The 56887-nt window shown below is 71.4% G+C and carries 51 protein-coding genes (2 of these 51 only partly in view); 21 read left to right on the top strand and 30 right to left on the bottom strand.

What is annotated here, in order from left to right; translation table 11 throughout:
* The 6 genes from OG866_RS04775 to OG866_RS04800 all read right to left on the bottom strand — a co-directional run.
* Positions 1–886: the 5' portion of a universal stress protein gene (locus tag OG866_RS04775; protein WP_329332147.1), read on the bottom strand. It extends 23 nt beyond the left edge of the window; 886 of the gene's 909 nt are visible here — the first part of the coding sequence; the start codon lies at positions 884–886; its stop codon lies off the left edge, out of view.
* Positions 887–1048: 162 nt separating this feature from the next.
* Entirely contained in the window at positions 1049–1291 is a 243-nt protein-coding gene (locus OG866_RS04780) for a DUF397 domain-containing protein (protein ID WP_329332148.1), read from the bottom strand.
* A 106-nt stretch (positions 1292–1397) separates the two neighbouring features.
* On the bottom strand, positions 1398–2564 hold the full coding sequence (locus OG866_RS04785; protein ID WP_329332149.1) for a thiolase domain-containing protein: 1167 nt from the start codon (positions 2562–2564) through the stop codon (positions 1398–1400).
* Positions 2561–3604, bottom strand: coding sequence for a thiolase domain-containing protein (locus tag OG866_RS04790; protein ID WP_329343921.1), 1044 nt, complete (start codon positions 3602–3604; stop codon positions 2561–2563). Before OG866_RS04790 ends, OG866_RS04785 begins: the two co-directional genes overlap by 4 nt.
* Before the next feature lie 5 nt (positions 3605–3609).
* A complete protein-coding gene (locus OG866_RS04795; RefSeq protein ID WP_329332150.1) occupies positions 3610–4551 on the bottom strand; it encodes a Zn-ribbon domain-containing OB-fold protein in 942 nt (313 codons plus the stop codon).
* Positions 4552–4563: 12 nt separating this feature from the next.
* The gene (locus OG866_RS04800; protein WP_329332151.1) at positions 4564–5364 is read right to left on the bottom strand and encodes a crotonase/enoyl-CoA hydratase family protein; all 801 of its coding nucleotides are present in this window, start codon (positions 5362–5364) and stop codon (positions 4564–4566) included.
* Between the two features lie 166 nt (positions 5365–5530).
* Between OG866_RS04800 and OG866_RS04805 the strand changes: the two genes are divergently transcribed.
* Both OG866_RS04805 and OG866_RS04810 read left to right on the top strand, forming a co-directional pair.
* Positions 5531–7153 carry an acyl-CoA synthetase gene (locus tag OG866_RS04805; protein WP_329332152.1) on the top strand — a complete coding sequence of 541 codons (1623 nt, stop codon included), beginning with the start codon at positions 5531–5533 and terminating at the stop codon, positions 7151–7153.
* A 116-nt stretch (positions 7154–7269) separates the two neighbouring features.
* Entirely contained in the window at positions 7270–9051 is a 1782-nt protein-coding gene (locus tag OG866_RS04810) for a sulfatase (RefSeq protein WP_329332153.1), read from the top strand.
* A 4-nt stretch (positions 9052–9055) separates the two neighbouring features.
* Here the strand turns inward: OG866_RS04810 and OG866_RS04815 are convergent, their stop codons facing one another.
* On the bottom strand, positions 9056–9742 hold the full coding sequence (locus OG866_RS04815; RefSeq protein WP_329332154.1) for an alpha/beta fold hydrolase: 687 nt from the start codon (positions 9740–9742) through the stop codon (positions 9056–9058).
* 38 nt (positions 9743–9780) lie between these two features.
* Positions 9781–10647 carry an alpha/beta fold hydrolase gene (locus OG866_RS04820; protein ID WP_329332155.1) on the bottom strand — a complete coding sequence of 289 codons (867 nt, stop codon included), beginning with the start codon at positions 10645–10647 and terminating at the stop codon, positions 9781–9783.
* A gap of 147 nt (positions 10648–10794) precedes the next feature.
* Here OG866_RS04820 and paaK point away from each other — a divergent pair, with 147 nt between their 5' ends.
* Positions 10795–12093, top strand: coding sequence for a phenylacetate--CoA ligase PaaK (gene paaK / locus OG866_RS04825; protein ID WP_329332156.1), 1299 nt, complete (start codon positions 10795–10797; stop codon positions 12091–12093).
* Here paaK and OG866_RS04830 read toward each other — a convergent pair.
* Positions 12090–13583 (bottom strand): acyl-CoA synthetase, encoded by a 1494-nt coding sequence (locus tag OG866_RS04830; RefSeq protein WP_329332157.1) that lies wholly within the window; start codon positions 13581–13583, stop codon positions 12090–12092. The genes paaK and OG866_RS04830 overlap by 4 nt on opposite strands.
* Before the next feature lie 63 nt (positions 13584–13646).
* On the opposite strand from OG866_RS04830, the gene OG866_RS04835 reads away from it, so the two are divergent.
* A complete protein-coding gene (locus OG866_RS04835; protein WP_329332158.1) occupies positions 13647–16040 on the top strand; it encodes a penicillin acylase family protein in 2394 nt (797 codons plus the stop codon).
* Between the two features lies 1 nt (position 16041).
* On the opposite strand, the gene OG866_RS04840 is transcribed toward OG866_RS04835, so the two are convergent.
* Both OG866_RS04840 and OG866_RS04845 read right to left on the bottom strand, forming a co-directional pair.
* Positions 16042–17604 (bottom strand): acyl-CoA synthetase, encoded by a 1563-nt coding sequence (locus tag OG866_RS04840; RefSeq protein WP_329332159.1) that lies wholly within the window; start codon positions 17602–17604, stop codon positions 16042–16044.
* 378 nt (positions 17605–17982) lie between these two features.
* Positions 17983–19101 (bottom strand): NAD(P)H-dependent flavin oxidoreductase, encoded by a 1119-nt coding sequence (locus OG866_RS04845; RefSeq protein ID WP_329332160.1) that lies wholly within the window; start codon positions 19099–19101, stop codon positions 17983–17985.
* A gap of 159 nt (positions 19102–19260) precedes the next feature.
* Here OG866_RS04845 and OG866_RS04850 point away from each other — a divergent pair, with 159 nt between their 5' ends.
* Positions 19261–19644, top strand: coding sequence for a toll/interleukin-1 receptor domain-containing protein (locus OG866_RS04850; RefSeq protein WP_329332161.1), 384 nt, complete (start codon positions 19261–19263; stop codon positions 19642–19644).
* A 19-nt stretch (positions 19645–19663) separates the two neighbouring features.
* On the top strand, positions 19664–23512 hold the full coding sequence (locus tag OG866_RS04855; RefSeq protein WP_329332162.1) for a HEAT repeat domain-containing protein: 3849 nt from the start codon (positions 19664–19666) through the stop codon (positions 23510–23512).
* On the opposite strand, the gene OG866_RS04860 is transcribed toward OG866_RS04855, so the two are convergent.
* Positions 23481–25046, bottom strand: coding sequence for a phytoene desaturase family protein (locus OG866_RS04860; RefSeq protein WP_329332163.1), 1566 nt, complete (start codon positions 25044–25046; stop codon positions 23481–23483). The genes OG866_RS04855 and OG866_RS04860 overlap by 32 nt on opposite strands.
* Before the next feature lie 75 nt (positions 25047–25121).
* Between OG866_RS04860 and OG866_RS04865 the strand changes: the two genes are divergently transcribed.
* Positions 25122–25412: a hypothetical protein gene (locus OG866_RS04865; RefSeq protein ID WP_329332164.1), complete on the top strand. Its 291-nt coding sequence runs from the start codon at positions 25122–25124 to the stop codon at positions 25410–25412.
* Positions 25413–25427: 15 nt separating this feature from the next.
* Here OG866_RS04865 and OG866_RS04870 read toward each other — a convergent pair whose 3' ends face one another.
* From OG866_RS04870 to OG866_RS04890, 5 genes are all read right to left on the bottom strand, one after another.
* Positions 25428–27779 carry a serine/threonine-protein kinase gene (locus OG866_RS04870; protein ID WP_329332165.1) on the bottom strand — a complete coding sequence of 784 codons (2352 nt, stop codon included), beginning with the start codon at positions 27777–27779 and terminating at the stop codon, positions 25428–25430.
* A gap of 56 nt (positions 27780–27835) precedes the next feature.
* Entirely contained in the window at positions 27836–28693 is an 858-nt protein-coding gene (locus OG866_RS04875) for an oxygenase MpaB family protein (RefSeq protein ID WP_329332166.1), read from the bottom strand.
* A gap of 206 nt (positions 28694–28899) precedes the next feature.
* On the bottom strand, positions 28900–30078 hold the full coding sequence (locus OG866_RS04880) for an acyl-CoA dehydrogenase family protein (RefSeq protein ID WP_329332167.1): 1179 nt from the start codon (positions 30076–30078) through the stop codon (positions 28900–28902).
* A 137-nt stretch (positions 30079–30215) separates the two neighbouring features.
* Positions 30216–30980, bottom strand: a complete 765-nt coding sequence (locus OG866_RS04885; RefSeq protein ID WP_329332168.1) for a CbtA family protein — start codon at positions 30978–30980, stop codon at positions 30216–30218.
* 25 nt (positions 30981–31005) lie between these two features.
* Complete coding sequence (locus OG866_RS04890) at positions 31006–31227, bottom strand: CbtB domain-containing protein (RefSeq protein ID WP_329332169.1); 222 nt, start codon at positions 31225–31227, stop codon at positions 31006–31008.
* Positions 31228–31511: 284 nt separating this feature from the next.
* Between OG866_RS04890 and OG866_RS04895 the strand changes: the two genes are divergently transcribed.
* Entirely contained in the window at positions 31512–32075 is a 564-nt protein-coding gene (locus OG866_RS04895; RefSeq protein WP_329332170.1) for a histidine phosphatase family protein, read from the top strand.
* A 15-nt stretch (positions 32076–32090) separates the two neighbouring features.
* Here OG866_RS04895 and OG866_RS04900 read toward each other — a convergent pair whose 3' ends face one another.
* A complete protein-coding gene (locus tag OG866_RS04900) occupies positions 32091–32465 on the bottom strand; it encodes a ferredoxin (protein ID WP_329332172.1) in 375 nt (124 codons plus the stop codon).
* Positions 32466–32570: 105 nt separating this feature from the next.
* Here OG866_RS04900 and OG866_RS04905 point away from each other — a divergent pair, with 105 nt between their 5' ends.
* The gene (locus tag OG866_RS04905; protein WP_329332173.1) at positions 32571–32936 is read left to right on the top strand and encodes a DUF6479 family protein; all 366 of its coding nucleotides are present in this window, start codon (positions 32571–32573) and stop codon (positions 32934–32936) included.
* Between the two features lie 85 nt (positions 32937–33021).
* On the opposite strand, the gene OG866_RS04910 is transcribed toward OG866_RS04905, so the two are convergent.
* Both OG866_RS04910 and OG866_RS04915 read right to left on the bottom strand, forming a co-directional pair.
* Positions 33022–34551, bottom strand: coding sequence for a carboxylesterase/lipase family protein (locus tag OG866_RS04910; RefSeq protein WP_329332174.1), 1530 nt, complete (start codon positions 34549–34551; stop codon positions 33022–33024).
* A gap of 115 nt (positions 34552–34666) precedes the next feature.
* On the bottom strand, positions 34667–36853 hold the full coding sequence (locus OG866_RS04915; protein WP_329332175.1) for an RICIN domain-containing protein: 2187 nt from the start codon (positions 36851–36853) through the stop codon (positions 34667–34669).
* 196 nt (positions 36854–37049) lie between these two features.
* Here OG866_RS04915 and OG866_RS04920 point away from each other — a divergent pair, with 196 nt between their 5' ends.
* The 5 genes from OG866_RS04920 (at position 37050) to OG866_RS04940 (ending at position 40777) form a co-directional block, all read left to right on the top strand.
* A complete protein-coding gene (locus OG866_RS04920) occupies positions 37050–37682 on the top strand; it encodes a bifunctional 4-hydroxy-2-oxoglutarate aldolase/2-dehydro-3-deoxy-phosphogluconate aldolase (protein ID WP_329332177.1) in 633 nt (210 codons plus the stop codon).
* Positions 37679–38665: a sugar kinase gene (locus tag OG866_RS04925; protein WP_329332178.1), complete on the top strand. Its 987-nt coding sequence runs from the start codon at positions 37679–37681 to the stop codon at positions 38663–38665. The genes OG866_RS04920 and OG866_RS04925 overlap by 4 nt, the downstream gene beginning before the upstream one ends.
* A 69-nt stretch (positions 38666–38734) precedes the next feature.
* Positions 38735–39727, top strand: a complete 993-nt coding sequence (gene dhaK, locus OG866_RS04930; protein ID WP_329332180.1) for a dihydroxyacetone kinase subunit DhaK — start codon at positions 38735–38737, stop codon at positions 39725–39727.
* 47 nt (positions 39728–39774) lie between these two features.
* Complete coding sequence (gene dhaL, locus OG866_RS04935; RefSeq protein WP_329332181.1) at positions 39775–40374, top strand: dihydroxyacetone kinase subunit DhaL; 600 nt, start codon at positions 39775–39777, stop codon at positions 40372–40374.
* Positions 40367–40777, top strand: coding sequence for a PTS-dependent dihydroxyacetone kinase phosphotransferase subunit DhaM (locus OG866_RS04940; protein WP_329332182.1), 411 nt, complete (start codon positions 40367–40369; stop codon positions 40775–40777). Before dhaL ends, OG866_RS04940 begins: the two co-directional genes overlap by 8 nt.
* A 9-nt stretch (positions 40778–40786) precedes the next feature.
* On the opposite strand, the gene OG866_RS04945 is transcribed toward OG866_RS04940, so the two are convergent.
* A complete protein-coding gene (locus OG866_RS04945) occupies positions 40787–41425 on the bottom strand; it encodes a TetR/AcrR family transcriptional regulator (RefSeq protein ID WP_329332183.1) in 639 nt (212 codons plus the stop codon).
* A gap of 145 nt (positions 41426–41570) precedes the next feature.
* Here OG866_RS04945 and OG866_RS04950 point away from each other — a divergent pair, with 145 nt between their 5' ends.
* Positions 41571–42332 carry an SDR family NAD(P)-dependent oxidoreductase gene (locus OG866_RS04950; RefSeq protein ID WP_329332184.1) on the top strand — a complete coding sequence of 254 codons (762 nt, stop codon included), beginning with the start codon at positions 41571–41573 and terminating at the stop codon, positions 42330–42332.
* Positions 42333–42412: 80 nt separating this feature from the next.
* On the opposite strand, the gene OG866_RS04955 is transcribed toward OG866_RS04950, so the two are convergent.
* Positions 42413–43108, bottom strand: a complete 696-nt coding sequence (locus OG866_RS04955; RefSeq protein WP_329332185.1) for a glycoside hydrolase family 75 protein — start codon at positions 43106–43108, stop codon at positions 42413–42415.
* Between the two features lie 390 nt (positions 43109–43498).
* On the opposite strand from OG866_RS04955, the gene OG866_RS04960 reads away from it, so the two are divergent.
* The gene (locus OG866_RS04960) at positions 43499–44470 is read left to right on the top strand and encodes a fibronectin type III domain-containing protein (RefSeq protein WP_329332186.1); all 972 of its coding nucleotides are present in this window, start codon (positions 43499–43501) and stop codon (positions 44468–44470) included.
* Between the two features lie 167 nt (positions 44471–44637).
* On the top strand, positions 44638–45162 hold the full coding sequence (locus OG866_RS04965; protein WP_329332187.1) for a hypothetical protein: 525 nt from the start codon (positions 44638–44640) through the stop codon (positions 45160–45162).
* Here OG866_RS04965 and OG866_RS04970 read toward each other — a convergent pair.
* The 4 genes from OG866_RS04970 to OG866_RS04985 form a co-directional block, all read right to left on the bottom strand.
* A complete protein-coding gene (locus tag OG866_RS04970; protein ID WP_329332188.1) occupies positions 45150–45713 on the bottom strand; it encodes a PadR family transcriptional regulator in 564 nt (187 codons plus the stop codon). The two genes, OG866_RS04965 and OG866_RS04970, sit on opposite strands and share 13 nt — an antisense overlap.
* Before the next feature lie 22 nt (positions 45714–45735).
* The gene (locus OG866_RS04975; RefSeq protein WP_329332189.1) at positions 45736–47751 is read right to left on the bottom strand and encodes an NADPH-dependent 2,4-dienoyl-CoA reductase; all 2016 of its coding nucleotides are present in this window, start codon (positions 47749–47751) and stop codon (positions 45736–45738) included.
* A 100-nt stretch (positions 47752–47851) separates the two neighbouring features.
* Complete coding sequence (locus OG866_RS04980) at positions 47852–48220, bottom strand: hypothetical protein (protein ID WP_329332190.1); 369 nt, start codon at positions 48218–48220, stop codon at positions 47852–47854.
* 105 nt (positions 48221–48325) lie between these two features.
* Positions 48326–49198 carry a hypothetical protein gene (locus tag OG866_RS04985; protein WP_329332191.1) on the bottom strand — a complete coding sequence of 291 codons (873 nt, stop codon included), beginning with the start codon at positions 49196–49198 and terminating at the stop codon, positions 48326–48328.
* A 246-nt stretch (positions 49199–49444) separates the two neighbouring features.
* Here OG866_RS04985 and OG866_RS04990 point away from each other — a divergent pair, with 246 nt between their 5' ends.
* Positions 49445–51526 carry a SpoIIE family protein phosphatase gene (locus tag OG866_RS04990; protein ID WP_329332192.1) on the top strand — a complete coding sequence of 694 codons (2082 nt, stop codon included), beginning with the start codon at positions 49445–49447 and terminating at the stop codon, positions 51524–51526.
* Between the two features lie 162 nt (positions 51527–51688).
* Here OG866_RS04990 and OG866_RS04995 read toward each other — a convergent pair whose 3' ends face one another.
* Together OG866_RS04995 and OG866_RS05000 are read right to left on the bottom strand one after the other, a co-directional pair.
* Positions 51689–52486 (bottom strand): putative protein N(5)-glutamine methyltransferase, encoded by a 798-nt coding sequence (locus OG866_RS04995; RefSeq protein ID WP_329332193.1) that lies wholly within the window; start codon positions 52484–52486, stop codon positions 51689–51691.
* Between the two features lie 172 nt (positions 52487–52658).
* The gene (locus OG866_RS05000; protein WP_329332194.1) at positions 52659–53690 is read right to left on the bottom strand and encodes a hypothetical protein; all 1032 of its coding nucleotides are present in this window, start codon (positions 53688–53690) and stop codon (positions 52659–52661) included.
* Positions 53691–53828: 138 nt separating this feature from the next.
* On the opposite strand from OG866_RS05000, the gene OG866_RS05005 reads away from it, so the two are divergent.
* The gene (locus OG866_RS05005) at positions 53829–54224 is read left to right on the top strand and encodes a MarR family winged helix-turn-helix transcriptional regulator (RefSeq protein WP_329343922.1); all 396 of its coding nucleotides are present in this window, start codon (positions 53829–53831) and stop codon (positions 54222–54224) included.
* Between the two features lie 4 nt (positions 54225–54228).
* On the opposite strand, the gene OG866_RS05010 is transcribed toward OG866_RS05005, so the two are convergent.
* Both OG866_RS05010 and OG866_RS05015 read right to left on the bottom strand, forming a co-directional pair.
* Positions 54229–54954, bottom strand: coding sequence for a GNAT family N-acetyltransferase (locus OG866_RS05010; protein ID WP_329332195.1), 726 nt, complete (start codon positions 54952–54954; stop codon positions 54229–54231).
* Positions 54951–55877 (bottom strand): NADP-dependent oxidoreductase, encoded by a 927-nt coding sequence (locus OG866_RS05015; protein ID WP_329332196.1) that lies wholly within the window; start codon positions 55875–55877, stop codon positions 54951–54953. The genes OG866_RS05010 and OG866_RS05015 overlap by 4 nt, the downstream gene beginning before the upstream one ends.
* A gap of 182 nt (positions 55878–56059) precedes the next feature.
* Here OG866_RS05015 and OG866_RS05020 point away from each other — a divergent pair, with 182 nt between their 5' ends.
* A complete protein-coding gene (locus tag OG866_RS05020) occupies positions 56060–56665 on the top strand; it encodes a sulfite oxidase-like oxidoreductase (RefSeq protein ID WP_329332197.1) in 606 nt (201 codons plus the stop codon).
* Between the two features lie 40 nt (positions 56666–56705).
* A protein-coding gene (locus tag OG866_RS05025) for a ferredoxin reductase (RefSeq protein WP_329332198.1) crosses the window boundary here: on the top strand, positions 56706–56887 show its start. Its footprint extends 589 nt past the window's final position; 182 of the gene's 771 nt are visible here — the first part of the coding sequence; its start codon is at positions 56706–56708; the stop codon falls past the right edge of the window.

A 56887-nucleotide genomic window follows, 5' to 3' on the forward strand; every position in this document is an offset into this window, starting at 1 on the left:
GCACCACCGCCACCGGGCTCGCCGCGTGGAGCAGCACCGCCTGTGTCACCGACCCGATCATCCGGGTCGGCGCCAGCAGTCTGCGCCGGTGGCGGCCCACCACGACCAGCTCGGCGTCCTTCGACGCGGCGACGAGATGCCCGGCCGCGTCGCCCGGGGCCGCGCCGAGGTCGACCGGCACGTCCGGGTGGCGCTTGTGGTGCGGGGCGAGGAAGCCCTCGGCGAGGGTACGGGTCTCGCCCTCGACGACGTCCTGGTCGATGACCGGCGGCACGAGTTCGCCGGGAACGGCCCAGGCCTGGAGCGGCCACTGGTAGGCGGCGACGACCTGGAGGCGGGCGCCGCGCACGGCGGCCTCGGTGTGGGCGAAGGCCAGCGTCGCCTCGTCGGGGGCGTCGACCTGGAGGCCGACGACCACGCGGGGCCCCGGCTCGACGGCCAGGTCCTCACCGTCGTGCACCTCGCGGCCCGGCCGGGGCACCACGACCACCGGGCACTCCGCGTCACGGGCCGCGGCCATGCCGTTGGACCCGAGCAGCAGACTGGCGAAACCGCCGCGCCCCCGGGAACCGAGCACCAACAGCTGGGCGGCGGAACCCAGTTCGGGCAGCACCGCGCTCGGCGCGCCCTCCACCGCGAGGTACTCCATGACCGGCCGCTCGGCGACATCCGCGAGGCGGTCGCGCACCTCGTCGAGCACCGGATCGTCGTCCGGCGCGGGCGGCCCGGCGACCAGGACGTCGGGCTGGGCCCAGGCGGCGTACTGCCGTACATGGACCACCCGCAGCGGTGCCCGCCGCCTGCGGGCGGCGTCCAGCGCCCAGTCGAGGGCGCGCAGGCTGTCGTGCGAGCCGTCGACCGCCGCGATGACCGGCAGGGTGCTCATGGGTTCCTCACCTCCGGGATACGACCGTCCCCCGGGGCCAGCCTCGCTCAGGCCGTCGGCCCGGGGGTGTGCTCACGGTCGCGTGTCCGGAAATACGGGCGGAACACCCCCGGCTCAGCGGCTCGCGTCGAGCCGCGACACGTCACCTCGCCGCACCTCGCCTCAGGTGAGGTCGAACTCCCCTTCCCGCGCGCCCGACACGAACGCGCCCCACTCGGCGGGTGTGAAGATCAGGGAAGGGCTCTCCGGGCGGCCACTGTTGCGCATCGCGATGAATCCCTCGACAAAGGCGATCTGGACATCCCCCCGGCCACGGCTGCTGGACTGCCATTCGGCGGTGGTGAGGTCCAGCTCGGGCTTGTCCCAGCCCATGAGCGGCTGCTGCTGGATGGTGGTCTCGGCCACGTCCGTGCTCCTCCCGATTGCGTCGTCCGCGGGCCAGCCTAGCGATCGTCTCCGACCGCCGACAGGCCACGTGAGGGGGACCTTTCAGCGACCTGCCGGGGGCATTTCACGCATCAGGGGGTTCGGACCCCACGAGCCACATCGAGAAGAACTGCGATCCGCCGCCGTAGGCGTGCCCGAGCACCTTCCGGGCACCGTCCACCTGGTGCTCCCCGGCCTGTCCGCGCACCTGGAGCGCCGCCTCCGCGAAGCGGATCATGCCGGAGGCGCCGATGGGGTTGGTGGACAGGACGCCGCCGGACATGTTGACGGGCAGGTCGCCGTCGAGTTCGGTCACACCGGACTCGGTGAGCTTCCAGCCCTCGCCCTCGTCGGCGAAGCCCAGGTTCTCCAGCCACATGGGCTCGTACCAGGAGAACGGCACGTACATCTCGACGGCGTCGATGTCCCGGCGCGGGTCGGCGATGCCGGCCTGCCGGTACACGTCGGCGGCGCAGTCCTTGCCGGCCTGCGGCGACACCGCGTCCTTGCCCGCGAAGAGGGTGGGTTCGCTGCGCATCGCGCCGCCGAGCATCCAGGCCGCCGGGCGGGGTGCGCGGGCGGCTCCGGCCCGGTCGGTGAGCACCATCGCGCAGGCGCCGTCGGAGGACGGGCAGGTCTCGGAGTAGCGGATGGGGTCCCAGAGCATGGGCGAGGCCTGGACCTTCTCCAGGGTGATGTCGTGCTCGTGGAGGTGGGCGTAGGGGTTCTTGAGCGCGTTGCGCCGGTCCTTGTAGGCGACCAGGGAGCCGACCGTGTCGGGTGCGCCGGTGCGGCGCATGTACGCGCGCACGTGCGGCGCGAAGAACCCGCCCGCCCCGGCCAGCAGGGGCTGCTGGAAGGGGATCGGCAGGGACAGCCCCCACATGGCGTTGGACTCGGACTGCTTCTCGAAGGCGAGGGTGAGCACGGTTGCGTGGACCCTGGCCGCGACCAGGTTCGCGGCGACGAGGGCGGTGGAACCGCCGACGCTGCCCGCCGTGTGCACCCGCAGCATCGGCTTGCCCACCGCGCCCAGCGCGTCGGCGAGGTACAGCTCCGGCATCATGACGCCCTCGAAGAAGTCGGGCGCCTTGCCGATGACGACGGCGTCGATGTCGGCCCACGTCAACTCGGCGTCGTCGAGCGCGCGTCGGGCGGCCTCCCGGACGAGCCCGGCGATCGACACGTCCCGGCGCGCGGCGACATGCTTGGTCTGGCCGATGCCTACGACGGCCACGGGCTCCTTGCTCATCGCGGATCCCCTTCGAGTACAGCGACCAGGTTCTGTTGCAGACACGGACCCGAGGTGGCATGGGCGAGGGCCCGGTCGGACTCACCCCGGTGGATGCGCGAAGCGGCCTCACCGATACGGATCAGCCCCGCGGCCATCATGGGGTTGGCGGCGAGGGCGCCCCCGGAAGGATTGACCCGGACGCTGTCGTCCAGCCCGAGCGCCTTGCGCAGCACGACCTCCTGCGAGGTGAACGGCGCGTGCAACTCGGCGGTGTCCACGGGCCGTTCGAAGGCGCCCGCCTTCTCGGCGGCCAGGCGGGTGGAGGGTGAGTCGGTGAGGTCACGGACGCCGAGTCCGTGCGCCTCGATGCGGTGGTCGATGCCGCGGATCCAGGCGGGGCGCGGGCACAGTTCGCGGGCTCGCTCCCCCGCCGCGAGGATCACGGCGGCGGCGCCGTCGCCGATGGGCGGGCAGTCGCCGGTGCGCAGGGGCCGTACGGCATAGGCCCCTTGCGGCACCGAACCCCGGAGCTGGGCACGGGGGTTGTCGGTGGCGCGGCTTCGGGCGGCGATCTCGGCCAGGGCGGGTTCGTCGGTGTCGCCCGCGTCGATGAGCGCCTGTGCCTGGAGGGCGGCGAGGGCGACGGAGTCGGGCCACAGGGGTGCCACGTAGTACGGGTCGAGCTGCCGGGTCAGTACGTCGCGGACGGAGCCGGGCGAGGACTTGCCGTACGCGTACACCAGCGCGGTGTCGGCGTCACCGGAGAGGAGTTTGGTCCACGCCTCGTACAGCGCCCACGCGCCGTCCATCTCCACGTGCGACTCGGAGATCGGCGGCCAGGCGCCCACGCCGTCGAGGGCGAGGGTGAAGGAGAAGGCGCGTCCGGCGAGGTAGTCGCAGGAGCCGGAGCAGGTGAAGCCGATGTCGGCGGTCTTCAGGCCGGTCCGGTCGAGGACGTCGTGCAGGACCGGCATGAGCATCTCCACCTCGGACTGTTCCGCGGTGGAGCGCAGGATGTCGGACTGGGCGACGGCGATGACGGCGATGTCCCTGCTCACGGCGGTCACAGCAGCTCCTTGAACGTCTCGTAGTCCGCGTCGGGTTCGCCGGTGGGCCGGTAGTGGTCGGGGTAGCGGCCCCCTTCCGTCCACACCGGTTCGACCCTGAGCCCCATCCGCACCTGGTCGTACGGGATGCCGCCGATGCGTCCGTGCAGGGCGAGGTCGGCGCCGTCGAGGGCGATGTGGGCGTAGACGTAGGGGACTTCGATGTCGAGGTTCTTCGCCTTGATGTTGACGATGCAGAAGGTGGTGACCGTGCCGCCGGGCCCCACCTCGACCTGTTCCGAGGTGGCGACGCCGCAGGTGGGGCAGGCGCCCCTCGGGGGCACGTACACCTTGCGGCAGGACGGGCAGCGTTCGCCCACGGCCCGGTGGTCGGCGAGGGCGTTGATGTAGGCGGTCTGGGCACGGCCGGGCGAGTAGGTGTAGTCGAGGCGGGCGGCGGCGACGATGCCGGTGACCGGGTCCTCGAACTCGCCGCTGTGGCCGCTCGGTCGGGCCGCCTCTCCGTCGTACGGTTCGAAGCAGGCGATGTCGGTGATCGCGCCGACGCGGTCCTCGGCCCAGCGGACCCGGACGCGCATGCCGGTGTGGACGGAGTCGGGATCCGGTGCGTCGAGGGCGTGGAGGAGGGCGGTGTCGGCGCCGTCGAGGCGGACGAGGACCCAGGCGAAGGGGGTGTCCAACGGCTGGCCGCGGCGCGGCTCGTGGTTCCAGGCCCAGGTGGTGACCGTGCCGGTGGGGGCCACCTCGACCAGGTCGCGGAGCTCCTCCGCGGTCACGGGGTCGTACTCGACGGGCGGGACGAGGATGCGGTCGTCGCCGGTGCGTACGCCGAGGACGACGCGGTCGCGCAGGCCGGTCAGGAAGGCGCTCTGGACGGGGCCGAGGGAACGGGTGAAGGGGAACTCGACGACCAGCGGGGCTTTCAGGACTTCCGGCATCGCCGGCCTCCTTCAGTGGCGCTTGTAGACGGGCGGGCGCTTCTCCGCGAAGGCGCGGGCGCCTTCCTTGGCGTCGGCGGTGTCGAACACCGGCCAGCCGCGCTTGAGTTCGGCGGCGAGGCCGTCGGTCTCGGTCAGTTCGGCGGTCTCGTAGACGGACGCCTTGACGGCCTCGACGGCCAACGGGCCGCAGGCGTTGATCTGTTCGGCGATCTCCAGGGCCTTGGTCAGGGCCGTGCCGTCCGGGACGACATGGCCGATCAGTCCGATGGCGGCGGCCTCACGGGCGCTGTACGGGCGGCCGGTGAGCAGCATCTCCAGGGCATGGGTGCGTGGGATCTGGCGCTGGAGGCGGACGGTGGAGCCGCCGATCGGGAACAGTCCGCGTCTGACCTCGAACAGGCCGAAGGTCGCCGACTCGCCCGCGACGCGGATGTCGGTGCCCTGGAGCATCTCGGTGCCGCCGGCGACGCAGTGGCCCTCGACGGCGGCGATCACCGGCTTGCGGGGGCGGTGATGGCGGAGCATCGCCTTCCAGTGCAGGTCGGGGTCGTCCTTGAGCCGGTCCCGGTACTGCTCGCCCTCCATGCCCTTTCCGGCCAGGGCCTTGAGGTCCATGCCGGCGCAGAACGAGCCGCCCGCGCCGGTGAACACGATCGAGCGGACCGTGTCGTCCGCGTCGGCTTCCAGCCAGCCGTCGTACAGGCCGACGAGCATCGCCAGCGAGAGCGCGTTCCTGGCCTCCGGCCGGTTGAGCGTGAGCACCAGTGTGGCGCCCTCGCGCCGCACGGTGAGGTGTTCCGTCCCACCCATGAACCGTCTCCCCTCTGAAAGAACGAGAACAGGTTGCAGGAGCGGACCGGCCTCTTCAAGAGTTTTCTGACAGGTAGTCAGATTTGTTGTGCGCGGACCCTTCACAGTTGTGCCGCCCTTTGCTCTGATGACCGGCAGCCGGTGCTGGCCGAGGTCAGGAGGAGCGGTGGAGTACAACCTTGCCGACCTGTTCGAGTCGGTCGTGGAAGTGGTCCCGGACCGCGAGGCACTCGTGTACCTCGACATCCCCGGCACGGGAGCGGAGCGCCGGCTGACCTACGCGGAGCTGGACGCGGCGGCCAACCGCATCGGTCACCATCTGATCGACAGCGGGATACGGCCCGGCGAGCACGTCGGGCTGCACATGTACAACGGCATCGAGTATCTCCAGGTCGCGCTCGGCTGCCTCAAGGCGCGGGTCGTGCCGGTGAACGTCAACTACCGGTACGTCGAGGACGAGTTGGTGTACCTGTACCGGGACGCCGACCTGGTGGGGCTGTTCTTCGACGCGGAGTTCGGCGAACGGGTCGCGGCGGCGCTCCCGTCGGCGCAGAAGCTGCGGCATCTCGTGCGGATCGGTGACGGTGGCGCTTCGGCGGTGGAGGCGGTGGACGCGGTGGCGTTCGCGGACGCCGAGGCCGCCGGGTCGCCCGAACGCGGGTTCCCGCGGCGCTCGCCCGATGACCAGTTCATCATCTACACCGGGGGCACCACGGGGATGCCGAAGGGTGTGATGTGGCGTCAGGAGGACCTGTTCTTCTCGGGGATGGGCGGCGGCGCGCCGACCGGGGAGCCGGTCAAGAAGCCCGAGGAACTCGCCGAGCGGGTCGCCGCGGGCGGCTCGGGGATCACCTTCTTCCCCACTCCCCCGCTGATGCACGGCACCTCGACGCTCACCGCCTTCATCGGCTTCAACTTCGGCCAACGCATCGTGATCCACCGCAAGTTCGTGCCCGAGGAGGTGCTGCGGACCGTCGAGAAGGAGCGCGTGACCAGCATGTCCCTGGTCGGCGACGCCATGCTGCGCCCGCTGATCGACGCCCTCGAAGGGCCCATGAAGGGCACGGACATGTCGTCGATGTTCAGCGTGTCGTCGTCGGGGGCGATCATGTCGGACACCGTGCGCCGGCAGTTCCAGGCCCTCGTCCCGAACGTGATGCTGCTCAACAACTTCGGCTCCTCGGAGTCCGGCTTCAACGGCACCGCCACGGACGACTCCGGCCCCGAACGGGGCTTCCGCGTCCGGGTCAACTCCCGTACCCAGGTGGTCGATCCGGCCACCCACGAGCCGATCGCGCCGGGCGAGGTGGGCCGGGTCGCCCAGTGCGGCCACGTACCGCTGGGCTACTACAACGACCCGCGGAAAACGGCCGAGACCTTCTTCGAGAAGGACGGCGAGCGCTGGGTGCTGCTCGGCGACATGGCCACCGTCGACGAGGACGGTGTCGTCGTCGTCCTGGGACGCGGGTCGCAGTGCATCAACACCGGTGGCGAGAAGGTGTACCCCGAGGAGGTCGAGCAGGCGCTCAAGTCCCATCCCGACGTGTACGACGCGCTGGTCGCGGGGGTCCCGGACGCGCAGTGGGGCCACCACGTGGCAGCGGTCGTACAACTGCGGGACGGCGTGCCAAAGCCGTCGCTCGACGACATCCAGACCCACTGCCGGACCCACCTCGCCGGATACAAGATCCCCCGGCAGCTGGTGATCGCGGAGGCCATCCGGCGCTCCCCGAGCGGCAAGGCGGACTACCGGTGGGCGCGGGAGGTCGCGGTGCGGGCGGACGGGTGAATTCCGCTCGCCTCCGGTTGAACCGTTGGTGACACACGGACGTACTGGTGATGGCAGGCTCGCCCATGGGGCTCTGTTCGTGATGCCATCGCAAGACCGTACGGAAGGACCGCCGGGTGTCGCTCTTCACACCTCGCTCTCGACAGTCGTCGGACAGCACCACCTCGTCGGACGACACCGGGAGCGAGGAACCGGCTGAGACGGAAGCGACAGCGGAGACGGAGGAGCCGGAGACAGCGGCGTCCTCCGGGAAACCCGGGTGGTTCGGCTGGCGCCGCCGCTACGCCCGTACCGCACGCGGCGTGACCCTCGCTACGACCGTGCTGGCGGCTCTTCTGGTGCTCGGGGCCCTTCTCGTGCCCAACCGCCTCGACTGGATCAGGTTCGAGTCCTTCCTGCGCCTCCCCGTCGAGGCGATCCTCCTCGCGGGCCTCCTCCTCGCCCTGCCCGGCCGGGCGCGCCGGATCACGGCCGTCGTCTCGGGCGTGGTCCTGGGCCTGTTCACGGTCGTCAAGTTCCTCGACATGGGCTTCCGGCAGACCCTGGCCCGCCCCTTCGACCTGGTCTTCGACTGGATCCTGCTGGACGACGCGGCGGACTTCGTCCGGGAGTCGTACGGCCGTTCGGGAGAGCTGCTCGCGATCACCGCGGTGATCGTCCTGTTCGTGTCCGTGCTCGCCCTGTGCACGCTCTCCGTGGTGCGGCTGTCGAACCTCATGGCCCGGCACCGCGCGGTGGCCGCCCGTACGACGCTCGTCCTGGGCACCGTCTGGATCCTGTGCTTCACCATGGGCGTGCAGTTCAGCGGGCTCACCTTCGCCACCAAGGGCAACATCACGTTCGTCGCCAACCGGGTCCAGCAGGTGCACGACGGCCTCGTCGACGCCAAGGTCTTCGAGAAGCAGGCCAAGGTCGACGCCTTCGCGAAGACGCCGCCCGACCAGCTGCTCACCGGGTTGCGCGGCAAGGACGTCCTGTTCACCTTCATCGAGAGCTACGGCCGGATCGCGATCGACGACCCGGCGATGGCCCCGCAGATCGATGCGGCGCTCCAGGACGGCGACAACCGGCTGAACGCGGCCGGTTTCCAGTCCCGCAGCGGCTGGCTCCGCTCGCCCGTCACCGGCGCGGGCAGCTGGCTCGCGCACTCCACGTTCCTGTCCGGTCTGTGGGTGAAGAACCAGCAGCGGTACCGGAGCCTGACCACGGGCGACCGCGCGACCCTCACCAGCTACTTCCAGAAGACCGGTGCCTGGCGGACGGTCGGCATCGTGCCGGGTGTGCGCAAGGCGTGGCCCGAGGGCAAGTACTTCGGCCTCGACCACATCTACGACTCCACCCACCTCGGCTACAACGGCCCCTACTTCAGCTGGACGCCGGTGCCCGACCAGTACAGCCTGGAGTCCTTCGAGCGCCTTGAGCACGGCAAGGAGAACCGCGACCCGATCATGGCGGAGATCATCCTGGCCTCCAGCCACAACCCCTGGTCGCCCATCGCCCACATGATCGACTGGGACCAGCTCGGCGACGGCTCGGTCTTCGAGCAGATCAAGAAGGAGGGGACGGACCCCAAGGAGGTCTGGAAGAGCGCGAAGCGGGTGCGCACCGAGTACCGCAAGGCCATCGAGTACTCGCTTCAGAGCCTCACCGAGTGGGTCGAGCGCTACGGCGACGACAACACCGTCCTCGTCTTCCTCGGCGACCACCAGCCCGTGCCGACCGTCACCGGCGGCGACACCAACAAGGACGTGCCGATCACGATCGTGGCCCGCGACCCGAAGGTGCTGGACCGGATCTCCGACTGGGGCTGGACGGAGGGACTCAAGCCGGCCGGGAACGCGCCGGTGTGGGGCATGGACACATTCCGGGACCGCTTCATGACGGCGTACGCGAAGTAGCGCGTCAGCCTGTGAGAAATCGTTCCACGACGTCGAGGAACTCCTCCGGACACGTCTCGTGGACGAGATGCCCGGCCCCGTCGACGGTGACGAGCCGCGCGTCGGGAATCGCCTCGGCGACCGCGGCGACCTGATCCTGAGGGATCGGACTCGTCGCCCCGCCCCCGATCACCAACGTGGGCATGGTGATCCGCCCCATGTGGTCCCACCACACAGGATCGGGGGCGTTCCGCTGCCGGTCGGTGTCCCGCACCATGTCCCAGTCGAACGGCAGGTCACCGTCGGGCCGTTCGGCGGGCGGCCGGGGCGGGTCGAGAGGGAAGGGCGCCGGTACGTCCTCCAGGACGAGGCGTCGTACGAGGTCGGGGGCGTGCTGGGCGAGGAGACAGGCGACGGTGCCACCGAGGGAGTGCCCGACGAGGTCGGTCCGCCGGATGCCGAGCGCGTCGAGGAGGCCGCGGACATCGTCGCGCATCGCCTCGCACGCGTAACCGCCCGGCCACTCGCTCCGCCCGTGACCGCGCAGGTCGGGGGCGTACACGCGGCGCGGCCCCGCGGCGAGACGTTCGGCGATCGAGGCCCAGTCCGCGCCGTCGGCGCCACGGCAGTGCAGCAGGAGGACAGGCGGGGCGCCCTCGGGGCCCCAGGTGCGGTACGCGAGGGTGATGCCGTTGGCCTTGACGGTGTCCATGCGGGGCAACGTATCCGGGGAGGCGCCGGTGGACGCCCCTACTCTGCCGTGGGCAGAGCGGGGGTTGCGCTCCCGTCGAGGAACGCGGTGACCCGTCGTACGAACCACTCCGGATCGTCGAGCCACGGGTAGTGCGCGGCGCCGGGCTGGACGGCGAGCTCGGCGTGCGGGAAGACATCGGCGGTGCGGCGGGCCGACTCGGGCCTCGGTGCTCCGTCGAGTTCCCCGGCGAGGACGAGGACGGGGGCGGACAGCCGGGAGAGCGCCGCGTGCGTGGCGGACGGGTCGTAGGCCCCTTCGGAGCCGTACACCTCACCGGCCGCGTCATTGCACTCCTCGTCGCCGCGGGCGTGGTGCTCCTCGGCGGCCCGGTCCCAGCGGCCGTAGAAGAAGGGCGCGATCGCGGGATCGTATGCACCCGCCCCGGCCAGCCAGGACTCGAACGCCGGGAACGCCTCCGCGAACCATGGTTCGTCCTTCCGCAGCAGCGCGGCGGCCCGCCGGTCCTCGGGGGTGGCGGTCGTCCCGAGCGCCCACGGATTGGCGGCGACCAGCACCAGCCGCCCCACCCGCTCCGGATACCGGGCGGCGTACAGCATGCCGAGACTCCCACCGGCCGAGTGCGCGAGCACATCCATGCGCTCCAGCCCCAGCTGAACCCGCAGTGCCTCCACGTCGTCCACCAGCCGATCGCACCGGTACGTCGCCGGGTCCGCCGGCACGGCCGAGTCACCGGTCCCCCGCAGATCGAGCAGCACCAGCCGCCGGTGCGCGGCGAGGCCGCCCAGGTCGCCGAGGTAGCGCGAGGCCTGCATCGGCCCTCCGGGGAGGACGACGAGCGGGGCGCCGTCGCCCTTCAGGTGGTAGGCGAGAGCGGTTCCGTCGGGCGCGGTGAAGATCGGCATGCCACGATCCTCGCCGACCGTAGCGCCTCCCGAAAAGTCCCGGCCCACCCCTTGCTTGATCGCGCGTGGCCTGGATTACTGATCCCGGAGAGATCGACCGAATGATCGGTCGCCCGGATTGGCGTGGTTGGTGAGGTGGACGTTCCGATGGCGGATGCGACGGAGCTGCTGGACTCGGGGGAACGGCTGGACGGGGCGGCGTTGCGGGCGCTTCAGCTGGAGCGGCTGCGGGCGTCGCTGCGGCTGGCGTACGACCATGTGCCGTTCTACCGGGAGTCCTTCGACAAGGCGGGCGTCCACCCCGACGACTGCCGGTCGCTGGCCGACCTCGCCCGCTTCCCCCTCACCACCAAGGCCGACCTGCGCGAGAACTACCCGTACGGGATGTTCGCCGTGCCCCGGGACCGGATCCGGCGCATTCACGCCTCCAGCGGGACGACCGGCCGTCCGACCGTCGTCGGCTACACCGACGGCGACCTGTCCCTGTGGTCGGACATGGTGGCCCGCTCCCTGCGGGCCGCGGGCGCGCGGCCCGGCGACACGGTCCATGTGGCGTACGGATACGGGCTGTTCACCGGCGGGCTCGGCGCGCACTACGGAGCCGAACGGCTCGGCTGTACGGTCGTCCCCGCGTCCGGCGGCATGACCGCCCGCCAGGTGCAGCTGATCCAGGACCTCAAGCCCCGCGTGATCATGGTGACGCCGTCGTACATGCTGACGATCCTCGACGAGTTCGAGCGCCAGGGCGTGGACCCGCGCGGCACCTCGCTGGAGGTGGGCGTCTTCGGTGCCGAGCCGTGGACGGAGCAGATGCGCGCGGAGATCGAGGAGCGGTTCGCGATCGACGCGGTCGACATCTACGGGCTGTCGGAGGTGATCGGCCCGGGGGTGGCGCAGGAGTGCGTGGAGACCAAGGACGGGCTGCATGTGTGGGAGGACCACTTCTATCCCGAGATCGTCGACCCGGTCACCGGGGAGGTGCTGCCCGACGGGGAGCGGGGGGAACTCGTCTTCACCTCGCTCACCAAGGAGGCGATGCCCGTCATCCGTTATCGCACCCGGGATCTCACCCGCCTGCTGCCGGGGACCGCTCGGGTCTTCCGGCGGATGGAGAAGGTCACCGGGCGCAGTGACGACCTGGTGATCCTGCGGGGTGTCAATCTCTTCCCCACGCAGATCGAGGAGATCGTGCTGCGCACGCCGGGGGTCGCGCCCCACTTCCAGCTGCGGCTGACCCGGGAGGGCCGGCTCGACGCCCTCACCGTCCGGGCGGAGGCCCGGCCCGGGGCCACACCGGAGGAGCGAGAGGCCGCGGTACGGTCCATCGCCGCCGCCGTGAAGGACGGCATCGGTGTGTCGGTCACCGTCGAGGTCGTCGAACCCGAGTCGCTGGAACGGTCGGTGGGCAAGATCCGGCGGATCGTCGATCTGAGGAACGCTCGTTAGGCGAACCGGTCGCGCAGCTCCCGCTTCAGGATCTTCCCGCTCGCGTTGCGCGGCAGCTCGTCCACGAACACCACCCGCTTCGGCGCCTTGAAGGGGGCGAGCTTCTCGCGGGCGTGGGCGATGAGTTCGGCCTCCGCGACCTCTCCGCGCGGCACGACCACCGCCGTCACCGCCTCGATCCAGCGCTCGTCGGGGAGCCCGATGACGGCGACCTCGGCGACGCCCTCGTGTGTGTAGAGCGCGTCCTCGACCTGGCGTGAGGCGACCAGTACGCCACCGGAGTTGATGACGTCCTTCACCCGGTCGACGATCGTGTAGTAGCCGTGGGCGTCGCGCACCGCCAGGTCGCCGGAGTGGAACCAGCCGTCGCGGAAGGCGTCGGCCGTCTCCTCGGGCTTGTCCCAGTAGCCCTCGCACAACTGCGGGGACCTGTAGACGATTTCGCCGGCTGTGCCGTCGGAGACCTCCTTGCCGTCCTCGTCCACGACCCGCGCGTCGACGAACAGCACCGGACGGCCGCAGGAGTCCATCCGCCCCTTGTGCTCGTCGGGAGCGAGGACGGTCGCCAGCGGGCCGATCTCGCTCTGGCCGAAGCAGTTGTAGAAGGCGAGTTTCGGGAGGCGTTCGCGCAGGCGCTCCAGGACCGGCACCGGCATGATCGACGCCCCGTAGTAGGCCTTGCGGAGTCCGCCGAGGTCCCGGGTGGTGAAGTCGGGGCGGTTCGACAGCGCGATCCACACGGTGGGCGGCGCGAAGAGACTGTCCGCGCGGTCCGCCTCGATCAGGTCGAAGAGGAGGTCGCCGTCGGGGGCGTCGAGGATGATGTTCGTCGCGCCGACCGCGAGGTAGGGCAGCAGGAACACGTGCATCTGCGCCGAGTGGTACAGCGGGAGCGAGTGCACGGGGCGGTCGCCGGCGCTCAGGTCGAGGGCGGTGATCGCGCTCAGGTACTCGTGCACCAGGGCGCGGTGGGTCATCATCGCGCCCTTGGGCAGAGCGGTCGTACCCGAGGTGTAGAGCAGTTGGACGAGGTCCTCGCCGCGGGGCTCCGGCCCGTCGTACGCGGGGGACGAGGCCAGCCGGGCGAGCAGGGAGTCGTCGGCGTCGCGCAGGGGCAACGACCGTACGCCGTCCGGGAGTCGGGCGGTGAGGCCCGGGTCCGTGAGGACCAGCGTGCTGCCCGACTGGCCGACGATGTACGCCAGGTCGTCACCGGTCAGGTTCTGGTTGACCGGGACGTGCACGAGGCCCGCGCGGGCGCAGGCGAGGAAGGCGATGAGGTAGGCGTCGGAGTTGTGGCCGTAGGCGCCGACCCGGTCGCCGCGCGAGAGGCCCTCGCCGAGCAGCAGGCTCGCCGCCCGCGAGACGGCGACGTCGAGTTCCTCGTACGTCCAGGAGCGGTCGCCGTACTCCACCGCGACCCGGGCCGGGGTGCGCCGGGCGGTGCGTCGCAGCACCCCGTCAACCGTGCTGCCGTGTCCAGACGTCATACAGGACAACCTACCCGTTGGTACGCTCAACCGCTCCTTCCCTCAATGACGTTGGGAGGCACCATGCGCACCCGCCTCAGACGCGCCGTCGTCGCGGCCGTCGCCCTGCTCACCGCCACCACCGCCCTGCCGGCCGCCGCCGCTCAGGGACATGACCGGCAGCAGCACCCCTCGCACGGCGGTCTGTCCGCCACCATCCGCTATACCGAGTACGGCATTCCGCACATCGTCGCGAAGGACTACGCGGACCTCGGCTTCGGCACCGGCTGGGCGCAGGCCGCCGACCAGGTGTGCACGCTCGCCGACGGTTTCGTGACCGTGCGCGGCGAGCGGTCCCGTTTCTTCGGGCCGGACGCCGCCCCGGACGGCTCGCTCTCCTCGGCGGCGAAGAACCTCTCCAGCGACCTCTACTTCAAGGGTGTCCGGGAGTCCGGCACGGTGGAGAGGCTGCTCGCGGAGCCGGCGCCGGTGGGGCCGAGCCGACAGGCGAAGGACCTGATGCGGGGCTTCGCGGCCGGATACAACGCCTGGCTGCGGCGGAACCGGATCACCGACCCGACGTGCAGGGGTGCCGCCTGGGTCCGGCCGGTGACCGAACTCGACGTCGCGGCCCGCGGTTTCGCGCTCGCCGTGCTCGGGGGCCAGGGGCGGGGCGTGGACGGCATCACGGCCGCGCAGCCGCCGACGACGACGGCCGCCACCGAGACTCCCGCCGCCCAGGACACCGCCCGCGCGGCCCGGGAACTCCTCGCCACCGACTCCGCCGACATGGGCTCCAACGCCGTCGCCTTCAGCGGCGCGACGACGGCCGACGGTCGCGGTCTGCTGCTGGGCAACCCGCACTACCCCTGGCAGGGCGGTCGCCGCTTCTGGCAGTCACAGCAGACGATCCCCGGTGAACTGAACGTCTCCGGCGGCTCGTTGCTCGGCTCGGCAACGGTCTCCATAGGCCACAACGCCCGGGTGGCGTGGAGCCACACCGTCGCCACCGGTGTCCCCCTCAACCTCCACCAGCTGACCCTCGACCCGGCCGACCCGACGGCGTACCTCGTGGACGGCAAGTCCGAGCGGATGACCCGGCGCACGATCACCGTCGAGGTGAAGGACGGCACCCCGGTGACCCGTACCCAGTGGTGGACCCGGTACGGCCCGGTCGTCACCTCGCTCGGCGCGTCCGTCCCGCTGCCCTGGACGACCACGACGGCGTACGCCCTCAACGACCCGAACGCGGCCAACCTGCGCGCCTCCGACACCGCGCTCGGCTTCAGCAAGGCGCGCGGCACGGCGGATGTGCTGACGTCCCTCCAGCGGACGCAGGGGCTGCCGTGGGTGAACACGATCGCCGCCGACGCGGCCGGTCACTCGCTGTTCACCCAGTCCCAGGTGCTCCCCCGCATCACCGACGAGCTGGCCCAGCGCTGTTCCACCCCGCTCGGCAAGGTCACCTACCCGTCCGCCGGTCTCGCGGTCCTCGACGGCTCGCGCGGCGACTGCGCACCCGGCAGCGACGCCGACGCCGTACAACCCGGGATCTTCGGCCCGGCGAAGATGCCGACCCTCACGGACGCGCCGTACGCGGAGAACTCCAACGACAGCGCCTGGCTGGCCAACGCCGAGCAGCCGCTGGCCGGGTACGAGCGGATCTTCGGCACGACCGGTACGCAGCGGTCGATGCGGACGCGCGGGGCGATCGAGGACGTGGCGGCGCTGGCGCGGCGCGGCGATCTGACCGTGCGGGACCTTCAGAGGCAGCAGTTCGCCAACCGGGTGCCGGCCGGTGACCTGATCGCGGCCGACGCGGCGAAGGCCTGTGCCGCGTTGCCGGGCGGTACGGCAACCGGCAGTGACGGCAAGGCCGTTGACGTGTCCGAGGCGTGCGGGGTGCTCGCGGCGTGGGACCGCACGGCGAACACGGACAGCCGGGGCGCGCTGCTCTTCGACCGGCTGTGGCGCCGTATCCCCGCGGCTCAGCTGTGGAAGGTCCCGTTCTCCGCGTCCGACCCGGTCGGCACCCCGAACACCCTCAACACGGACAGCACGGCGTTCCCCATCGCGCTCGCGGACACGGTAGCCGAGCTGCGGGCGGCGGGCATCGCGCTCAACTCACCCTTGGGACAGCATCAGTTCGTGGTCCGCAACGGCCAGCGCATCCCCGTCCCGGGCGGCACGGAGTCCCTCGGTGTCTGGAACAAGGTCGAGCCCGTGTGGGACACCGCGAACGGCGGCTACACCGAGGTCTCGACCGGCTCCAGCTACATCCAGGCCGTCGGCTGGGACGGCAGCCGCTGCCCGGTGGCCCACACCCTCCTGACGTACTCCCAGTCCTCCAACCCCAACTCCCCGCACTACAGCGACCAGACCCGCCTCTTCTCCCAGGAACGCTGGGTGACGTCCCGGTTCTGCGAGAAGGACATCCTGTCGTCGCCCTCGCTGCGGGTGGTGCGGGTGCGCTCGTGACTCAGACCGGCCGGGTCCGCCCCTCCCAGTACGGGTCCCGCAGACGGCGCTTGTACAGCTTGCCGTTGGGGTCGCGGGGCATCTCGGTGATGAAGTCGACGGTCTTCGGGCACTTGTAGCCGGCGAGTTGTTCGGCGCAGTGGGCGAGGAGGGCGGCGGCCAGGTCCGGTCCGGGTTCCTGACCCGGGGCCGGTTCGACGACGGCCTTGACCTCCTCGCCCCAGTCGTCGTGCGGGATGCCGAAGGCGGCGGCGTCGGCGACGGCGGGGTGGGAGAGGAGGGCGGACTCTATCTCGGCGGGGTAGATGTTGACGCCGCCGGAGATGATCATGTCGATCTTGCGGTCGCGGAGGAAGAGATAGCCGTCCTCGTCGAGGTAGCCGAGGTCGCCGACGGTGAAGAAGTCGCCGATGCGGTTCTTCTTCGTCTTGGTCTCGTCCTTGTGGTACGAGAAACCGCCGGTGTTCATCTTCAGGTAGACCGTGCCGAGTTCACCCGCCGGCAGCCGGTTGCCGTCGTCGTCGAAGATCGCCAACTCGCTGATGGGCCAGGCCTTTCCGACCGTGCCGGGCTTCTTCAGCCAGTCCTCCGCCGTGGCGAAGGCACCGCCGCCCTCGCTGGCCGCGTAGTACTCCTCGACGCAGGGGCCCCACCAGTCGAGCATCGCCCGTTTGACGTGGTCGGGGCAGGGGGCCGCGCCATGGATGGCGTGCCGCATCGAGGAGACGTCGTACCGTGCGCGGACGTCCTCGGGCAGGGCCAGCAGACGGTGGAACTGGGTCGGGACCATGTGGGTGTGCGTGCACCGGTGGGCGTCGATCAGGCGCAGCATCTCCTCCGGTGTCCACTTGTCCATCAGGACCAGGCGGTGGCCGATGTGCAGGGACGCGCTCGCGAACTGGAGCACCGCCGTGTGGTAGAGCGGCGAGCACACGAGGTGGACGTTGTCGTCGTAGGGCTTGATGCCGAAGATGCCGAGGAAGCCGCCGAGGTAGGCCTCCTCGGGGAGTTTGCCGGGCAGTGGGCGGCGGATGCCGCGGGGGCGGCCCGTGGTGCCCGAGGTGTAGTTCATGACCCAGCCGAGCTCGCGGTCGGCGGGCGCCGACTCCGGTTGGTCGTCGAGGAGTTCGGCGTACGGCCGGAAGCCCTCGACCTCGCCGACGGAGTACCGGTGGTCGGCCGGGAGCCCGGCCTCGTCGGCGGCCTGGCAGGCGGGAGCGGCGAAGCGCTCATGGGCGAGGAAGACCTTGGCGCCGGAGTCGGCGACGATCCAGGCGATCTCCGGGCCCACGAAGTGGTGGTTGATCGGGACGAGATAGAACCCGGCCTGGGTGGCGGCCAGATGGGCGGTGAAGAACTCGACGCCGTTGGGCAGGACGACCGCGAAGGCGTCCCCACGGCGCAGTCCGGCCGCGCGCAGGCCATGGACGAGACGATTGGCGGCGGCGTGCAGCCGACCCGCGGTCCACTCCTCGCCGTCGGGAGCAACGAGGACGATCCGGCCGGGGTCGACACCGGCCTGGGCCCAGAATCCGACGGGGGGTGTGCTCGGGGTGCTGGTCACTGGCGGCTCCTTCCGGTGGGGGGCTGGCTCGCGGGGCTGATCACTGGCCGCTCCTTCCGGCGGGGGCTGGCTCGCGGGGCTGGTCACCGGCTGCTGCTTCCGGCGGGGGCTGGCTCGCGGGGCTGGTCACCGGCTGCTCCTTCCGGCGGGGGGGCTGGCTCGCGGTGCTCGTCACCGGCCGCTCCCTCCGGCGGGGGCTGGCTCGCAGTGCTCGTCACCGGCCGCTCCCTCCGGCGGGGGCTGGCTCGCAGTGCTCGTCACAGGCCGCTCCCTCCGGCAGGGGGCTGGCTCGCAGTGCCGGTCACCGGCCGCTCCCTCCGGCAGGGGGCTGGCTCGCAGTGCCGGTCACCGGCCGCTCCTTCCGGCGGGGTTGGCTCGTCACTGGCCGTTCCTTCCCGTTCTTCCGGCGATGCGGTTGATGTGGTCGACGGCCCGTTCGAAGCCGCGGGTGAGGTCGTCGAAGACGTCCTGGACGCTGCGTTCGCGGTTCATGCGGCCGACGATCTGCCCTACGGGCGTGCCGAGCAGGGGTTCGACCTCGTACTTCTGGATGCGGGTCAGGGCGTCGGCGACGAGGAGTCCCTGGAGTGGCATGGGGAGCGTGCCGGGGCCGTGCGGGTCGTCCCAGGCGTCGGTCCACTCGGTGCGCAGCTGGCGGGCGGGTTTGCCGGTCAGGGCGCGGGAGCGGACGGTGTCGGAGGAGCCCGCGGCGAGGAGTTTGCGGGTCACCGCGGGCGAGGACATGTCGGCCTCGGTGCAGGTGAGCCAGAGCGAGCCCAGCCATACTCCCTGGGCGCCCAGGGCCAGCGCGGCGGCCACCTGCTGTCCGCTGCCGATGCCGCCCGCGGCCAGCACCGGCAGCGGGTCCACGGCGTCCACGACCTCCGGGGTCAGCACCATGGACGCGATCTCGCCGGTGTGCCCGCCGGCCTCGTAGCCCTGGGCGACGACGATGTCGATGCCGCCCTCCTGGTGCTTGAGCGCGTGCCGGGCACTGCCCGCGAGCGCGGCAACGAGAACCCCGTGGTCATGAGCGCGTTCCACGACGTCGGCGGGCGGCGAGCCGAGGGCGTTGGCGAGCAGCTTGATCGGGTAGTCGAAGGCGACGTCGAGCTGGGTGCGGGCGACCTGTTCCATCCACCCGGTGATGCGCCACCCGGAAGCCTCGCCCTCGGATAGCTCGGGTACGCCGTACTTGGCGAGGGTGTCCCGGACGAACTGCCGGTGTCCCTCGGGGATCATCGCCTCGACGTCGGCCTCGGTGACGCCTTCGACCTTCTTGGCGGGCATGACGACGTCCAGGCCGTAGGGCTTGCCGTCCACATTCCCCTCGATCCAGTCGAGGTCGCGTTTGAGGTCGTCGGGGGCGGTGTAGCGGACCGCGCCGAGCACCCCGAACCCCCCGGCCCGGCTGATGGCCGCAGCGACGGCGGGGAACGGCGTGAAGCCGAAGATGGCGTGCTCGACTCCCAGTTTCTTGCTCAGCTCCGTCTGCATGGGCGCAGGATGCCGCAGTCCTCCGGAGGACGGAAGGGGTTATCTGATGCTCCGTCAGATACATGTCCGGCAGGGGCGATCCGCCGGAGGCGGCGAGAGGTGGGCGCACAGCAAGATCGACCGGTAGCATCTCCTTTCCACAGCTGAACAGGAACGGGCATGGCGAACGTCTTCATCAGTCATCGCAAAGTCGATGTGTCCGCAGCCGAGCGACTCTCCCAGGACATCTCCACGGCGGGCCACGACGTGTGGTTCGATGAATGGGAAATCGGTATCGGCGATTCCATCGTGGAGCGCATCGATTCCGGACTCGGCGGCACGTCATATCTGGTGCTGTGTTACTCGGCGGCGGGCGTCATGAGTCCCTGGATCACGCGCGAGTGGATGTCGGCACTCCATCGCCAGATGGACGGTCACGGTGTCCGCATCCTCCCCGTCAGGTTCGGCGGTTCAGCCCCGGCGATCCTGGCCGATCTCCGCTACGCGGACCTGTCGACCGACTGGAAGCTCGGTCTCACGCAACTCCTGAAGGCAATTCGCTGACCGCAACGGGGGCTCGACGGTGCAGATCCTGCTCGCGCACGCCAAAGGTGACGCACAACTCGCCGCCTACATAGCGGAGCCGCTCCAATCCGCTGGGTACGAAGTCCTGCACTACGAGGGCATACTCGTCGGCGATTCCCTGGTGGAGATGGCTTCCCAGGCAATTTCCCGGCACTGCCCGGTCGTGCTCTGCGGCACGGCGCGTGCGGCCGGAAGCCGCTGGGTGACGCGCTTGGTCAGCGCCGCGCGCGGCCATGGAACCCGGATCTTCACACTGCACATCGAGGAAGACGCCAATCTGGACGCCTTGGCCCTTGACGGCAAGGTCGCCCCCTATTGGAAGGATCCCGACGGAGCGATCGGCATGCTCCTTGAAGCGCTGTCGGACCACTGCCCCGCGGAAAACCAGAACCTTGCCGACCCGAGGTTGAGCCAACTCGAAAGAAGCTATCGAGAACGCACCCTCGAAGCCTGCGACATCGTCGATCTGATCAACTTTCCCATTACCGATCGCGAACTCTTCACCAGAAATCTGCTGCTGCGCAGCCTGTACGTCTCCCTGCGCGTTTCCGTAGACATCTCGCCAGGAACCGACCCCTACGCTCTCGACACAAAACTGCAGAGCCTCGAAGCCCAACGGGAAGACCACCACAGCGCGGACACCGGTAGTTCCCGACACTCGGTCGGGGCACGCCTCCAGGAGTCGAACCGCTTGGTGGTCCTCGGCGACCCAGGGGCCGGCAAGAGCACGCTGCTGCGCTGGATCACCACCGCCTATCTGCTGCGCCTCAAATCTGATCCCGACTGGAGCAAGCTGCCGGACGTCGACACCCTGCCCGACACCGACTGGCTCCCGGTGTACATCCGTTGTCGTGAGCTGGACCGGTCAGGCATCACCGGGTCGTTGGCCGAGATGATCCACCACCATCTGCGAGAGGCGCAGTTCTCCACCGCCCAGGCCGACGACCTCACACCCATGCTGCTCGACGCGTTGGGTGACGGCCGTGCGCTGCTCCTGATCGACGGCTTGGACGAGATCGCCGATCCCACTCTCCGTGCCAGGTTCTGCGGAACCATCGAGAAGATTCACATCGCCTTTCCGAAGGCTCCCGTCATCGTCACGTCACGGATCGTCGGTTACCGGGAGATGGGACTGAGGATCACCCGTGGGTTCGAGCATGTGACGGTGCGGGACCTGACCCCGGAGGACAAGGACGACTTCGCCCGCCGCTGGTGCGAGGTGACCGAGCCCCCGTTCCGTCGGGAGACCGCGGCGGAACAGCTCATCCGGGACATTCACAGCACCGATCGTGTCGAGCGCCTGACCGGCAATCCGATGCTGCTCACCACCATGGCTCTGGTGAAGAAGAAGGTCGGCAAGCTGCCGAACCGTCGGGCGGACCTGTATCGCGAAGCCGTCGACGTACTCCTTTGCTGGCGCAGCGACGTCGATGAGCCCATGAACACGCGTGAGGCGCTGCCCCAACTGCAGTACCTCGCCTACACCATGTGTGAACGCGGCGACCAACAGATCAGACAGGACGAGGTCGTTGACATCCTTGAACGGATGCGGAGGGAATTTCCGGCGATCCATGACATCCGTAACCGTCCCTCGGTCGAGTTCCTGCGCCGGCTGGAACGGCAGACCGGAATCCTCGTCGAGGCCGGGCACGTCCGCCATCAGGACAGCAGCGTTCCCGTCTACGAGTTCCGTCACCTGACCTTTCAGGAGTACCTCGCGGGGCTGGCACTGGTCGAGCGGAGATACCCGGGCCGCGATCGGACGCAGTCACTGGCGGAGCAGGTCGGTGTGCTCACGGCGCATACATCGCCGTTTCACGGCGCGCGCGGCGTCGATGACGTCGCTGTGGCGGACAACTGGCGTGAAGCCATCCGGCTGAGCGTGATGACGTGCAAGGACGACGACGTCGACGACGTTCTCCGAGCCATCGCCACTCCGCTCCCCGAGGAGTCCGCGTCACTGACCGCCAGACCACGCGCCGCTCTGGCGTGTTCCTGCCTCGCCGATGAGCCCAATGTCAGCGAGGAAGTGGCAGCGGAGATCATCGAGCGTTTCATCGCCACACTCACCCAGGACGACGGGAAGGGTCCTGCCGTCAGCGTCGCGGACATGGTGCTCGTGGAGGTCGGCGCATCCGTCTGGGGCGCACTTCTCACCCGGCGTATCGTGACCTCCTTCCTACGGCAGCCCGAGGAGTTCGACAGACTGGGCGGCTCCGCCTCTATGGTCCTCAGCAGTTCCATACCGGACGGCGAGGACGCGGTGCGTCGCTGGGTGAAGACGCAGGTGCCCCTTCTCCGGGAACCGCAGGCCGAGGTGGCGATCGAGGCCGCATTGGCTCTGATGGTCGCCGGCTTCAACAGCAGACTCGTCCTCGTCCCTGGCCTCGTGGAAGGGCTGACGTCCCTCCTCGAGCGCGGCCCCTGCGAAGCCATGGCGGCGGCTTGGGCTCTCGGCTGGGCCCAGCAGCACAGGCACAGGTCGCCTTGGAAGCCCTCGCCGGAGGATGTCCGCAAGTTCGCGGAGCTGATCACGTCGGGGGACCTGCCCCCCAGCGCGGTCTCCTTCCTGCTGTGGTGTTTCAACGAGGGCTCAGCCAACGGGCACACGGGGCTGGCCGCCGCCGTTATGAATCACTTCGTCTCCGCCAACAGTGGGACACGACGCCGGATCGCAAAGGGGTACGCGGAACTCTTCCCCCATGCCGTGGAACCTGTCATGGCGGCACTCTCTCGTCCCGAACCCGAAGTGCGCCGCGAAGCCGCCCTTCTTCTGAGCCGCCTCCAAGACCGCCACGCGGTGGCGCCCTTGCTGGCGTCACTGGCCGACATCGACGGCCGCCCCGACATGGAAGTCGTGCAGGCCCTGGGCCGACTGCGCGCCCGCGAAGCTGTGAAGCCCCTGCTCGGCGTACTGACCGACCGCAAAGGGGCACCCCACAGCCAGGTCGTCACCGCGCTCGGAGCCATCGGCGACCTCCGAGCCGTTGAACCGCTCCTGGACGTCCTCACCCGTAGCGACGGCGAGCCCCGCGTCGACGTCGTGCGGGCTCTTGGGGAACTCCGCGACCAGCGTGCAGCGCCTCGCTTGCTCCCCCTCCTGGTGGACAGCGAGGGCGAACCGCGCTTCCCGGTGGTCCACGCCCTGGGCCGGCTGGGGGATCACGAAGCGGTGGAGCCGTTGCTCGGTGTCCTGACGGACGGCGGCGCAGTCCAGACGCCGGTCGTCGAGGCGCTCGGCCTGCTCGGCGATCGCAGAGCGGTGCCACCTCTTCTCCGCCTGCTGCGCGACACTCCGAACCCAGCACGCCACTCACTCACCGACGCGCTGGGCCTGCTCCGTGATCCACAAGCCGTCAAACCCCTGCTCGACGTCCTCTTCGACGAGAACGGCGATCCCGACCCGTACGTCGTCAGGGCTCTGGGGCGCATCGGTGATCCCCGAGCCCTGCGAGCGCTGTCAGCGCCGCGCGAGGAATCCGCGTCGGATGTCAGACTCACCACCCTGGCCGCTCGGGCAGCGCTGGGAGACCGGTCGGCACTGGTCACGCTCCAAGAATCCATGCGCGGCCCCGTCGGATCGGTCCGCCAGCTGGCACTGTGGTCACTCGCCTTGATGGAGAGGGACTCGTTCGACAAATTGCTGTTGTCGAGGGACCTCGACGGCGAGTCACCCGGCGTCGACCCGAACGACGTCATCACCGACCGCACGCTCACCGAACGCGCCGAGGCCGTGGACCTCACACTCGCCGAAGTCCGCGCCCGTTACGACGAGTTGGCGAAACGCTACCCATTGAAGCTCGCCTGGTCAGCGATCACTCTGCCGCCCCCTCCAACACAGCCATAGCCGCATTGTGCCCCGGCACCCCGCTCACCCCGCCCCCGCGCACCGCGCCCGCCCCGCACAGGAGCACGTTGGCGTGGGCGGTCTCCACGCCCCAGCGGCCGGTGCCGTCCTGGGTGTAGGGCCAGGCGAGTTCGCGGTGGAAGATGTTGCCGCCGGGCAGGCGCAGGTCGCGTTCCAGGTCGAGCGGGGTCTTGGCCTCGATGCAGGGGCGGCCCTGGGCGTCCGTCGCGAGGCAGTCGGCGATCGGCTCCTCCAGGTGGGCGTCGAGTTGGGCGACGGTCGCCTTCAACAGCTCCTCGCGCACGCCGGAGTTGTCGGCGTCGAAGAGCCGTGCGGGCGTGTGCAGTCCGAAAAGGGTCAGGGTCTGGTAGCCCTGTTCGACCAGCTCGGGGCCCAGGATCGACGGGTCCGTCAGCGAGTGACAGTAGATCTCCGAGGGCGGCGCGGAGGGCAGCCGGCCCGCCGCGGCCTCCGCGTGGGCGGTGGCCAGCTCCTCGTACCCCTCGGCGATGTGGAAGGTGCCCGCGAACGCCTCGCGCGGATCGACCGCGCTGTCGCGCAGCCTCGGCAGCCGCTTGAGCAGCATGTTCACCTTCAGCTGGGCGCCCTCGGCGGGGGCCGGGGGCGCGTCGCCGGTCAGTTCGGCCAGGGCCTGCGGGGAGGCGTTCACCAGCACGTGCCGGGCCGCGGCGACGCTCTCGCCGTCGGCCGTTCGGTACGTCACCTCCGCCGTACGCCCGTCCGTGGCGATCCGCACCGCCTCGTGCCCGGTGGCGAGGACCGCGCCTGCGTCCCGTGCCGCCGCGGCGAGGGCGTCGGTCAGGGCACCCATGCCGCCGACCGGCACGTCCCAGGCGCCGGTGCCGCCTCCGATCACGTGGTAGAGGAAGCAGCGGTTCTGCGCGAGGGAAGGGTCGTGGGCGTCGGCGAAGGTGCCGATCAGGGCGTCGGTGAGGACGACCCCCCGGACCAGGTCGTCGGCGAAGCGGTCCTCCACGGCGACGCCGATCGGCTCCTCGAACAGGGTCCGCCAGGCCTCCTCGTCGTCCACCCGGCGGCGCAGCTCCTCACGGGTGGGCAGCGGCTCGGTGAGGGTCGGGAAGATCCGTTCGGCGACGCGGCCGGTCATGCCGTAGAACCGCTGCCAGGCCGCGTACTCGTGCTCGCCGCCGGTGAGGCGCGCGAAGGCCTCGCGGGTGCGCCGCTCGCCGCCGCCGACCAGGAGTCCGGTCGGCCGGCCGTCGCGTTGGACGGGGGTGTACGAGGAGATCGTGCGCGTCCGGACGCGGAAGTCCAGGCCCAGGTCCCGGACGATCTTCTTGGGGAGCAGGCTGACCAGGTACGAGTAGCGCGACAGCCGCGCGTCGACGCCGTCGAACGGCCGGGTGGAGATCGCGGCGCCGCCGGTGTGGTCCAGCCGCTCCAGGACCAGGACGGACCGTCCGGCCCGGGCGAGGTAGGCGGCGGCGACGAGGCCGTTGTGTCCGCCGCCGACGATCACGACGTCGTACGTGTGTCCAACGAGTGCAGGCATGCCCCTTCGTAACACGTGGTGATCTAGGTCGGCCAGAAGGGCGACGTATCGCGCGGCGGGGTGCAGACTCGCCGCGTGGAGCACTCTCGGCAGCACATGTACGAGCTGATCGACCATCTGGTGGGGGCCGGGAACGCGGTCCGGTACCACCCGTCGTCCGCCGTCGACCCGTTCTGGCACCAGCAGGGCGGCCCCGAGTGTTTCCTCGAACGTCCCATCGACTTCGGGGCGGCCCGGACGGCTCCGGGGCAGCCGGAGGATCTCGTGTTCGACGAGGGCGAGGACCGGATCCTCTGTCTGCGCTGCTGGACCGTGATCACCGGCTCGGATCACCGGTTTCCGCCGTTCCCGGGCCACCCGGCCTGAGGTGACGTCCTCCGTTCAGCCGCCGCCCGCCGCGTGCTGCTGCCGCAGGACCGCCACCCTGCGGTACAGCTCGACGGCCTCCGCGCCGCGGCCGAGCTGTTCCAGGCAGTGCGCCTCGTCGTTGCGGCTGGCGAGGGTGTCGGGGTGGCCCGCGCCGAGGACGCGTTCGCGGGCGGTGGCGACCCTGCGGTACTCGGTCAGGGCGTCGGCCCAGCGGCCCAGCCAGCCGAGGCCGACGGCGACCTCGCGGCGGCTGACCAGGGTGTCGGGGTGCTCGGGGCCGAGGACGCGCTCGCGGATGGCGCACACGTCGCGGGACTCGGCGAGGGCCTCCTCCCAGCGGCCGAGGCGGCCCAGGTTGACACCGAGGCCGTGGCGGGCGCGCAGGGTCTCGGGGTGGGCGGGGCCGTTCACCCGGCTGCGGTCCTCGATGAGGTCGCGGTAGAGCTGGAGGGCCTCGGCGCTGCGGCCCAGGCGGCCGAGGCTGATGCCGACCTCGTAGCGGGCGGCGAGGGTGTCGGGGTGGTCGGGGCCGAGGGCCTGGGCGCGGGCCTCGGCGACCTCGTGATAGGTGTGCAGGGCCTCCGGCCAGCGTCCCAACTGACCTAGTGCGTAGGCGACTTCGTAGCGGGTGACGAGCGTGTCGGGATGCCCGGCGCCCAGCACACGGGCGCGGGCGACGGCCACGTCGCCGGCCATGCGGTAGGAATCCTCCAGACGGCCGAGGCGGCTGAGGTTGAAGGCCAGGTTGTGGCGGCAGCGCAGGGTGTCGGGGTGGTCGGCGCCCATCGTCCGCTCGCGGGCGGCGAGGACGGACGTGTAGACCTGGTGGGCGTCGAAGTGGCGGCCCAACTGGCCCAGTACATACGCCATTTCCTGGCGGGCGGCGAGGGTGTCGGCGTGGTCGGGGCCGAGGGCGAGGCTGCGGGCGCGGGCGACGTGCTTGTACTCGCGCAAGGCGTCGGCGGCGCGGCCGGTACGGGAGAGGGTGAAGGCGACCTCGTAGCGGCTGGCGAGGGTGTCGGGGTGCTCGGGGCCGAGGAGTTGCTCGCGTTCGGCGGCGACCGCGCGGTGCACCTCGCCCGCCTCCGCCCAGCGGCCGAGTCGGCCCAGGGTGAGCCCGGCGTTGTGCCGGCCGGTCAGGGCGGTGACCGCCTCGGGAGACGGGGCGGGCGGGTCGCCCGGTCCGGGGGCGACGGGCCCGGGGAGGATGGGCCGGGGGAGGATGGGCCGGGGGAGGATGGGTGCGGGGAGGATGGGTGCGCCGGTGTGCCGGGGGGACGCCGGCCTCGGGATCCACTCGCCGGTCAGGGCGGCGCCCTCGGCCGGCGGCGGGGTGGCGGCGCCAGGGCCGACGGCCTTGTGGCCGGTGGTCATGCCGCGGGTCCAGGACGGCAGACGGGTGCGACGGTCCGGTGGTTCGAGGGCCGGGCGGAGCGTCGGCTGCGGGGTCACCAGGGTGGGCACGTACGTCTGCCCGAGCCGGGGATGCTTGACTGACGCACGGTCCACGTCGGCCGTACGGCCCACACTGATCCGGCGCTCCACCTCACGGGCGTCGTACGGGCGTTGATCGGGCAGCTTGGCCAGCAGGTCCAGGATGATCTTCTCGAAGTACGCCGGCACCTCGGCGCGGTGGCTGCGCGGCGGACGAGGGGGTGTGTCGCGGTGGCCGACGAGGATCGCCCAGGCGTCGTCGAGGTCGAACGGCGGTGCCCCGGTGGTGATCTCGTACAGCACGCAGCCCAGCGAGTAGAGGTCGCTGCGCTGGTCGACCTCGGAGCCGCCGATCTGCTCCGGCGACATGTAGTGCGGGGTGCCCATCGCGATGCCGGTGCCGGTGAGCCGGGAGGTGAAGCCGATGTCATGGCCGAGCCGGGCGATGCCGAAGTCGCAGATCTTCACGGTGCCGTCGGCCAGCCGCATGATGTTCGCGGGCTTCAGATCGCGGTGCACGATGCCCTGCTGGTGGGTGTAGGCGAGCGCGGCGGCGACCTGGTCGGCGATCTCGACGACGTCCGGGACGGGCAGCGGATGATGCCGGTTGTCCTCCAGGAGCTGACTGAGGTTGCGGCCCTCCAGCAGTTCCATGACGAGGAAGAGGATGCCGTCGGACTCGCCGAAGTCATGGACGACGGTGACCCCCCGGTGCTGGAGGGCAGCGGCGACGCGGGCCTCCCGCCGGAACCGCTCGCGCAGGACGCGAGTGAAGGACTGGTCGTGGGAGGGGCCGAGCGGTTTGAGGCACTTCACGGCGACATGGCGGCCCAGCGACTCGTCGCGGGCCCGCCACACCTCGCCCATGCCGCCGCGTCCGATCAGGTCGAGCAGTCGGTAGCGGCCCTGGATCAGCTTGCTGTCCCCCATCTGTTGCGATCGCCCCCGTCGAAGTCGCCCGCCCCTGGCCCGTCCAGTATGGCGAGCTATCTCCCGACTTTGTACGGTGCCGGGCGGGAGCCGGGGCCGAGCCGTGACATGGCGCGGAGGATGTGTTTGGGCGGCAGTTGCCAGCGCAGACGTGCGGGAACAGCGCGCAACAGGGTGCCCGTGCGACGCAACTGGCGGGTGACGGTGGCGGGTTCCGGGGCCGGTCTGCCGTACAGCTCGTGGGCGTACGGCGGCAGAGCGGCGTACGCCAGGTGCGCCACGCGCCGCCACAGCACCTCGCGCGCCGGGACGAGCAGGGGGTGTATCGGCGGGCGGAGCAGGAAGTCGTCGACCGCGCGTGCCTCGGGCCCGGCGGCGAGTTCGGGTCCGACCTTCTCGAAGTAGGCGGCCATCTCGGCCTGGTTCGCGGGTACGGCGTCTGGGTCGAGGCCCACCAGGCGGGCGCTGACGCGGTGTTCGGCGAGGTAGCGGTCGGCCTGTTCGTCGGTGAGGTGAAAGCCCGAGCGGCGGGCGACCTGGAGATAGGAGTCGATCTCGGCGCAGTGCACCCACAGCAGCAGCTCGGGTTCGCCGACCCCGTAGGTCTCGCCGGTGTCGGGGTCGGTCGCGGACAGCATGCCGTGGATCTTCCGGACACGGGCGCCCGCCCGTTCGGCCGCCGCCGTGGTGCCGTACGTCGTGGTGCCGACGAAGTTCGCGGTGCGCAGCAGACGGCCCCAGGCGTCCTGCCGGAAGTCGGAGTTCTGCATGACTCCGCGCACGGCACGGGGATGCAGGGCCTGGAGGTAGAGCGCGCGGACGCCCGCGACCCACATCATCGGGTCGCCGTGCAGCTGCCAGGTCACCGAGTCCGGCGTGAACAGTCCGGGGTCACCTGCTCCAGGGGCGTCCATACCCGTCAGTGTGACCAGGTCCGGCGCCGCTCATCAAGCGGCCCGACGGGACGTCATTCGGCCACGGGGGCTGCGGGCGTACGTAGGTGACGGTCAGGACGGCTATGTCGCGGGCGCTGAGCACCACGAGGCACGCGACATAGCCGACGACGGGCGGCTGTTCACCGTGCCCGCCGCCGAGCCCGTCCTGTGGCCCCGCCCTCCGGTCAGCGTCGTACCCGCGGCATCCCCAGGCCGATCCACGAGATGATCTCCCGCTGGATCTCGTTGTTGCCGCCGCCGAAGGTGAAGATGACGGCGGAGCGGTAGCCGCGTTCCAGCTCGCCGTGGAGCACGGTGCCGGCCGAGCCCTCCTTCAGGGCACCGGCCGCGGCGACCACCTCCATGAGCCAGGCGTAGGCGTCCCGGCGGGCCTCGGAGCCGTACACCTTGACCGCGGAGGCGTCCTGGGGGGTGAGCGTGCCGTTCTGCACGGCATGGACCATCTGCCAGTTGAGCAGCTTCATCGCGTCGAGTCTCACATGGGTCTGGGCGAGACGGCGGCGTACCCAGGGCAGGTCGACGACGCGGCGGCCGTCGGCGAGCTTGGTCTCCATGGCCCAGCGCTGGACGTCGTGCAGGGCGCGGATCGCCATGGTGCCGTGGGCGGCGAGGGTGACGCGCTCGTGGTTGAGCTGGTTGGTGATCAGCCGCCAGCCCTGGTTCTCGGCGCCGACGCGGCGGGCGACGGGGACACGGATGTCCTCGTAGTAGCTGGCGGTGGTGTCGTGGCCGGCGAGGGTGTTGATGACGGTGCAGGAGTATCCGGGGTCGGTGGTCGGCACGAGGAGCATGGTGATGCCCTTGTGCGGCGGGGCCTCGGGGTCGGTGCGGGTGGCGAGCCACACCCAGTCGGCGGTGTCGCCGTTGGTGGTCCAGATCTTCTGCCCGTTGACGACGTACTCGTCCCCTTCGCGCACCGCGCGCGTCTTCAGGGAGGCGAGGTCGGTGCCGGCGTCGGGCTCGCTGTAGCCGATCGCGAAGTCGATCTCGCCGGAGAGGATCCTGGGGAGGAAGTACGCCTTCTGCTCGTCGGTGCCGTACTGCATGATCGTCGGCCCTACGGTGTTCAGGGCCATCAGCGGCAGCGGTACGCCGGCCTGGGCGGCCTCGTCGAAGAAGATGAACTGCTCCATCGCGGTCAGGCCGCGGCCGCCGTACTCCTTCGGCCAGCCCACGCCCAGCCAGCGGTCGGTGCCGAGGCGGCGGACGGTCTCGCGGTAGAAGCGCTTCTGCTCCCGCCGGTCGCCGTGCCGGGTGTTGGCGTCGGTCGGCGCCAACTCGGCGAAGTACGCGCGCAGTTCGGTGCGCAGCCGCTGCTGCTCGGGCGTGTATTCGAGATGCACGGCGCCTCCAGGCTCCCCGGAACCGGTCCTGTCGGCGCACACGGTAGAACGTGTTCCAGAAATAGGGAATGGCAAGGCCGCACCGAGGCATACGAAAAGGCCCCCGCGAGGCGGGGGCCTTTTCGGTGCTGAACCGCTCAGTGGACGACGGGAGTCGGCCGGGTGTCGGCGCCCGCCGACCGTCCGGCCGGCTTCGGCGCCAGCTGCCGCTCCGCCAGCAGCCCGAAGACCAGCCCGAAGGAGGTCCACAGGGTCACCTGCACGGCGAGCGCCGCGAGCCGGTACTGCCACAACAGGGCGGCCGGGAAGTGCTCCGGCACCTCGTTGAACGACGGCAGGAACGCGTACGCCAGACCGACGACGAGGACGAAGAACGCGCCCGCGGCGAGGGTGGCGTTCCAGTTGCCGAGGCGGGGTGCGAGCCGCTTGCCCAGGATGACCGTGCCCACCGTCAGCAGCACGCTGAGGACGATCATCAGGAAGAACAGCGCGGTCCGCTGGTCGAGCGTGTCGGGGTCACCGACGGCCGGCGGGTTGGCCGGGTACTTGAGGAACGGCACGACGTACACCGCGACCAGCCCGGCGACCGCCAGGAGCAGCGCGCTCGCGCGGGGCCCGAAGCGACCGATCCGGCCGAGCGCGAAGCAGTACGCGAGCGCCGCGATGCCGCCGAAGGCGACCCCGTAGACGAGGACACCGGTGGACAGGCCCGCGGTGGACTGGAGCGTACGGCTGAAGAGTTCCCCGCCGCCGTGCTCATGGGCGTGGCTCTCCTCGAAGGCGATGGCCTGATCGACGCGCGGCTCCCCGAGGAAGTACGCGACGACGAGTGCGGCCAGGCCCGCGACGAGGCCCGCGAGCATGCCGCGGACCAGGAGGTTTCTGACAGTTGCGGAGTTCATGCGCGGATACGCTTCCTCGCCGCTGTCAGTGGCACGGGAAGCCGAGCAGATGGCGGGCGTCGTGCACCCACTCGTGGACTCCCTCGCCGGACAGCAGGGAGGTGGCGCCCTGTTCGGCGCCGACGAAGTAGAGCAGGACCAGCATCAGGACGCCGAAGAAGACCGCCCAGGGGGCGATGGCGCCGATCGGCAGCTTTGCGGGTACGGCGGTGGAACTGGTTGTCGGCTGAGCGACGGTCTGCGCCATGGCAGGACCTCCTGGGGGAACTCGCGTCCCGTCTCGGTGGTGCACAGGACGACGGGGTGGGTCTGACTCCCCCGGCCCACCCCTTGGGGCGGGCCCGGCATACAGTGGCGCGACCGTGCCGGAATCCCACCGGCTTCCACCGAACCGTCGTCGATATCGTCGAGAAGGTACCGCGTGCGAGAGGTGCGGCCAAGAGCGCATGGTTCGGCCACGAGCGCCCCTGAAGCGCTGTGGGCATGCCAATTACGTGGTACGGAAGGGATGTTGAGCCGGGGAATGGGCGGATGACCAGCCGAGTGATCTTGATCTCACCCGCGATCAGTGCGGCTCTGCGCGAGGCCCGCTTCGACGACGGCAGCCCGCTGGACGACTCCGGACTGCGGCTCGCGAAGGCCGCCGCGGGCACGCTGCCCACAGCCCACCGGGTCTGCGTCTCCCCCACCGTGCGCTGCCGGGAGACGGCCGGCGCACTCGGCCTCGACGCCCTGGACACACCGGAGTTGGCCGCCCTCGACCCGGGCCGCTGGCGCGGGGCGACGCTGACCGAGGTGGGCGCCGCCGAGCCGGAGGCGCTGGCCCGCTGGCTGGCGGACGTGGAAGCGGCACCGCACGGCGGGGAGTCGGTGCACACGCTGTGCGAGCGGGTCGGGGCATGGCTGGACTCGCTCGCCGCTGAGCCGGGCCGGACGATCGCCGTGGCCGAACCCGAGATCGTCCGCGCCGCGCTCGTCCACGCGCTGGGAGCGCCGAGGTCGTCGTTCTGGCGCACGGACGTCGCACCGCTCACAGCCGTCGAACTCAGCGGCAGGGCGGGCCGCTGGAACGTACGGATGGGACGACCTCTGTGAGAAGTGCGCCGCACCTCAGTTCAGCGTGTCCATGAAGTCCGTGCAGGCCTGGGCGCAGGTCCGGCAGGCCTTGGCGGCCTCCTCGGCGCCCGGGTGGTTGTCGAAGGCCTGGGCGCATTCCAGGCAGACCGTCCGGCACCATTCGAGCTGGACGCGGATACCGCTCTCGTCCAGCCGGTTCTGCTCGGACAGCACCCGGCACGTCGCGTCGCACACCTCCGCGCACATGATGCCCTTGCGTCGTACGAGTTCCTGCTGCTCGGTCCCGTCCGGATCCACGAGGCTGGCACGGACCGCACATGCCCGGGCGCAATCGGTGCACGCCTGCGCACACGCGAAACGGTCCTCCAGGAACCGGATGAGCTCCTGTTGGGATGTCGTCGCTGTCACACCGCGCGGGTAGCCGCCGCGGATCGCGTCAAACCCCCTCGCCGGAGGTTTCCGCCGGTCGTGGCGGACGGGTTCACGCACGCCGGCAGGGGTACTCGCGGGGCCATGAACATCGCATGGATGGAGATGGCCGCGGGTCGCGGCGCCCTGGGCGTCGGGCTGATCGTGGCGGGTCTGGTCGTGGTCGCCCTGCTGCTCGGCGCGATCTGGATGGGCGCACGCGCCCGTCGCCGGGAACTTCCGCCACCGCGTCCCGAGGAGCAGCCGCGGCTGCCCGAGGGCGGGCCCGTCCGCGAGGTCATGGAGAACAGGGAGCCCGACGAGGTGCCCCGGAGCGAGAGCCGCCTCACCCCGCACGAGATGCCCGCCTTCGGCAACAGCAGCACCCGGACCGGCCCCGACAATGACCGGCCCCGCTGGAGCGACGGCAGCAGCGGCTCGTTCGGCAGCGGAGGGCCGGGCGGCCGCTGACCCGCGGCCCCCGGGACCGCACGCAGCACAGCACCGAGAGAAGCGAACCTCGCGGCCGACGCACCTGGGCACTCCCCCGGACCGGTCAGTGCACGGTCAGGGGCAGCGCCTCGAAGGTGTGTCGCTCCCACAGCCGCCGTGAGGCCTCCTCCGGGTAGGCGGTCACCGTCGGTTCGGTGTCCAGGAGCCGGACGAGCCGGTCCTTGGAGTCGTACGCGGGCCAGCCGGGGTCGCCGGTGGCGGCGAACGCCGTCCACGCGGAGCGGACGCTCGCGGAGAGCCGCTCGGTGTCGCGGGTGGGCTCCGGGCCGATCAGCATGCTGCCGAGCCCGCCGCCCTGCGGTCCGAAGACCAGGGGCACGTCAAGGCCGTGGCAGGCCCCGAGCACGCCTCCGTGCACCGGGGCGGACCAGGTGAGTTCGTACAGGTACGCCCGCCCGCCACCGGCGGTCTGCGCGTCCGCCAGGTGGAGCGAGGGCATACGGAACAGCCAGTCGGACCGGACGAGTTCGAAGAGGTGCTCCGCCGAGGCGTCCGGGTACGCGGCGCGGTAGGCCCGCTCGGCGTCGGGTCCCGGACCGAACGCGGCCAGCGCCCCCGAGGCCAGCCGCTCGTCCACCTTGCCGAGCAGGCCGTCCATCATCAGGAAGAGGCGGTACTCGTCGCGGTTGTGCCCGACGATCAGCTCCACGTCCCGGGCAGCGCCGTCCGCCAGGGCCGTCCACGGCACGACCGGCAGGACGTCTCCGTCGACGACCGGGGAGTACGGGGTGCCGGTCAGGGCGACCGAGCCCCACCGGGGCAGGAAATCGCGCATACGGCCGCTCAGCGCGGCCCCCGCCTCCGGCAGCTTGCGCGGGTCCACTCCTGCCAGGTCCGCCACGGTCGCGCGCAGCCCGAGCTCACCGGCGACGGCCTCGCCGATGTCCCTGGCCAGCTCGTCCGAGAAGTACGTGCCCGGCACGCTCTGCGCGATCGCCCGGCGGAACAGGCCGCGCGCCCGCGGCATCGCCAGAAGCGCGGCGACGGACCCGGCACCGGCTGATTCACCGAAGACGGTCACCTGGCCGGGGTCGCCGCCGAAGGCCGTGATGTTGTCGCGCACCCATTCCAGGGCGGCGACCTGGTCGAGCAACCCCCGGTTCGCGGGAGCCCCCTCGATGTGGAGGAACCCCTCGACGCCGACCCGGTAGTTCAGGGTCACCACGACCAGGCCGCCGTCCCGGGCGAGCCGGGCGCCGTGGTAGGTGGGGTCGTCGCTGGAGCCCAGCTTGTAGGCGCCGCCGTAGATCCACACCATGACCGGGCGGCCCGCCGCCTCGTCGGCCTCGGGGGTCCAGACGTTGACGGTCAGCCAGTCGTCACCGGTCGGCAGGCTCCAGGGCGGCACGGAGGCGGGATCGGGGCCGAGCGGTTCCTGTGGGACCGGCGGTCCGAACGCGGTCGCTTCCCGCACCCCGGCCCAGCGCTCCGCCGGTCGCGGCGCCGCGAACCGCGCCTCTCCCAGCGGGGGCTGTGCGTAGGGGATGCCGCGGAAGACGTCCAGGCCGTCCTCACGGCGACCGCGGACCACGCCGGCCGTCGTACCGGCCTCGGGAGACTCGCTCCTGCTCATCGGCGACTCCTTGAAGGATCTGTGGTGCGCCGAGTCTCACACCGGGGGCCGCACTTGACCAGCCCCCGGTGAATGAACTTTCACTGGGCGAACAAACAGTCCCTTCCCCGAGGCGTCACGGATAGCTCACCAGGTTGGCGACGTTCGTCGAAGAGTTGGACGGGCCGCCCCGGTCGTTGATGACGTGCCGGATCGTGCCGGTGCCACCCAGCGAGACGGTCACCATGTTCTGGAAACGTACGTTCGGGGCGCCCGGCACCTCGAAGGCGTGCTCCGCGGTGACGCTCGGGTTGACGTTGAAGTAGCAGTAGCTGCCGAGCCCGTAGGCCTGGTGGCTGGTGACGGTGTTCGCGACCTTGTAGGCGGCGTAGCCCTGGGTGGAGCCGTTCATCCAGGCGGCCTGGTTGGGCGGGTCGTAGGGCATCTCGTTCTGGTAGAAGTACGTCCGGCCGCCGTTGCCGTTCCAGATCGTCTGGTGCTTCTGGTAGTGCTCGACGAACAGCCCGTACATCGTCACGTCGTCGCCGTTGACGATCAGTCCGGTGTCGGCGGTGTTGATGGTCCAGCCGACGCCTGTGCCGTGGTCGGCGCGCCAGATCCACATGTGGTCGCCGATGACGTCGTCGCTGTTGACGACGAGGCTGGTGGTGGCCTTGCCCACGGCGGCGCCGCCGACGCGGAAGTAGACGTCGTGCAGCGAGGTGGGGTCGGCCGAGTGGTCGGCGGCGGCGCCGGTCGGGCCGATCTCCACCAGCGTCTGGGAGTTGGTGGTGCCGGCGTCGAAGAGGAGGCCCGCGAGCTTCACTCCGTCGACGTCGGCGACCGTCATGGCGGTGAGGCCGTTGTCGGGGACGAAGGTGGCGAGTCCGAGGCCGAGGACGACGGTGTCCGGGCGGGTCACGCGCAGGGTCTGGTCGAGGTGGTAGACGCCGGGGGTGACCAGCAGGTTCTTGCCCTCGGCCAGCGCGGAGTTGATCTGTGCGGCGGTCGCGCCCGGCTTGACGACGTAGAACTGGTCGATGCCGAGCGAGGTCCCCGGGGGGTTGCCGCTCGCCCAGCTGGTCGCCGAGGAGTTGGTCCGCACGGCGGGCACGAACACCTTGTAGGCGCCCGCGCCGTCGACGTACAGGAAGGGCTTCTCGCGTACGGTCGGCGTCTGGTTCACCGTGGTGTAGGGCGGGTTGGGGAAGCTGTTGCCCGGGACGCCCTGGCTGCCGACGAAGACCATGTTCCAGTTGGACCCGGTCCAGCTGCCGAGCTGGGAGTTGCGGGTGAGCCACTGCTGCTGGGTGCCGGAGCGGACCTGGCCGTCGATCTTGGTGTCGGCCATGAACCCGCCGCTGGACCAACCGCCGTCGCTGAGTTCCAGGTTGCCGCGGACATGCATGCGCCGGTAGCCGGAGGCCTGCGAGACCGCCCAACGGTCCGTGCCGCCCGTCGGGTTGACGGACAGGTTCTCGGCGCCGCGCCAGAAGTTCTGGGTGGCGTTCTGCGGCGGGAACCAGTCGGCCTCCACATGCACCGCGCCGTTGATCGTGACCGAGTCGGGCGACTGGCCGAGCCCCAGTACCTGGGTGTAGAAGCCGACGTTGACGTCGTTGCTGTAGGTACCGGGCTTGAACATCACGGCATAGCGCTGGGCGCCGAACTGGTTGGTCTCCTGCTGCTGGAAGATCTGGTTCAGCCGGCTCTGGATGGTGGCCGAGGGCATGGACGGGTCGAAGACGACCACGTTCGGGCCGAGGTCGACGTCGCCGGGCGCGGCGCTCACGGGGGCGACCTGGAAGCGCTGGGCGGCGGTGCCGTTGCAGGTGTACTGCACCAGTTGGACGCTGTCGGCGGTCGAGGCCGCGGGCACGTCGAGACACTTGCCGCTGTTGCGGTTGACGAAGTGGTAGGCGCCACCGCCCTCGTCGACGGGCAGCCACTGCTGGTTGGCGCCGCCGCCGTAGGTCCACAGGTGCACGGCCGCGTTGTCGGCGGTGGACACGTCGCTGACGTCGGCGACCTGCTGGGCGTCGTTGCGGTTGTTGATCCGGACGTAGCCGTCGCCGGTGGCGGTGAAACTCCACTGCTGGGCGGTGGTGTTGTTGCAGGTGTACTGCTGTACGGCGGTGCCGTTGACGGTGGCCGCCGAGCGGGCGTCCAGGCACTTGCCGCTGCCGGCGCCCACGACCGTGGACCAGCCGGTGGGCAGGGCGGTGACCGCGGCCTGGGCGGGCTGGAGGCCGGTGAGGACCGAGGCGGCGGTGGCGGCGGCCAGCGCGGCCGCGGCGGTGCGGGGTCTGGGGAGTCGGAGCACGTCATCTCCTGTGCCGACACGGCGGCGCGAGGTGGGGGGTGGGGAAGCCGGTTTCACCGCGGCTTAGTTCACTGCGTGATTTAAGAAGTGAGAGATGGACATGTCAAGAGGTTGGTATGGACCAGTTGAGGTGCGGGGTGGCTCACAATGATCACGTACGCCCCTGAACCGGCCCGCGTGACAAGGAGCCCCGTCCATGGACCTGCGAGCGGCGCTGACCGCCCACCGCCTCGTCGCGATCGTGCGCGGCGACGACCCCGAGGCCGCCCTGCGCACCGTGCTGACCCTGGCCGACGAGGGAGTCGGGCTCATCGAGGTGTCGCTGACCGGGCGGGACGCCCTGTCCGTCATCGAGCGCGCCCGCGAGGCCCTCGGCCCGGACCGGCCGCTCGGCGCCGGAACCGTCCTGACCGCGGACGACGCACGGGCCGCCCGTGACGCCGGGGCGGACTTCGCGGTCACCCCGGCGCTCGGCGAGGGCGTCACCGCGGCCCACGCGCTGGGCCTGCCGGTGCTGGCGGGTGTCATGACCCCCACCGAGATCGTGACGGCCCGCGGCCAGGGCGCCACCGGACTCAAGGTCTTCCCGGCCGCGCAGGCCGGCGGCCCCGCCTACCTCAGGGCCCTGCGCGGGCCGTTCCCGCACGAACTCCTGGTCCCGGTCGGCGGAGTCGACGAGGCCGCCGCCCGCGCCTACCTGGCGGCCGGGGCCACCGCCGTAGGCGTCGGCTCCCCGCTGATCGGCGACGCCGCCGACGGCGGCGGCCACAGCGCCCTGCGCGAGCGCGCCCGCGCCTTTCTCGCCGCCGTCCGCGAGGCCACGGCATGAGGAGCGCGTGGCGGCCCGCCGGGGGCCCGGTCGTCTGTGTCGGCGAGACCATGGCGGCCCTGGCCCCGGCCGCGCCGGAGCCGCTGGAGACCGTCGAGAACCTGCGCCTGTCGGTCGCGGGGGCGGAGTCGAACGTGGCGATGTACCTCGCCGGCCTCGGCGTCCCCGTCTCGTGGATCTCCTCCCTCGGCGCCGACGCGTTCGGCCGGCGCGTACGTGCCGTGGTCGCCGCGGCGGGCGTCGACGTGGGCGCCGTACGCCACGACACGAAGCGGCGGACCGGGCTGCTCGTGAAGGAACCGGGCCCCGCCGGCACCCGCGTCCACTACTACCGCGCCGGTTCGGCCGCGTCAGCCATGGGCCCCGAGGTCCTGGACGACCCGAGCGTGGCCGCCGCCTCGCTCGTCCACCTCACCGGTGTGACCCCGGCGCTCTCGCCGTCGTGCCGCGCCCTCGTGGAACGAGCCCTGGCCACCCCGCCGGACGATCGCCCGTACGCGATCAGCTTCGACGTCAACCACCGCCCCGCGCTCTGGCCGGACGGCACGGCCGCCGCCGTGCTCCGCGAACTGGCCGACCGCGCGGACATCGCCTTCGTCGGTCTGGACGAAGCCCAGGGCCTGTGGGGCGCGGACCTCGAACCGGCCGATGTGCGGCGGCTGTTGCCGCGTCCGCGGCTGCTGGTCGTCAAGGACGGCGGACGGGCGGTCACCGCCTTCGGCGAGGAGCAGACCTGGACCGTGCCCGCCCTGCCGGTGGACGTGGTGGAGCCGGTGGGCGCCGGGGACGCCTTCGCGGCCGGGTTCCTGGCCGGGCTGACACCGGACGGGGACGTGGAGCGGGCCCTGCGCCTCGGGCACATCACGGCCGCGTCCGCGCTCGGGGTGACGGGCGACCACGGCCCGCTGCCGGACCCCGCCCACATCGAGCACCTCATCGCGCACGCCTGGACACAGCCGGCCCGCACCGGTCCCCCGTCGTGACCTTCGCTGCCGCACGTTCGATACTGCATGCATCAGGTGTCCTGTTCACGTTTCGGCCAGGAGGTACCCATGCGGATGCTCATCAACGTCCCGGAGACCGTCGTCGCGGACGCGCTGCGCGGACTGGCGGCCGCCCATCCCGAACTCACCGTCGACGTGGAGAACCGGGTGATCGTACGACGGGACGCTCCCGTGGCCGGAAAGGTGGCCCTGGTCTCCGGCGGCGGTTCCGGACACGAGCCGCTGCACGGCGGGTTCGTGGGCCCCGGCATGCTGTCGGCGGCCTGCCCCGGCGAGGTGTTCACCTCCCCCGTGCCCGACCAGATGGTGCGGGCGGCGGCGGCCGTGGACAGCGGCGCGGGCGTGCTGTTCATCGTGAAGAACTACACCGGTGACGTCCTCAACTTCGACATGGCCGCCGAACTCGCCGAGGACGAGGGCATCCAGGTGGCGAAGGTGCTCGTCAACGACGACGTGGCCGTCACCGACAGCCTCTACACGGCGGGCCGGCGCGGCACGGGCGCCACCCTGTTCGTCGAGAAGATCGCCGGTGCCGCCGCGGACGAGGGCCAGCCGCTGGAGCGCGTCGAGTCGATCGCCCGTCAGGTCAACGAGAGCTCCCGCAGTTTCGGCGTCGCGCTCAGCGCCTGCACCACGTACGCCAAGGGCAGCCCCACCTTCGATCTGCCCGACGGCGAACTGGAGCTGGGCATCGGCATCCACGGCGAACCGGGCCGGGAGCGGCGGGCGATGATGACCTCGCGCGAGATCGCCGACTTCGCCGTGACCGCGATCCTCGACGACATCAGCCCGCGCAATCCGGTGCTGCTGCTGGTCAACGGCATGGGCGCGACCCCGCTCCTGGAGCTGTACGGGTTCAACGCCGAGGTGCAGCGGGCGCTGACCGAGCGCGGGGTGGCCATCGCCCGCACCCTCGTCGGCAACTACGTCACCTCCCTCGACATGGCGGGCGTCTCGGTCACGCTGTGCCAGATCGACGAGGAGACGCTGCGGCTGTGGGACGCCCCGGTGAAGACCGCGGGGCTGCGCTGGGGCATGTGAGCCGACGCCGAAGGGCCGTCAACCCACCTACCACGCAAGGAGATCCAGTGCTCGACGCCGAATTCTTCCGCCGTTGGATGACGGCGACCGCCGCATCGGTGGACCGCGAGGCGGAGCGGCTGACCGCCCTCGACTCCCCCATCGGGGACGCCGACCACGGCAGCAACCTCCAGCGCGGGTTCCGCGCCGTGACGGCCGTCCTGGAGAAGGAGGCCCCGGACACGCCCGGCGCGGTGCTCACGCTGGCCGGACGGCAGCTGATCTCCACGGTCGGCGGGGCGTCAGGACCGCTGTACGGCACGCTGCTGCGGCGCACCGGGAAGGCGCTCGGGGAGGCCGCCGAGGTCGACGAGGGGCAGTTCGCCGAGGCGTTCCGGGCGGGGGTGGACGCGGTCATGGCCCTCGGCGGGGCCGCGCCCGGCGACAAGACCATGATCGACACGCTGGTCCCGGCCGTGGACGCGCTCGGCGACGGGTTCGCCGCCGCCCGGGCCGCCGCGGAGGAGGGCGCCCTCGCGACGGCGCCGTTGCAGGCCCGCAAGGGCCGGGCGAGCTATCTGGGCGAGCGCAGCATCGGACACCAGGACCCGGGCGCCACCTCGTCCGCACTGCTGGTCGCGGCACTCGCGGAGGCGAACGGTGAGTGACGGCGAGCTCGTGGGGATCGTGCTGGTCTCGCACAGTGCCCAGGTCGCCGCGTCGGTCGCCGAGTTGGCACGGGGGCTCGCGGGTGGTGGCATCGAGGTGCCGGTCGCGCCGGCGGGCGGCACCGAGGGCGGGGAGCTCGGGACCAGCTCCGCGCTCATCGCCGCTGCCGCCGCCTCGGTGGACCGGGGTGCCGGGGTCGCCGTCCTCACCGACCTCGGCAGTGCCGTCCTGACGGTCAAGGCGCTGCTGGCCGAGGGCGATGAACTCCCCGGCAACACCCGCCTGGTGGACGCCCCGTTCGTCGAGGGCGCGGTCGCGGCTGTCGTCACGGCCGCCACGGGCGCGGACCTCGCGGCGGTGGAGGCGGCGGCAGCGGAGGCGTACACGTACCGCAAGGTCTGAAAAGACCCCTCAGGACAGCCCGCGCGCCGCGACGGCGAGGGCCGAGCACATGGTGTCCGCCAGCTCGGCCTCCGCCCTCGCGGCGTCCGTCTGCTCGGTCTCGACGCGCCAGGCGTAGTGCTCCACCGCCGCGCGCAGGGCCGCGTTGAACATCGCCGCCTGGATCGTGGGCCGCAGGTCGTCCGCGGGCAGGCCGGCCCGCTCGCCGAGAGCGCGGGCGAACGCCGGCTCGGCCTCGTCGTACGTCTGAAGCCAGATCGCGCGCAGCGAGGGTTCGGTGCGGGTCAGTCGTACCAGCGCCCCGACCGTCGCCCGCTCCGGGCCGGCGACGAAGGCGGGGTCGGCCGCGAGGCGGCGGTCGAAGAGCTGCTCCAGGGGCTGCCCGGGGCGCCACTCCCGCAGGCACTCGGCGATCACGTCGATGCCGGCCGAGAACAGCGGCCGTACGCAGCTCTCCTTGCTCGGGAAGTAGCGCCAGAGGGTGCGGGCGGAGACGCCGACCGCCTGGCCGATCTGTTCGCCGGTGGTGGCCGCGACGCCCTGGGTGACGAACAGGTCGACCGCGGCCCGGGCGATCTCCAGCCTGAACTCCGCCTTGCGCTCCTCGGTCAGCGGTGGTCGTCCCGTCCGTCCGCGCGCTGCGGTCATGTGTTCCTCCGGCTCCGGTGATCGTCTCCCGGAATTCTCCACCACCATTTTATGTCACTCGCAGACATTAAGTCGTAGAGTGGGTACACACCGGGCGCGTCGCTCTCGTACGCCGCCCCTCGCACCGCACGGACAGGGAACCGACATGGCCACTGGACTCGACGGACGCAGCGTCATCGTCACCGGAGCGAGCTCGGGGATCGGTCGCGCCGCCGCACTGGCCTTCGCCGCCGAGGGAGCGAAGGTGCTGGTCGCGGATCTGAACGCGGACGGGGCGGAGAAGGTCGTCAGCGAGATCGGGGAGGCGGGCGGCACGGCGGTCGCCGTCACCGGCGATCTGAGCGAGCAGGCCGTCGTCGACCGGGTGACCGCGACCGCGGTGGAGCGGTTCGGCGGTGTGGACGTGCTGGTGAACAACGCCGGGATCATGGACCGGATGTCGGCGCTGGCGGATGTGAGCGACGCGGAGTGGGAGCGGGTGCTGCGGGTCAACCTGACCGCGCCCTTCCTGCTGACGCGGGCCGTGCTGCCGCACATGCTGGAGGCGGGCGGGGGCGCGATCGTGAGCACCGCCTCCGAGGCCGGGCTGCGGGGCAGCGCCGCGGGCGCCGCCTACACGGCCTCGAAGCACGGCATCGTGGGCCTCACCAAGAACCTGGCCGTGATGTACCGCAACCAGGGCATCCGGGCCAACGCCATCGCCCCGGGCGGCACCGCGACCGGCATGATCCCGGACATCGACGGCAAGGCACACGGCCCGCAGGCACTCGGCCCCTACTTCGGCAACGTAGGCCGTGTCTCCGAGCCGGAGGAGCAGGCCGCCGCGATCGTCTTCCTCGCCTCGGACGCGGCCAGCAACATCAACGGAGTGGTACTGGCCGTGGACAACGGCTGGTCGGCGGTCTGACACACCCACGGGGCGGCGGCCCGAGGCACCCAGGGAGCGGAGGTCCGACTCGCCCAGGGAGCGGTGGTCCGACGCGGCGCCTACCGCCCCCGTACGAACAACCGCGCCAGTCGCTCCCCCGTGGCGACGGCGGCGGCGTGGTCCTCGATGGGTTTGACCTGGGTGTCCTTGAAGACGATGTAGGTGACCCCGGAGGGTGTGCCGCCGCCGCGCGGGTCGGGGCGGATGCCCAGGGCCTTGGCGCCGGCGTAGGAGGCCTCGCCGATGATGCCGCGGGGGCCGACGTCGCCGACGACCGCGTACTGCACCCGGTCCTTGTAGATCACCGCGGCGACCGAGCCGCCCCGCACGCCGGCGGCGCGGTAGTCCCAGACGCGGCTCGGGGCGGGCACCACGATGTAGGGCAGGCGTTCGGCGCTCAGGTAGCGGCCGTCGGCCTGCTGGTAGGCGGTGGCGTCGGAGAACAGCGGGTCGGTGCGCCGGTTGCAGAGCCGGCCTGGCCGCCCGTCGCAGTCGATGTCCATGTCGGCCTTCCAGAACACGGCCTCGTCGGTGCCGCAGACCGGGACGGTGGCGGGCAGACCCTCGTCGGTGGCGTACCGGCCGCGGGAGACGGGGACACAGTCACGCACCCTGGCCAGCAGGTCGGCGGCGCGGACGTCGCCCTCGTGGCGCACGACCGGCTCCTGGTGGGCGACGGGCTCGGCGGCGGGTGACGTCGTCGGGGCGAGCAGGGCGACGCCTGCCGCGGCCAGCGTCAGCGACTGGACACGCACGATGAGGGACCCTCTCCTGGGGGACATTGACGCACACCCAGCCCAATCTGATGCCGCGTCGGCCACCCGGCCACCCTGAGGGGGCCGGACGGTGCACGGCCCCGTGGGCGAGCGTGTTTCCCCGAACGTCCGACAGGGGCCGGGCGCCTGAGCCTGCGTCGGCTCCGGCTGCCCGGCCGCCCGCGTCCGGCGCGGGGACAGCGACGACAGCGGCCCGCGCCAACAGCGTGAACTCCCGAGCCCTCGAAGGAAGTTCACCATGAGGAGCTTCAGCATACGTAACCGTCCGGCGCGTTCACCAACGCCGCCCCTCTTGATGGGATCACGTCAGCAGCTGCATAGTGAGGGACGCTCTATTGGTCCGGACCATTACCTCGGGGAGGCGGACTCGTGCGACGCGTTGCCGCTCTCTGCGGGGTGCTCCTGCTGCTGGCGGGCTGCGGCTGGAGCGGCGCCGACGACGACGAGGGCCGGCTTCCCGGCGCCCCGGCGGGGGTCACCGCCGCGGCCGGCAGCGCGACCAGCGTGCACGTGATGTGGAGCGCGGTGACGGCCGAGGGCGGTGTCCGGGGCTACGAGGTGTATCGCGGCACCACCAAGGTGAAGGAGGTGCCGGGTTCCGAGCACATGGTGGACGTCTCCAGGCTCAGGCCGTCCACCAGCTATGTGTTCACCGTGCGGGCCCGGGACACCGAGGGGCGTCTCGGTCCGCCCAGCCGTGAGGTCCGGGCGACCACACCGGCGGCCACCCGGGCGGACGCCTCGGCGCCGACCCGCCCGGGGCGGGTGACGGGCCGGGCAGTCGGCGGCCGGTCGGTGCAGCTGTCGTGGTCCGCGGCCTCGGACGACGTGGGGGTGGTGTCGTACGACATCCAGCAGGGCGGCACGAAGATCCACAGCGTCGGCGGGAACCAGACGGCGACCGTGGTGACGGGGCTCCGCCCCGGTGTCCGCTACTCCTTCACCGTGCGGGCCCGCGACGCCGCCGACAACGTCTCCCCCGCGAGCACCACCGTCCGCCTCACCACCGCGCCCGGCACCGACGACGGGCGCGGCACGGCCCCCGCCGAGTTCCGCGCGGCGACCCGCCTGGCCGACGACGGGGCGTACTACTTCGACCTGTCCTGGGTGCCGCCACGCGTGGACGGCGTGGTCACGGAGTACCGGATACGGCTGGACAGGCGGCAGGCCACCTCACTGGTCTACGGCGGCACCGCGCCCACCCGGCGGGCGACGTACAGCTTCTACGCGGGCCGGGACGGGGGCGTCACCCACCGGCTGCGGATCCGGGCGAGGCTGCCGGACGGGACCTGGGGCGGATGGTCGCCGGAGCGGACGGTCACGACCGGCGCGGCGCCCTGAGAACACCGCCGGCATGGGCCGGACGAAGGAATCCGTCACCTGCCCGGGGGCGGTCCAGGTGCGCGCCGGGCCGGGGGCACGTTGGCTGCCCCTGAGGCGCACGGGCCTTCCCCGATCCTCGGCGGCGCATGGGACGTACCGCCAACCGTGCCGCCGGAGGGCAGTCCATGCGTACAAGTCAGTTTCTCCTCCGCTCCGGTCCGATCGCGGCCGCCGTCGCCGCGCTGGCCGCCACCCCAGCGGTCGCGGTCTCCGGCATCTCCGTGAGCACGACCGGGTCCACGGTCTCGGTGACCACCAGCGCCTGCACCCAGGTCAACGGCAGCTGGGGCACCGCCTCGCTGCTCACCAGCAGCCAGGCGAGCTTCGCCCAGGGCCGTCAGGTGACGCTGTCGGGGACGACTTCCTTGCAGTCGGCCGCCTGGTCGAGCGTGAGCCCCGGGACGTACACGGTCGTCGTCATGTGCGCCGACAACTCCACGGCCGGCTCCCAGTCGGTCATCGTCTCGACGGCCTCCACGCCGACCATCTCCGCGACCGCCTCCCCGTCGCGCGGCGTCATGGGCGGGCTGGGCGGCGGCATCAAGGACTACGGTCCGCTCACCCTGGGCGCCGGTGCCGCGCTCGTCGGGATCGGCGGTATCGCGGCGGCCTGGTTCCTGCGCCGCCGCGCCAAGCCCTACCGGCTCTGAGACGGGTCGGGCAGCTCGGCGAACTCCTCCAGCGCGTGGGTGAGCCACCGTGTCCAGAAGGTCTCCAGATCGATCCCCGCCCGCAGGATCAGGTGCTGCAACCGGTCCTGCGGGCTGTCCCTGCCCGGCGGGAAGTCGCGCTGCTCGATCTCCTCGTACTCCGCCAACTGCCCCCGGTGCAGCTCCAGATGGCGGCGCAGATCGGCCTCGATGCCCTGGATGCCCTCGTTGCCCACCACGGCCGCCGCCCGCAGCCGCAGGAACAGCGTCTCGCGGTACGGCTTGGGGTCCTGGGACGCGGCCGTCCAGCGGGCCAGTTCGGCGCGGCCCGCGGGCAGGACCTCGTACGACTTCTTCTGCCCGCGGGCCGGCTGCTCCGACGGCAGCGCCCTGATGTGCCCCTCGGCCTCCAGTTTTCCCAGCTCGCGATAGATCTGCTGATGCGTCGCCGACCAGAAGTAGCCGATCGACCTGTCGAAACGCCGCGTCAGGTCGAGGCCTGAGGACGGCCTTTCCAGCAGGGCGGTCAGGATCGCGTGCGGGAGTGACATGGAGTCATCCTAGGGACGGCCCTCACAGGGCCGCCGCGACCTCGGTGCCCTGCTTGATGGCCCGCTTGGCGTCCAGTTCGGCGGCCACGTCGGCACCGCCGATCAGATGGGCGCTCACTCCGGCGGCGACCAGCTCCTCGTACAGGTCGCGGCGCGGCTCCTGCCCGGTGCACAGGACGACGGTGTCGACCGCGAGGACCGTGCTCTCCTCGCCGACGGTGACATGCAGTCCGGCGTCGTCGATGCGGTCGTAGCGCACGCCCGGGACCATGGTGACGCCGCGGTGCTTGAGCTCGGTGCGGTGGATCCAGCCGGTGGTCTTGCCGAGCCCCGCGCCGACCTTGCTGGTCTTGCGCTGGAGCAGATGGACGGTGCGCGGCGGGGCGGGGCGCTCGGGGGCGGTGAGGCCGCCGGGGCCGGTGTGGTCCATGTCGACGCCCCAGTGGCGGAAGTACGTCGCCGGGTCCTCGTTGGCCTTGTCGCCCGCGTCCGTCAGGAACTCGGCCACGTCGAAGCCGATGCCGCCGGCGCCGAGGATCGCGACGCGGTCGCCGACCTGGACCTTGTCGCGCAGGACGTCGAGGTAGCCGACGACGCTCGGGTGGTCGACGCCGGGGATGTCGGGGGTGCGCGGGCTGACGCCGGTGGCGACGACGACCTCGTCGTAGCCGTCCAGGTCGGCCGACGTCACAGGGGTGTTGAGGCGTACGTCGACGCCGTGGGCGTCGAGCTGGTGGCGGAAGTAGCGCAGGGTCTCGTCGAACTCCTGCTTGCCGGGGACCTGGCGGGCGACGTTGAGCTGGCCGCCGATCTCGCTCGCGGCGTCGAAGAGGGTGACGTCGTGCCCGCGCTCGGCGGCGGAGACGGAACAGGCGAGGCCCGCCGGGCCGGCGCCGACGACCGCGACGCGCTTCCTCAGCCGGGTCGGGGCCAGCACCAGCTCGGTCTCGTGGCAGGCGCGCGGGTTGACCAGGCAGGAGGTGATCTTGCCGCTGAAAGTGTGGTCGAGGCAGGCCTGGTTGCAGCCGATGCAGGTGTTGATGGCCTCGGGGGTGCCGGCCGCGGCCTTGTTCACGAAGTCGGGGTCGGCGAGCATCGGGCGGGCCATGGACACCATGTCCGCGTAGCCGTCGGCGAGCAACTCCTCGGCCACTTCGGGGGTGTTGATGCGGTTGGTGGTGACGAGGGGGATACCGACCGCGCCCATGAGCTTCTTGGTGACCCAGGTGTACGCGCCGCGCGGCACCGAGGTGGCGATGGTCGGGATGCGGGCCTCGTGCCAGCCTATGCCGGTGTTGATGATCGTCGCGCCGGCCGCCTCGACGGCCTTGGCGAGGGTGACCACCTCGTCGTGGGTGGAGCCGCCGGGGACCAGGTCCAGCATGGAGAGCCGGTAGACGATGATGAAGTCCGTGCCGACGGCCTCGCGCACCCGCCGCACGATCTCGACGGGGAAGCGCATGCGGTTCTCGTACGACCCGCCCCAGCGGTCGGTGCGCCGGTTGGTCTGGGCGGCGATGAACTCGTTGATCAGGTAGCCCTCGGAGCCCATGATCTCCACACCGTCGTAGCCGGCCCGCTGGGCGAGGCGGGCGGCGCGGGCGTAGTCGTCGATGGTCTGCTCGACCTCGGCGTCGGTGAGCTCACGGGGCGGGAAGGGGCTGATCGGCGCCTGGAGCGGGCTCGGGGCGACGAGGTCCTGGTGGTAGGCGTACCGGCCGAAGTGCAGGATCTGCATCGCGATCCGGCCACCCTCGCGGTGCACGGCCTCGGTGATGACCCGGTGCTCGTCGGCCTCCGCCTCGGTGGTGAGCTTGGCGCCGCCCTCGTAGGGGCGCCCCGCGTCGTTGGGCGCGATGCCGCCGGTGACGATGAGGCCGACGCCGCCCCGCGCGCGCTCGGCGTAGAAGGCCGCCATGCGCTCGAACCCGCGCTCGGCCTCCTCCAGACCGACGTGCATGGAGCCCATCAGGACGCGGTTGGGCAGCGTGGTGAAGCCCAGGTCCAGCGGGCTCAGCAGATGGGGGTAACGGCTCATGGCAGGCCTCCGTGCGCGGTGTCGTCCCTCCTGTTGTAGAGGACCGCGCACGGTTTATGCAACTAGTTGCAGAACCAGGCCGGGGGTGATGTGCCGCAGCTCACCTGCTCTCCAGCAGAACGTGCAGCTCCCGCTCCTGGTCCCCGGAGGCCGAGGAGAGGTCGCGCACCGCGAACAGGGAGTCGAGGGTGGAGCGCAGCCGCTCGATGGCCCAGTAGCCGCCCTGCGCGTCGGCCTCGACGGAGGACGAGAGCCGGGGCGGGGTCGCGCACTCGTGCGCGTCGGTGACCTCGAAGGTGCCGAGCCAGACCATCGGGCGGCTCTCGTGGAGCTGCTGGGGCACGTCCTCGGCGGACCGGTCGGACTCGAAGCACTCACAGAGCACGTCGAACACGATCCGGGCGTCCTCCTTGCTGCACCCGCTGATCTCCAGGGAGACGGGTTCCTCGTGCATGCGCACACGATCCATCGTGATCGCTCCTCTCATGGCGACGGCGCGGTCACACGAGTTCCCCCGTGAACCGCGCCACACCTTCAGAAAAGCACCACTGCCGGACCGGGACCAGTGGCGGCCTCAGTTCTTGGTGAAGCGGTACGTCTTGCTGTCGGTCAGCACACAGAACCCGGGCGAGACCACGATCACCCGCAGGGTGCCGGTGCGCCGGTCGTAGTCGATGCCCTCGGCCTCGAACGTCCCCGAGCAGGAGCTGCGCAGCGGCAGCTGGCGGAGCGCGGTGACATGGCCGGTCACATCGGCCGTGCCGGGCTCGCCGGACAGGTCGATCCGCAGCAGCGGCTTGGTGATGCCGAAGAGGGTGCCCGCGGGGTCGTCCGAGGAGCAGAGCAACTGCGTCGCGGTCACGAAGTCGCAGCCCTGTACGTCGCGTACGGCGTGGTCGAGGGTGACGGTGGACGCCTGCGGGAGGTTCGCCGAGGGCGAGGTGCTCGCGTTGACGCCGGGGGTCGGGAAGACGAGGAAGCGGGTCATCGTGCCGTACTCGCCGGACAGCATCCACTGGCCCGACGGGGCGATGGCCACCCACGAGTTGTTGAGCGCCTCCCCGCTGCCGAGGGTGTGGACGTACTCCGACCATGTGCCGCCCGGGGACTGCACCCGGTACATCTTCGCCGTGCCCGAGTCCGCCTGGTACGGCTCGATGTAGTAGCCGCCGTAGGAGGCGTCGGGGTCGCCGACGTGGTTCCAGCCGCGGCTGCTCACGCTCACCGGGATGGTGCCGATGCCCGTGTAGCGGTTGGCGCTGTTCGCGGGGACCTCGACCGAGGCCAGGCCCTGGCTCTCGGTCAGCGGGTCGGCACGGTCGGAGCCGACCTCCGTCCAGGTGTCGGCGGCCGTCGCGGGCGTGGCGGACGACAGGACGGCTGCGGTGGCGAGGGCGACGAGTCCGGTGAGGACGGCGTGACGACGTTGCCGGGTGCGCAGGGGCATGGCGGGCGGCTCCTCGGAGGGGGGTGGACGGGCTCGGCGGACAGTGTGGCGGTCCCGTGTGGTCATGTACAGACCAATTCGGGAACGGGGAATCGAACTTCTGACCTCGCCGGACGCGCCGCGCCGTGTTGAGGGATGGTGGAGGAGGACGCCGATGGCGCCCCAGAGACGGTTGAACGCGGTAGAACAGGGGAGTCGGCACGGGGGACGACGTGCCGTGTGGACGGTCGAAGGACGGTGCGTGCGATGAGTGCAGCCCGGTCTCCCGTCGCCGAGGGCGACGAACCGGTGCGCGGGGCGGTACGGCCCAGCGGGCTGCTCGATGTCCTGGGCGTGGCCTCGGTGGTGCTGGACTCCCAGGGCCGCATCGTGCTGTGGAGCCCCCAGGCCGAGGAGCTGTTCGGCTACTCGGCGCGCGAGGCGCTCGGCGAGTACGCCGCCCGGATCATGGTCCACGAGCAGTACCTCGACCTCGTCGTGAAGCTCTTCGCCGACGTCATGGCCACCGGGCAGAGCTGGGCCGGCGCCTTCCCGATCCGACGCAAGGACGGCACCACCCGTCTGGTGGAGTTCCGCAACATGCGCCTCCTCGACGACCACGGGGACGTGTTCGCGCTCGGCCTCGCGGCCGACCAGTCCACCGTGCGCGGCCTGGAGCGGGACGTGGCGCTGTCGACCCGGGTGGTGGCGCACTCCCCCATCGGCCTCGCCGTCCTGGACACCGAGCTGCGGTACGTCTCCGTCAACCCGGCACTCGAACGGCTCAACGGCATCCCGGCCGACGACCACCTCGGCCGGACCGTCCGCGAGGTCCTCCCCCACCTCGACGCCGACGCGCTGGAGGCCGCCGCACGCGAGGTCCTCAAGACAGGCCGCCCGATCGTCGACCAGGAGACCGTCGGCCGTACCCCCGCCGACCCGGAGGAGGAGCACACCTGGTCGATCTCGCTGTACCGCCTGGAGGACGCGTCGGGCACCGTGCTGGGCGTGGCCGCCTCCGTCGTGGACGTCACCGAGCAGCACCGGGCCACCGTCGAGGCGGAGGCGGCGCGGCGGCGCCTGACCGTCATCGCGGATGCCTCCGCCCGGATCGGCACCACCCTGGAGCTGGACCGCACCGCCCGCGAGCTGGCCGATGTCGCCGTGCCTGAGCTCGCCGACATAGCCGCCGTGGATCTGCTGGAGGCGGTGGTCGACGGCAGACGCAGCAGCCTCGGCCCGAGCGAGCCGGCCGTGATCCGTGCCCTCGCCGTCAAAGCGGAGGAGGACGACTCGGCCGCGCTGGGCGCGGCGGACCCGCCGGGGCAGGTCGCCCGGTACGGCCCGGACCGCCTGGTCACCGAGTGTGTGCGCACCGGCGATCCGGTGCTGGTCGCCGAGGTCCGAAAGGCCGACCTGCCGCGCATCGCCCGTTCCCCGGAAGCGGCCGAGCTGCTGGCCGGCGCGGGCGTGCACTCGTATCTGGCCGTGCCGTTGATCGCGCGCGGTGAGGTGCTCGGCGCCCTCGATCTCAAGCGCACCCGCAATCCGCTGCCGTTCAGCGAGGACGACGTGCTGCTGGCCCGGGAGCTGGCGGCGCGGGCGGCCGTGCAGATCGACAACGCCCGCTGGTACCAGAACGCCCGCGACACCGCGCTGACCCTCCAGCGCAGCCTGCTGCCCAGCCATCCGCCGGTGACGGGCGGCCTGGAGGTCGCCTCCCGCTACCAGCCCGCCGGGGCCACGGCCGAGGTCGGCGGTGACTGGTTCGACGTGATCCCCCTCGACGACAGCAAGACCGCGCTCGTCGTCGGCGACGTGATGGGCAGCGGCATCAACGCCGCCGCCACCATGGGCCGGCTGCGCACCGCGACCAACACCCTGGCCTCCCTCGACCTCGAACCGGCCCGTCTGCTGGAGCATCTGGACCGGATCACCCAGGACCTGGACCACTCCATCGCCACCTGTGTCTACGCCGTCCACGACCCGCGTCTGCGGCAGTGCCGGATCGCCAACGCCGGGCATCTGCCGCCGGTACGGCTGCGGGCCGGGCGCAAGCCGGAACTCCTCGAACTGCCCACCGGGGCGCCGCTGGGCGTGGGCGGGGTCGCCTTCTCCACCACGACCGTCGACCTCGACCCCGGCGACCGGCTGGTCCTCTACACGGACGGCCTCGTCGAGACCCGCCAACACCCGCTCGACGAACGCCTCGACGCGCTGCTGGAACTCCTCGACGGCCCCGACCGGGCCCTGGAGGAGGTCTGTGACCTCCTCGTCCGCACACTGCACCAGCCGGACAACTCCGACGACGTGGCGCTGCTCATCGCCCGGGCGCAGACGCCGAGTTGACGGTCCCGGCCGCGCACGCGGATTCGCAGGCAGGCATTACCCGCTTCCTATCGGCCGAGCACCTCGGGCGGTGTCCTTCCTGATCCGGATCGTCCGTCATGGCTCGCGCCCACCGGCGTCCTCATGCCCTGCCTGGCTGTGAAGGACCTCGGCGCCGGGCCGCTATGACCTGACGCCGACCACCACGTTGGCGTACAGCTCCTCCGAGCCGAACAGACGCGTCGCCAGACCGCTGCGGGTGAAGGCGTCGACGGCCGCGGGGGCCTGGCGTTCGCTCGTCTCGACGAGCAGACAGCCGCCGGGGGCGAGCCATCGGGGCGCCTCGGCGGCCACCCGACGCAGCACGTCGAGGCCGTCCGAGCCGCCGTCCAGGGCGACCAGGGGTTCGTGGTCGCGGGCCTCCGCGGGGAGCAGTCCGACCTCCTCGGAGGGGACGTACGGCACGTTCGCCGCGAGGATGTCCACGCGCCCGCGGAGCCGCTCCGGCAGCGCCTCGAAGAGGTCGCCCGCGTGGACGTGACCGTCGAAGGCGGCGACATTGCGGCGGGCGCAGCGCACCGCGGCCGGGTCAATGTCGGCGGCGTGGAGTTCGGCGCCGGTGAGCGCGTCGGCCAGGGCCGCGCCGACAGCGCCCGAGCCGCAGCACAGGTCCACCACCACGGCGGCGTCGGGGGCGTGGACGAGGGCCTGCTCGACCAGGAACTCGGTGCGGCGCCGGGGGACGAAGACGCCGGGTTCGACGGTGATGCGCAGACCGCGGAACTCGGCCCAGCCGACGACGAGTTCGAGGGGAACGCCGGTCGCGCGGCGGTCCACCATGGCCGCCAGTTCGTCCGGGGTGCGGGCGGTGGCGAGGATCAACTCCGCCTCGTCCTCGGCGAAGACACAGCCGGCGGAGCGCAGCGCGGCCACGACGGCGTCACGGGAGGCGGGAGTTGAGGGAGGGGAGGAGGGAAGCATGGAAGCCGAGGGCCTTTCGGTAGCCGAAGGGCGCTCTCGCGGTCACCTGTTACCGGTGATCCGCGCCGACTCGGGGAGAGAGCACCCGACCTGACACAGCGGTAATGGGTCCCACCTCCTTGGTCCATCGGCCGGGACCGTCCTCGACCGGACGGTCACCTTACCCGAAGGATCACACCCCGACCGTCTCCTCGACCTCTTCTTCCTGTTCCTCGGTCTCGCGGGCCGCCGGTGCGACCTCCTCGGGCGTCCTGCCCCGCTCGTGGGCCGCGGCGAGCGCGGTGATGGCGAGGCCGAGGAGCAGCCAGATCACCAGGGTCCAGATGGTGCGGGCCAGGCCGTCACCGCCGAAGTACAGGAGGCTGCGGGCGCCCTCCACGAATCCGGCACCGTTCCAGAAGGCGTGCAGGGTGCCGAAGAAGCCGTTCTGGAGCTCGGGGCGGTACAGGCCGCCGGAGCTGGTGAAGTTGAGCATCACGAAGAGCACCATCATCGCGAGGGTGGTCCAGCGCTTGAGGAAGGTGTGCAGGCCCACGCCGATCAGCAGGATGCCCGCGGAGTAGAGCCATGCCATGCCCCACAGACCGGCGAGGTCGTGGTGGGCGAGATGGAAGACGGGTCCGGCGAGCAGGGCGCCGATACCGCTGACGACCGCGGAGACACCGACCGCCAGCAGGGCGCGGACGCGCAGGGGCAGGGTCGCGCCCGCGGCACCGAGGGCGGCGACCGAGGCGTAGGAGCCGATGCTGAGCGCGATCAGCAGGAAGAACAGACCCTGTCCGGTGGGGTCGTCGTCGACGGGTGCGGCCACGTCGGTCACCGTCAGCGGGACGCCCTGCCCGGCGGCGACGGGCGTGAAGACCTTCTCGACGGCCAGCGCGTCCATGTCGGAGGCGGCACTGGCGACCACGAGCTCGGGCGTCCTGGCGCTCGGCACATAGGCGCCGGTTATCTCACGGGACTTGAGCAGGTCGACGGCCTCGGCGCGGCTGGTCACCGTACGGACGTCCAGGGCGTCGCCCGCCTTGTCCTTGACCGTCTGGGCGAAGACCTTCGCCTCGGGTCCGGAGCCGACGACGGCGACCGGCAGATGGTGGGGCTCCGGGGTCACGAACGCGCCCATGTACGCGAGCCCCATGCCGATACACATCAGCAGCGGGGTGACCAGATGGGTGAGTACATGGCGCAGCGCAGGCGACCTCATCGCGCAGGACCTCCGAGGGGCAATAGTTGGCTTATACAACTCTCACTTCAAGTTGTACTATACAACCAGAATCCGAAGAGGGTCCGGAGGAGGGTTTTCGTGGACGCCACCGAGGCCGTCGAGAGCATCCAGCGCGAGATGACGATCTTCGCTCGCCGCGCCCGGGCCTCGGCGGGGCGTATGCACCCCGAGCTGTCACTGGTCTCGTACACCCTGCTCGGGCATCTGGAGGAGCGCGACGGCTGCCGTGCGACCGACCTGGCCGCGCACTACGCCCTCGACAAGTCCACGGTCAGCCGCCAGGTGGCCGCCCTGGAGCGGACCGGGCTCGTCGAGCGGCGCGTCGATCCGGACGACCACCGGGTGCAGGTGCTCCATCTGACCGACGCCGGCCGGGAGATCCTCGCCCAGGTGACCGAGAGCCGCCGGGCCGCCTTCAAAGAGCGGCTCGTGGACTGGCCGGAGGAGGATCTCGCGCGGTTCGCCGGTTATCTCGTGCGGTACAACGCGTGGTCGAGCTCCATCGACGAATAGCTCGCTACGGCACCGCCACCAGCCGTTCCGGGGCCCGTGCCGCGGCGAACGCGGTGGTGCGGCGCAGCCTGAAGCCGAGCGTTTCGTACAGCCGGATGGCGTGGGTGTTCTGGGCGCTGGTGTGCAGGAACGGGGTCTCGCCGCGCTCCCTGATGCCGTGCGCGACGGCGAGGATCAGCCGGGTCGCCAGGCCCTCGCCGCGGAAGGCGGGGTCGGTGCAGACCGCGCTGATCTCGGTCCACCCCGGCGGGTGCAGCCGCTCCCCCGCCATGGCGATGAGGGCGCCCTCCCGTCGTATGCCCAGGTAGGTGCCCAGCTCGATGGTGCGGGGCAGGAAGGGGCCGGGCCGGGTGCGTTCGATCAGGTCGAGGATCTCGGGCACATCGGCGGGGCCGAGCCGGACGGCCTGCGGCTCGGGGGCGGCGGCGAGTCCGTCGTCCACGAGCTGCACGCCCTCCATCCGGAACGTGACCTCCCAGCCCTGCGGCACCTCCCCGCGGAAGCCCGGCAGCGGCACCTCGGCCCCGGGCCCCGCGAGCGCCGCGAGGTCCGCCCAGTCGTCCGGCGCCGGGTCCTCCGGCAGGGCCAGCCACGGTGAGACGTCGACGGGGTAACGCAGGACGCGACCACGCCGTTCGGCGAAGTGGGCGTGGGGGCCGGTGAGGGAGGCGAGGGCGGGGTTGTCGAGGACGTGGGGCGCGCCCGCCCCCGCGATGCCCAGTCCGCTCATCGAGCCACCTCGATCACGATCTTGCCGCGGGCGTGGCCTTCCTCGACGGTGCGCAGGGCCTCGCCGGCCTCGTCGAGGGGGAAGCGCCGGATGACGTGCGGGTCGAGGTCGCCGTTGACCACGAGGCGGGCCACCGCGTCGAGGACGGCGGCCGTGCGGGCCCGGGTCACGCGTGCGCCGCCGAGGTCCGCGACCACCTCGGGCGGTGCCCCGGCGGTGATCAGCTTCGTGCGGTCGGTGAGCAGCAGGGCGGCCTCGGTCAGCACCTCGCCGCCGACGAGGTCGTAGACCCCGTCGACACCGTCCGGTGCCGCCGCCGCGGCGCGCTCGGCCCAGCCCGGCCCGGAGGGGACGTGAACCGCTCCGAGCGACTCGACGAAGTCCTTCTTGCCCTCGCTCGCGAGCCCCACGACCCGTACTCCGCCCGCCCGGGCGATCTGCACGGCCGCCGCACCGACCCCGCCGCCCGCACCGGTGACCAGCAGGGTCGCCCCGCTCGGCAGAGCGAGCTGGCGCACCCCGTCGTACGCGGTCGCGGCGGCGACGGGCAGGGTCGCGGCGTCGGCGAAGGAGAGCCCGGCGGGCTTGTGCGCGGTGAGCGCGGCCGGGAGCAGGGCGTACTCGGCGTAGCCGCCGGCCACCGTGTTGCCGAACACCTCGTCGCCCACACCGAAGCCTTCGACGTCCGCGCCGATCTCCTCGACGACGCCCGAGACCTCGCTGCCGAAGACGGCCGGGAACAGGTGCCCGTCGGAGTCCACGGGGCGGCGGTATCCGGTGCGGAGCTTCCAGTCGATGGGGTTCACGCCCGCGACCCGCACCGCGACCAGGATCTGACCGGGTCCGGGGACGGGCCGGTCGGCCTCGACGAGGGCCTCCGTCACCGGTCCTCCGTACCGCGTGAAGACGTACGCCTTGGGCATGGCTCCCACTCTCCTTCGCTCGCGCCGGGCATCAGGCGGCAAGGAAGATCCGCGGACGGCTATTCCCGGGGCGGCGGAGAGTTCATACGCGCTTAACGAATGCCGCCGTGTTCCTGCCGCCGCCCTGATCGGGGCCCCTGACCAGGGACGGAGCACAGGCGACGACAGCGTACGGTTGAACCATGAACGTCACCCGAGGCTTCGCCGGACGCCCCCGCGTCCACAACACCGGGCTGCCACCCGGTCAGTACGACGCGGGCGACGACTGGCCCGTGCTGTCCGCGGAGGTCACGCCGGAGCTGTCGCCGGCCGACTGGACCTTCCGCGTCGACGGGCTGGTCGAGGAACCCCGCACCTGGGACTGGGACGAGGCGCACGCGCTGCCCGGTTCGGTGTACGAGGGTGACATCCACTGTGTGACGAGCTGGTCGAAGTTCGGCGTGCGGTTCGGGGGCGTTTCCCTGGACGCGTTCCTCGATGTGGTGCGGCCCCATGGGTCCGCCACCCATGTCGTCGCCTACTCGCACACCGGGTACACCACGAACCTGCCGCTGGCGGACGTGACGGGCGGCAAGGCGTGGATCGCCTGGGAGTTCGACGGCAAGCCGCTGGCCGCCGAGCACGGCGGGCCGGCGCGGCTGCTGGTGCCGCATCTGTACTTCTGGAAGAGCGCCAAGTGGATCGCGGGGCTCAGGATCCTCGACCACGACGAGCCCGGGTTCTGGGAGCAGAACGGCTATCACGCGCGGGGCAACCCGTGGGAGGAGCAGCGGTACTCCGGTGACTGAGACGGTGACCCAGACAGTGACTGAGACGGCGGTTGAGACGGTGACTGCGGCAGAGAGCCTCGGGGTCTTCACCCCGGCCACGCGGTTCGCCGTGCCCGGGCGTATCGCCGTGAGCAACCGGGCCGCCGCGCTGTGGCAGACCGCGACGCTCACCGAGATCCGCCGGGAGACCCCGCACGCGGCGACCTACCGGTTCGCGGTCCCCGCCTGGGCCGGTCATCT

Source organism: Streptomyces sp. NBC_00663 (assembly GCF_036226885.1).
In the GTDB taxonomy this organism is placed as follows: Bacteria; Actinomycetota; Actinomycetes; order Streptomycetales; family Streptomycetaceae; genus Streptomyces.

Excerpts from the sequence above, each read along its gene's own strand:
- OG866_RS04785 (WP_329332149.1), bottom strand. The coding sequence starts at position 2,564 with ATGAGCAAGGAGCCCGTGGCCGTCGTAGGCATCGGCCAGACCAAGCAT.
- OG866_RS04795 (WP_329332150.1), bottom strand. The coding sequence starts at position 4,551 with ATGCCGGAAGTCCTGAAAGCCCCGCTGGTCGTCGAGTTCCCCTTCACC.
- OG866_RS04800 (WP_329332151.1), bottom strand. The coding sequence starts at position 5,364 with ATGGGTGGGACGGAACACCTCACCGTGCGGCGCGAGGGCGCCACACTG.
- OG866_RS04815 (WP_329332154.1), bottom strand. The coding sequence starts at position 9,742 with ATGGACACCGTCAAGGCCAACGGCATCACCCTCGCGTACCGCACCTGG.
- OG866_RS04820 (WP_329332155.1), bottom strand. The coding sequence starts at position 10,647 with ATGCCGATCTTCACCGCGCCCGACGGAACCGCTCTCGCCTACCACCTG.
- paaK (WP_329332156.1), top strand. The coding sequence starts at position 10,795 with ATGGCGGATGCGACGGAGCTGCTGGACTCGGGGGAACGGCTGGACGGG.
- OG866_RS04830 (WP_329332157.1), bottom strand. The coding sequence starts at position 13,583 with ATGACGTCTGGACACGGCAGCACGGTTGACGGGGTGCTGCGACGCACC.
- OG866_RS04835 (WP_329332158.1), top strand. The coding sequence starts at position 13,647 with ATGCGCACCCGCCTCAGACGCGCCGTCGTCGCGGCCGTCGCCCTGCTC.
- OG866_RS04845 (WP_329332160.1), bottom strand. The coding sequence starts at position 19,101 with ATGCAGACGGAGCTGAGCAAGAAACTGGGAGTCGAGCACGCCATCTTC.
- OG866_RS04850 (WP_329332161.1), top strand. The coding sequence starts at position 19,261 with ATGGCGAACGTCTTCATCAGTCATCGCAAAGTCGATGTGTCCGCAGCC.
- OG866_RS04860 (WP_329332163.1), bottom strand. The coding sequence starts at position 25,046 with ATGCCTGCACTCGTTGGACACACGTACGACGTCGTGATCGTCGGCGGC.
- OG866_RS04870 (WP_329332165.1), bottom strand. The coding sequence starts at position 27,779 with ATGGGGGACAGCAAGCTGATCCAGGGCCGCTACCGACTGCTCGACCTG.
- OG866_RS04875 (WP_329332166.1), bottom strand. The coding sequence starts at position 28,693 with ATGGACGCCCCTGGAGCAGGTGACCCCGGACTGTTCACGCCGGACTCG.
- OG866_RS04885 (WP_329332168.1), bottom strand. The coding sequence starts at position 30,980 with ATGAACTCCGCAACTGTCAGAAACCTCCTGGTCCGCGGCATGCTCGCG.
- OG866_RS04890 (WP_329332169.1), bottom strand. The coding sequence starts at position 31,227 with ATGGCGCAGACCGTCGCTCAGCCGACAACCAGTTCCACCGCCGTACCC.
- OG866_RS04895 (WP_329332170.1), top strand. The coding sequence starts at position 31,512 with ATGACCAGCCGAGTGATCTTGATCTCACCCGCGATCAGTGCGGCTCTG.
- OG866_RS04905 (WP_329332173.1), top strand. The coding sequence starts at position 32,571 with ATGAACATCGCATGGATGGAGATGGCCGCGGGTCGCGGCGCCCTGGGC.
- OG866_RS04910 (WP_329332174.1), bottom strand. The coding sequence starts at position 34,551 with ATGAGCAGGAGCGAGTCTCCCGAGGCCGGTACGACGGCCGGCGTGGTC.
- OG866_RS04920 (WP_329332177.1), top strand. The coding sequence starts at position 37,050 with ATGGACCTGCGAGCGGCGCTGACCGCCCACCGCCTCGTCGCGATCGTG.
- OG866_RS04925 (WP_329332178.1), top strand. The coding sequence starts at position 37,679 with ATGAGGAGCGCGTGGCGGCCCGCCGGGGGCCCGGTCGTCTGTGTCGGC.
- dhaK (WP_329332180.1), top strand. The coding sequence starts at position 38,735 with ATGCGGATGCTCATCAACGTCCCGGAGACCGTCGTCGCGGACGCGCTG.
- OG866_RS04945 (WP_329332183.1), bottom strand. The coding sequence starts at position 41,425 with ATGACCGCAGCGCGCGGACGGACGGGACGACCACCGCTGACCGAGGAG.
- OG866_RS04950 (WP_329332184.1), top strand. The coding sequence starts at position 41,571 with ATGGCCACTGGACTCGACGGACGCAGCGTCATCGTCACCGGAGCGAGC.
- OG866_RS04965 (WP_329332187.1), top strand. The coding sequence starts at position 44,638 with ATGCGTACAAGTCAGTTTCTCCTCCGCTCCGGTCCGATCGCGGCCGCC.
- OG866_RS04970 (WP_329332188.1), bottom strand. The coding sequence starts at position 45,713 with ATGTCACTCCCGCACGCGATCCTGACCGCCCTGCTGGAAAGGCCGTCC.
- OG866_RS04975 (WP_329332189.1), bottom strand. The coding sequence starts at position 47,751 with ATGAGCCGTTACCCCCATCTGCTGAGCCCGCTGGACCTGGGCTTCACC.
- OG866_RS04980 (WP_329332190.1), bottom strand. The coding sequence starts at position 48,220 with ATGGATCGTGTGCGCATGCACGAGGAACCCGTCTCCCTGGAGATCAGC.
- OG866_RS04985 (WP_329332191.1), bottom strand. The coding sequence starts at position 49,198 with ATGCCCCTGCGCACCCGGCAACGTCGTCACGCCGTCCTCACCGGACTC.
- OG866_RS04990 (WP_329332192.1), top strand. The coding sequence starts at position 49,445 with ATGAGTGCAGCCCGGTCTCCCGTCGCCGAGGGCGACGAACCGGTGCGC.
- OG866_RS04995 (WP_329332193.1), bottom strand. The coding sequence starts at position 52,486 with ATGCTTCCCTCCTCCCCTCCCTCAACTCCCGCCTCCCGTGACGCCGTC.
- OG866_RS05000 (WP_329332194.1), bottom strand. The coding sequence starts at position 53,690 with ATGAGGTCGCCTGCGCTGCGCCATGTACTCACCCATCTGGTCACCCCG.
- OG866_RS05005 (WP_329343922.1), top strand. The coding sequence starts at position 53,829 with ATGACGATCTTCGCTCGCCGCGCCCGGGCCTCGGCGGGGCGTATGCAC.
- OG866_RS05010 (WP_329332195.1), bottom strand. The coding sequence starts at position 54,954 with ATGAGCGGACTGGGCATCGCGGGGGCGGGCGCGCCCCACGTCCTCGAC.
- OG866_RS05015 (WP_329332196.1), bottom strand. The coding sequence starts at position 55,877 with ATGCCCAAGGCGTACGTCTTCACGCGGTACGGAGGACCGGTGACGGAG.
- OG866_RS05020 (WP_329332197.1), top strand. The coding sequence starts at position 56,060 with ATGAACGTCACCCGAGGCTTCGCCGGACGCCCCCGCGTCCACAACACC.